Source organism: Octadecabacter sp. B2R22 (assembly GCF_018861045.1).
In the GTDB taxonomy this organism is placed as follows: Bacteria; Pseudomonadota; Alphaproteobacteria; order Rhodobacterales; family Rhodobacteraceae; genus Octadecabacter.
Genome location: NZ_JAHKQJ010000005.1, coordinates 56,405 through 113,339 on the forward strand (window position 1 = coordinate 56,405; position 56,935 = coordinate 113,339).

The 56,935-nt window shown below is 55.7% G+C and carries 57 protein-coding genes (2 of these 57 cut by a window edge); 23 read left to right on the plus strand and 34 right to left on the minus strand.

Annotated elements, in window-relative coordinates:
- The 8 genes from KO486_RS02795 to KO486_RS02830 all read right to left on the minus strand — a co-directional run.
- Positions 1 to 17, minus strand: partial view of a DUF6552 family protein gene (locus KO486_RS02795; protein ID WP_216035726.1) — the 5' end (the start) only. It extends 199 nt beyond the left edge of the window; 17 of the gene's 216 nt are visible here — the first part of the coding sequence; its start codon is at positions 15 to 17; its stop codon lies off the left edge, out of view.
- A 3-nt stretch (positions 18 to 20) separates the two neighbouring features.
- Positions 21 to 2,459, minus strand: coding sequence for an FAD-dependent oxidoreductase (locus KO486_RS02800; protein WP_216035727.1), 2,439 nt, complete (start codon positions 2,457 to 2,459; stop codon positions 21 to 23).
- Between the two features lie 12 nt (positions 2,460 to 2,471).
- The gene (locus KO486_RS02805; RefSeq protein WP_216035728.1) at positions 2,472 to 3,350 is read right to left on the minus strand and encodes a homocysteine S-methyltransferase family protein; all 879 of its coding nucleotides are present in this window, start codon (positions 3,348 to 3,350) and stop codon (positions 2,472 to 2,474) included.
- Positions 3,347 to 5,797, minus strand: a complete 2,451-nt coding sequence (locus KO486_RS02810) for an FAD-dependent oxidoreductase (protein ID WP_216035729.1) — start codon at positions 5,795 to 5,797, stop codon at positions 3,347 to 3,349. The genes KO486_RS02805 and KO486_RS02810 overlap by 4 nt, the downstream gene beginning before the upstream one ends.
- 2 nt (positions 5,798 to 5,799) lie before the next feature.
- Positions 5,800 to 6,174: a GFA family protein gene (locus tag KO486_RS02815; RefSeq protein ID WP_216035730.1), complete on the minus strand. Its 375-nt coding sequence runs from the start codon at positions 6,172 to 6,174 to the stop codon at positions 5,800 to 5,802.
- A gap of 1 nt (position 6,175) precedes the next feature.
- Positions 6,176 to 6,796 carry a LysE family translocator gene (locus KO486_RS02820; protein WP_216035731.1) on the minus strand — a complete coding sequence of 207 codons (621 nt, stop codon included), beginning with the start codon at positions 6,794 to 6,796 and terminating at the stop codon, positions 6,176 to 6,178.
- A 15-nt stretch (positions 6,797 to 6,811) separates the two neighbouring features.
- Positions 6,812 to 7,381 carry a helix-turn-helix domain-containing protein gene (locus tag KO486_RS02825; RefSeq protein WP_216035732.1) on the minus strand — a complete coding sequence of 190 codons (570 nt, stop codon included), beginning with the start codon at positions 7,379 to 7,381 and terminating at the stop codon, positions 6,812 to 6,814.
- Positions 7,382 to 7,451: 70 nt separating this feature from the next.
- Positions 7,452 to 7,904: a GAF domain-containing protein gene (locus KO486_RS02830; protein ID WP_216035733.1), complete on the minus strand. Its 453-nt coding sequence runs from the start codon at positions 7,902 to 7,904 to the stop codon at positions 7,452 to 7,454.
- A gap of 267 nt (positions 7,905 to 8,171) precedes the next feature.
- Here KO486_RS02830 and KO486_RS02835 point away from each other — a divergent pair, with 267 nt between their 5' ends.
- Together KO486_RS02835 and KO486_RS02840 are read left to right on the plus strand one after the other, a co-directional pair.
- Positions 8,172 to 9,749, plus strand: coding sequence for a gamma-glutamyltransferase family protein (locus tag KO486_RS02835; RefSeq protein WP_216035734.1), 1,578 nt, complete (start codon positions 8,172 to 8,174; stop codon positions 9,747 to 9,749).
- A complete protein-coding gene (locus tag KO486_RS02840; RefSeq protein WP_216035735.1) occupies positions 9,739 to 9,939 on the plus strand; it encodes a hypothetical protein in 201 nt (66 codons plus the stop codon). The genes KO486_RS02835 and KO486_RS02840 overlap by 11 nt, the downstream gene beginning before the upstream one ends.
- Here KO486_RS02840 and hspQ read toward each other — a convergent pair.
- Positions 9,936 to 10,262, minus strand: a complete 327-nt coding sequence (gene hspQ / locus KO486_RS02845; RefSeq protein ID WP_216035736.1) for a heat shock protein HspQ — start codon at positions 10,260 to 10,262, stop codon at positions 9,936 to 9,938. The two genes, KO486_RS02840 and hspQ, sit on opposite strands and share 4 nt — an antisense overlap.
- A gap of 83 nt (positions 10,263 to 10,345) precedes the next feature.
- On the opposite strand from hspQ, the gene KO486_RS02850 reads away from it, so the two are divergent.
- Positions 10,346 to 11,227 (plus strand): AEC family transporter, encoded by an 882-nt coding sequence (locus tag KO486_RS02850; RefSeq protein ID WP_216035737.1) that lies wholly within the window; start codon positions 10,346 to 10,348, stop codon positions 11,225 to 11,227.
- Positions 11,228 to 11,308: 81 nt separating this feature from the next.
- Positions 11,309 to 11,896, plus strand: a complete 588-nt coding sequence (locus KO486_RS02855; RefSeq protein WP_216035738.1) for a transglycosylase SLT domain-containing protein — start codon at positions 11,309 to 11,311, stop codon at positions 11,894 to 11,896.
- 80 nt (positions 11,897 to 11,976) lie between these two features.
- Here KO486_RS02855 and KO486_RS02860 read toward each other — a convergent pair whose 3' ends face one another.
- The 4 genes from KO486_RS02860 to KO486_RS02875 all read right to left on the minus strand — a co-directional run bounded on the left by KO486_RS02860 (position 11,977) and on the right by KO486_RS02875 (position 18,500).
- A complete protein-coding gene (locus KO486_RS02860; RefSeq protein WP_216035739.1) occupies positions 11,977 to 12,594 on the minus strand; it encodes an outer membrane lipoprotein carrier protein LolA in 618 nt (205 codons plus the stop codon).
- Between the two features lie 230 nt (positions 12,595 to 12,824).
- Complete coding sequence (locus KO486_RS02865) at positions 12,825 to 15,872, minus strand: DNA translocase FtsK (RefSeq protein ID WP_216035740.1); 3,048 nt, start codon at positions 15,870 to 15,872, stop codon at positions 12,825 to 12,827.
- 12 nt (positions 15,873 to 15,884) lie between these two features.
- Entirely contained in the window at positions 15,885 to 17,063 is a 1,179-nt protein-coding gene (locus KO486_RS02870; protein ID WP_216036207.1) for an aminotransferase class I/II-fold pyridoxal phosphate-dependent enzyme, read from the minus strand.
- Between the two features lie 108 nt (positions 17,064 to 17,171).
- A complete protein-coding gene (locus KO486_RS02875) occupies positions 17,172 to 18,500 on the minus strand; it encodes an amidase family protein (protein ID WP_216036208.1) in 1,329 nt (442 codons plus the stop codon).
- A 78-nt stretch (positions 18,501 to 18,578) separates the two neighbouring features.
- Between KO486_RS02875 and KO486_RS02880 the strand changes: the two genes are divergently transcribed.
- On the plus strand, positions 18,579 to 19,784 hold the full coding sequence (locus tag KO486_RS02880) for a UbiH/UbiF/VisC/COQ6 family ubiquinone biosynthesis hydroxylase (RefSeq protein WP_216035741.1): 1,206 nt from the start codon (positions 18,579 to 18,581) through the stop codon (positions 19,782 to 19,784).
- Here the strand turns inward: KO486_RS02880 and KO486_RS02885 are convergent.
- The 6 genes from KO486_RS02885 to KO486_RS02910 form a co-directional block, all read right to left on the minus strand.
- On the minus strand, positions 19,781 to 19,972 hold the full coding sequence (locus tag KO486_RS02885; protein ID WP_216035742.1) for a Trm112 family protein: 192 nt from the start codon (positions 19,970 to 19,972) through the stop codon (positions 19,781 to 19,783). The genes KO486_RS02880 and KO486_RS02885 overlap by 4 nt on opposite strands.
- On the minus strand, positions 19,969 to 20,601 hold the full coding sequence (locus tag KO486_RS02890) for an LON peptidase substrate-binding domain-containing protein (RefSeq protein ID WP_216035743.1): 633 nt from the start codon (positions 20,599 to 20,601) through the stop codon (positions 19,969 to 19,971). Before KO486_RS02890 ends, KO486_RS02885 begins: the two co-directional genes overlap by 4 nt.
- Positions 20,602 to 20,628: 27 nt before the next feature.
- A complete protein-coding gene (gene trxA, locus KO486_RS02895) occupies positions 20,629 to 21,537 on the minus strand; it encodes a thioredoxin (RefSeq protein ID WP_216035744.1) in 909 nt (302 codons plus the stop codon).
- Positions 21,538 to 21,624: 87 nt separating this feature from the next.
- Complete coding sequence (locus KO486_RS02900; RefSeq protein ID WP_216035745.1) at positions 21,625 to 22,413, minus strand: exodeoxyribonuclease III; 789 nt, start codon at positions 22,411 to 22,413, stop codon at positions 21,625 to 21,627.
- Between the two features lie 36 nt (positions 22,414 to 22,449).
- The gene (locus KO486_RS02905) at positions 22,450 to 23,565 is read right to left on the minus strand and encodes an aminotransferase (RefSeq protein ID WP_216035746.1); all 1,116 of its coding nucleotides are present in this window, start codon (positions 23,563 to 23,565) and stop codon (positions 22,450 to 22,452) included.
- 210 nt (positions 23,566 to 23,775) lie between these two features.
- Positions 23,776 to 24,462, minus strand: coding sequence for a response regulator transcription factor (locus KO486_RS02910; RefSeq protein WP_216035747.1), 687 nt, complete (start codon positions 24,460 to 24,462; stop codon positions 23,776 to 23,778).
- A 153-nt stretch (positions 24,463 to 24,615) separates the two neighbouring features.
- Between KO486_RS02910 and ribA the strand changes: the two genes are divergently transcribed.
- Entirely contained in the window at positions 24,616 to 25,695 is a 1,080-nt protein-coding gene (gene ribA / locus KO486_RS02915) for a GTP cyclohydrolase II (protein ID WP_216035748.1), read from the plus strand.
- Here the strand turns inward: ribA and KO486_RS02920 are convergent.
- Positions 25,692 to 26,537: a DMT family transporter gene (locus KO486_RS02920; RefSeq protein ID WP_216035749.1), complete on the minus strand. Its 846-nt coding sequence runs from the start codon at positions 26,535 to 26,537 to the stop codon at positions 25,692 to 25,694. The two genes, ribA and KO486_RS02920, sit on opposite strands and share 4 nt — an antisense overlap.
- A gap of 75 nt (positions 26,538 to 26,612) precedes the next feature.
- Between KO486_RS02920 and KO486_RS02925 the strand changes: the two genes are divergently transcribed.
- Positions 26,613 to 27,107 carry a L,D-transpeptidase family protein gene (locus KO486_RS02925; protein WP_216035750.1) on the plus strand — a complete coding sequence of 165 codons (495 nt, stop codon included), beginning with the start codon at positions 26,613 to 26,615 and terminating at the stop codon, positions 27,105 to 27,107.
- Here KO486_RS02925 and KO486_RS02930 read toward each other — a convergent pair.
- Complete coding sequence (locus KO486_RS02930; protein ID WP_216035751.1) at positions 27,104 to 27,763, minus strand: YggS family pyridoxal phosphate-dependent enzyme; 660 nt, start codon at positions 27,761 to 27,763, stop codon at positions 27,104 to 27,106. The genes KO486_RS02925 and KO486_RS02930 overlap by 4 nt on opposite strands.
- Before the next feature lie 234 nt (positions 27,764 to 27,997).
- Here KO486_RS02930 and KO486_RS02935 point away from each other — a divergent pair, with 234 nt between their 5' ends.
- From KO486_RS02935 to holA, 5 genes are all read left to right on the plus strand, one after another.
- Positions 27,998 to 29,107 carry a porin gene (locus KO486_RS02935; protein ID WP_216035752.1) on the plus strand — a complete coding sequence of 370 codons (1,110 nt, stop codon included), beginning with the start codon at positions 27,998 to 28,000 and terminating at the stop codon, positions 29,105 to 29,107.
- Positions 29,108 to 29,267: 160 nt separating this feature from the next.
- Positions 29,268 to 29,741: a DUF3576 domain-containing protein gene (locus tag KO486_RS02940; protein WP_216035753.1), complete on the plus strand. Its 474-nt coding sequence runs from the start codon at positions 29,268 to 29,270 to the stop codon at positions 29,739 to 29,741.
- A gap of 69 nt (positions 29,742 to 29,810) precedes the next feature.
- Positions 29,811 to 32,366, plus strand: a complete 2,556-nt coding sequence (leuS, locus tag KO486_RS02945; protein WP_216035754.1) for a leucine--tRNA ligase — start codon at positions 29,811 to 29,813, stop codon at positions 32,364 to 32,366.
- A complete protein-coding gene (gene lptE / locus KO486_RS02950; RefSeq protein WP_216035755.1) occupies positions 32,353 to 32,838 on the plus strand; it encodes an LPS assembly lipoprotein LptE in 486 nt (161 codons plus the stop codon). Before leuS ends, lptE begins: the two co-directional genes overlap by 14 nt.
- A complete protein-coding gene (gene holA, locus KO486_RS02955) occupies positions 32,835 to 33,863 on the plus strand; it encodes a DNA polymerase III subunit delta (RefSeq protein ID WP_216035756.1) in 1,029 nt (342 codons plus the stop codon). The genes lptE and holA overlap by 4 nt, the downstream gene beginning before the upstream one ends.
- A 119-nt stretch (positions 33,864 to 33,982) precedes the next feature.
- Here holA and KO486_RS02960 read toward each other — a convergent pair whose 3' ends face one another.
- The 4 genes from KO486_RS02960 to KO486_RS02975 form a co-directional block, all read right to left on the minus strand.
- Positions 33,983 to 34,198: a hypothetical protein gene (locus KO486_RS02960; RefSeq protein ID WP_216035757.1), complete on the minus strand. Its 216-nt coding sequence runs from the start codon at positions 34,196 to 34,198 to the stop codon at positions 33,983 to 33,985.
- Positions 34,199 to 34,394: 196 nt separating this feature from the next.
- Entirely contained in the window at positions 34,395 to 34,592 is a 198-nt protein-coding gene (locus KO486_RS02965; RefSeq protein WP_216035758.1) for a hypothetical protein, read from the minus strand.
- An 87-nt stretch (positions 34,593 to 34,679) separates the two neighbouring features.
- Positions 34,680 to 35,348, minus strand: a complete 669-nt coding sequence (locus tag KO486_RS02970; protein ID WP_216035759.1) for a YjbF family lipoprotein — start codon at positions 35,346 to 35,348, stop codon at positions 34,680 to 34,682.
- A complete protein-coding gene (locus tag KO486_RS02975; protein ID WP_216035760.1) occupies positions 35,345 to 37,480 on the minus strand; it encodes a YjbH domain-containing protein in 2,136 nt (711 codons plus the stop codon). The genes KO486_RS02970 and KO486_RS02975 overlap by 4 nt, the downstream gene beginning before the upstream one ends.
- 111 nt (positions 37,481 to 37,591) lie before the next feature.
- Here KO486_RS02975 and KO486_RS02980 point away from each other — a divergent pair, with 111 nt between their 5' ends.
- The 3 genes from KO486_RS02980 to KO486_RS02990 are packed head-to-tail and all read left to right on the plus strand — an operon-like array spanning position 37,592 to position 40,105.
- Positions 37,592 to 38,458: an SDR family oxidoreductase gene (locus KO486_RS02980; protein ID WP_303435476.1), complete on the plus strand. Its 867-nt coding sequence runs from the start codon at positions 37,592 to 37,594 to the stop codon at positions 38,456 to 38,458.
- On the plus strand, positions 38,446 to 39,060 hold the full coding sequence (locus KO486_RS02985) for a sugar transferase (RefSeq protein ID WP_216036209.1): 615 nt from the start codon (positions 38,446 to 38,448) through the stop codon (positions 39,058 to 39,060). The genes KO486_RS02980 and KO486_RS02985 overlap by 13 nt, the downstream gene beginning before the upstream one ends.
- A gap of 40 nt (positions 39,061 to 39,100) precedes the next feature.
- A complete protein-coding gene (locus KO486_RS02990) occupies positions 39,101 to 40,105 on the plus strand; it encodes an NAD-dependent epimerase/dehydratase family protein (protein ID WP_216035762.1) in 1,005 nt (334 codons plus the stop codon).
- On the opposite strand, the gene KO486_RS02995 is transcribed toward KO486_RS02990, so the two are convergent.
- The 4 genes from KO486_RS02995 to KO486_RS03010 are packed head-to-tail and all read right to left on the minus strand — an operon-like array spanning position 40,093 to position 43,955.
- Positions 40,093 to 41,256, minus strand: coding sequence for a TIGR03862 family flavoprotein (locus KO486_RS02995; protein ID WP_216035763.1), 1,164 nt, complete (start codon positions 41,254 to 41,256; stop codon positions 40,093 to 40,095). The genes KO486_RS02990 and KO486_RS02995 overlap by 13 nt on opposite strands.
- Positions 41,253 to 42,563 carry a mechanosensitive ion channel domain-containing protein gene (locus KO486_RS03000; protein WP_216035764.1) on the minus strand — a complete coding sequence of 437 codons (1,311 nt, stop codon included), beginning with the start codon at positions 42,561 to 42,563 and terminating at the stop codon, positions 41,253 to 41,255. The genes KO486_RS02995 and KO486_RS03000 overlap by 4 nt, the downstream gene beginning before the upstream one ends.
- Before the next feature lie 40 nt (positions 42,564 to 42,603).
- Positions 42,604 to 43,209, minus strand: a complete 606-nt coding sequence (locus KO486_RS03005) for an enoyl-CoA hydratase/isomerase family protein (RefSeq protein ID WP_216035765.1) — start codon at positions 43,207 to 43,209, stop codon at positions 42,604 to 42,606.
- A complete protein-coding gene (locus KO486_RS03010) occupies positions 43,206 to 43,955 on the minus strand; it encodes an SDR family oxidoreductase (protein WP_216035766.1) in 750 nt (249 codons plus the stop codon). Before KO486_RS03010 ends, KO486_RS03005 begins: the two co-directional genes overlap by 4 nt.
- Positions 43,956 to 44,086: 131 nt before the next feature.
- Here KO486_RS03010 and KO486_RS03015 point away from each other — a divergent pair, with 131 nt between their 5' ends.
- The 6 genes from KO486_RS03015 (at position 44,087) to lpxK (ending at position 50,306) form a co-directional block, all read left to right on the plus strand.
- Positions 44,087 to 45,598 carry a DUF2125 domain-containing protein gene (locus KO486_RS03015; protein WP_216035767.1) on the plus strand — a complete coding sequence of 504 codons (1,512 nt, stop codon included), beginning with the start codon at positions 44,087 to 44,089 and terminating at the stop codon, positions 45,596 to 45,598.
- A gap of 166 nt (positions 45,599 to 45,764) precedes the next feature.
- The gene (locus KO486_RS03020) at positions 45,765 to 47,111 is read left to right on the plus strand and encodes a TldD/PmbA family protein (protein WP_216035768.1); all 1,347 of its coding nucleotides are present in this window, start codon (positions 45,765 to 45,767) and stop codon (positions 47,109 to 47,111) included.
- Positions 47,104 to 47,868: a 3'(2'),5'-bisphosphate nucleotidase CysQ gene (locus KO486_RS03025; protein ID WP_216035769.1), complete on the plus strand. Its 765-nt coding sequence runs from the start codon at positions 47,104 to 47,106 to the stop codon at positions 47,866 to 47,868. Before KO486_RS03020 ends, KO486_RS03025 begins: the two co-directional genes overlap by 8 nt.
- A gap of 81 nt (positions 47,869 to 47,949) precedes the next feature.
- The gene (locus KO486_RS03030; RefSeq protein ID WP_216035770.1) at positions 47,950 to 48,192 is read left to right on the plus strand and encodes a DUF4170 domain-containing protein; all 243 of its coding nucleotides are present in this window, start codon (positions 47,950 to 47,952) and stop codon (positions 48,190 to 48,192) included.
- Between the two features lie 15 nt (positions 48,193 to 48,207).
- Complete coding sequence (locus KO486_RS03035) at positions 48,208 to 49,323, plus strand: glycosyltransferase N-terminal domain-containing protein (protein WP_216035771.1); 1,116 nt, start codon at positions 48,208 to 48,210, stop codon at positions 49,321 to 49,323.
- Positions 49,320 to 50,306, plus strand: coding sequence for a tetraacyldisaccharide 4'-kinase (gene lpxK, locus KO486_RS03040; RefSeq protein WP_216035772.1), 987 nt, complete (start codon positions 49,320 to 49,322; stop codon positions 50,304 to 50,306). The genes KO486_RS03035 and lpxK overlap by 4 nt, the downstream gene beginning before the upstream one ends.
- Here the strand turns inward: lpxK and KO486_RS03045 are convergent.
- Genes KO486_RS03045 through KO486_RS03055 form a run of 3 tightly spaced genes read right to left on the minus strand, consistent with a single transcriptional unit; the run spans position 50,293 to position 52,603 of the window.
- A complete protein-coding gene (locus tag KO486_RS03045; RefSeq protein WP_216035773.1) occupies positions 50,293 to 51,417 on the minus strand; it encodes a CaiB/BaiF CoA-transferase family protein in 1,125 nt (374 codons plus the stop codon). The genes lpxK and KO486_RS03045 overlap by 14 nt on opposite strands.
- A complete protein-coding gene (locus KO486_RS03050; protein WP_216035774.1) occupies positions 51,414 to 52,076 on the minus strand; it encodes a DsbA family protein in 663 nt (220 codons plus the stop codon). Before KO486_RS03050 ends, KO486_RS03045 begins: the two co-directional genes overlap by 4 nt.
- Complete coding sequence (locus KO486_RS03055; RefSeq protein WP_216035775.1) at positions 52,076 to 52,603, minus strand: DUF721 domain-containing protein; 528 nt, start codon at positions 52,601 to 52,603, stop codon at positions 52,076 to 52,078. Before KO486_RS03055 ends, KO486_RS03050 begins: the two co-directional genes overlap by 1 nt.
- Positions 52,604 to 52,671: 68 nt before the next feature.
- Here KO486_RS03055 and mutY point away from each other — a divergent pair, with 68 nt between their 5' ends.
- Complete coding sequence (mutY, locus tag KO486_RS03060; RefSeq protein WP_216035776.1) at positions 52,672 to 53,724, plus strand: A/G-specific adenine glycosylase; 1,053 nt, start codon at positions 52,672 to 52,674, stop codon at positions 53,722 to 53,724.
- Positions 53,725 to 53,774: 50 nt separating this feature from the next.
- Positions 53,775 to 54,923: an alkane 1-monooxygenase gene (locus tag KO486_RS03065; RefSeq protein WP_216035777.1), complete on the plus strand. Its 1,149-nt coding sequence runs from the start codon at positions 53,775 to 53,777 to the stop codon at positions 54,921 to 54,923.
- A gap of 265 nt (positions 54,924 to 55,188) precedes the next feature.
- Here KO486_RS03065 and KO486_RS03070 read toward each other — a convergent pair whose 3' ends face one another.
- On the minus strand, positions 55,189 to 56,298 hold the full coding sequence (locus KO486_RS03070; RefSeq protein WP_216035778.1) for a site-specific DNA-methyltransferase: 1,110 nt from the start codon (positions 56,296 to 56,298) through the stop codon (positions 55,189 to 55,191).
- 124 nt (positions 56,299 to 56,422) lie between these two features.
- Positions 56,423 to 56,935: the 3' portion of a ribonuclease HII gene (locus tag KO486_RS03075; protein ID WP_216035779.1), read on the minus strand. It continues 108 nt past the right edge of the window; 513 of the gene's 621 nt are visible here — the last part of the coding sequence; its start codon lies off the right edge, out of view; it ends in the stop codon at positions 56,423 to 56,425.

Here is a 56,935-nt window from a genome sequence, read left to right on the forward strand (position 1 = left end):
ATGTCTACTCTTGCCACGAGCTAGACCTTTACGCGTTCTGACTTGGGGTCATACATCGGGCGTAAAGATGCCTCCGCATGCACTTTGGTGCCCATAACGTCGATTTCATAGGTTGATGCCAGAACCTCCGCCGCTTTTTCGCCCTTACAAGGGACATAACCAAGGCCAATGGCCCCGCCCAAGCTGTGCCCATACGCGCCAGACGACAGGTAGCCAACAATCTCGCCATCCCTCAGGATCGGTTCGTTGTGGTACAGCAACGGCTCAGGATCAGTGAGTTTGAACTGCACCATCCGCATATTTAGACCCTGTTCCTGCTTATCCAACACGGCTTCGCGACCGATGAAGTCGGGTTTGTCTTTCTTAACAGCAAAACCAAGGCCCGCTTCCATCACGTGGTCTTCGCAGGTGATGTCGTGGCCAAAGTGGCGGAACCCTTTTTCGATGCGGCAAGTGTCCATCATGTGCATCCCGCAAAGCGTCAGGTCGTGGTCTTGCCCCGCCTCGTGCAGAGTTTCAAACACATGGGCGGCTTGATCGGCGCTGACGTAGATTTCCCAGCCGAGCTCACCTACGTAAGTCACACGGTGCACCCGCGCGAGCCCCATGCCGATTTCAATCTCTTGCGCGGTTCCGAAGGGGTTCACGTCGTTGCTGAAATCAGCAGGGCTGACGGCTTGCAGCAGCTTTCGGCTGTTCGGCCCCATCACGGCCAAGACGCCTTCGCCTGCAGTCACGTCGGTGATGACCACGTTGAAGGCTCCCTTGTGGCGTTCCATCCAAGTTTGATCGGCCAGTCGTGTGGCGGCTGGGGTCACGACCAAATAGGCGGTCTCTGACAGGCGGGTCACTGTAACATCAGCCTCGATCCCACCACGCGTGTTTAGAAATTGCGTGTAGACGATTTTGCCGATGGGGCAGGAATAATCGCCGCCACCAATGTAGTTCAGATAGGCTTCGGCGTCAGATCCTTCGACCCTAATCTTGCCGAAAGACGACATATCATACATGCCGACGTTTTCGCGCAGGGCTTTATGTTCCGCCGCGACATTGTCGAAAAAATTCTGCCGTTGCCATGAGTATTCATACTCGGGCGTCTGCCCGTCCCGCGCGAACCAGTTGGCGCGTTCCCAGCCAGCTAGCTCACCCATCACAGCACCGTTCTGCAAGAGGTGCTGGTGGAATGGGGTGCGGCGAATGCCACGTGCGGTCGCTTTCTGGCGGTACGGGAAGTGATCAGCATAAAGAAGGCCGAGCGTCTCTTTGGACCGCTCCATCAGATAGGTTTTGTTGCCTTGAAACGGTTGCATGCGGCTAATGTCGACATCGCCCAGATCAAACGGTTTCTCTCCCGCATCCATCCACTGCGCCAACGCCATGCCAGCGCCGCCAGCGGATTGAATACCGACAGAATTGAAACCCGCCGCGACCCAGACATTTTCCATCTCAGGCGCAAGGCCAAGGTGGTAAGCGTCATCCGGCGTGAAAGATTCAGGTCCGTTGAAGAAGGTATGAATCCCTGCTTCGGCGAGCATCGGCATCCGCTCAACCGCATTCTCTAGAATAGGCTCAAAGTGGTCGAAGTCTTCGGGCAGTTGATCGAACTCGAAATCCTCTGGAATAGGACCCCAAGGCTTGGAAACAGGCTCGAATGCACCCAAAAGCATCTTTCCGGCGTCTTCTTTGTAATACGCGCATTCATCCGGAACGCGCAGCACTGGCAGCTGTTTGAGGCCCTGAATTGCCTCCGTGACGATATAGAAATGTTCGCAAGCTTGCAGCGGGACGTTGGTTCCGAGCATCTGACCGACTTCGCGGCCCCACATGCCTGCACAGTTCACGACGTGGTCACATTCGATCAAACCCTGCCCGTCAGCGTCTTCCCAGTGCACGCCGGTAATGCGCCGCCCTTCACGCACAACGCCCGTGGCTTTCACGCGTTCTTTGACGATGGCACCGCCTTGGCGAGCACCCTTAGCCAAAGCCAGCGCGATATTGGCAGGATCGCCTTGTCCATCAAGCGGCAAGTAGACCCCACCGACAACGTCGTCGATGTTCAAGTGCTCGTATTTTGCCTTCACCTCGGCTGGTGAAATTTCTTCCACGTCCACTCCAAACGCGCGCGCCATGGCCGCTTGGCGGTAGATCTCTTCTTTGCGTTCTTCGGTCAGCGCGACCGTAATTGACCCACAGCGTTTGAACCCTGTCGCGACACCTGTTTCAGTCTCTAATCCGCCGTAAAGTTCCTGAGAATACTTGGCGAGCTTGGTCATGTTCTGTGTCGCCCGCAATTGGGCAATCAGCCCAGCCGCATGCCATGTGGTGCCTGACGTCAGCTGTTTACGTTCAAGGAGAACGATATCTTTCCAGCCTTGTTTTCTCAGGTGATAGGCCACAGAACAGCCGATGACACCGCCACCAATAATGACAACTCGGGCTTTGTTAGGAAGATCGGCCATCTGTTTCGTCCTTTAGATTATGTCATGTCCCGCCGCGTGCAAACGCTTGGCGATTTCGGAGATGTGGGCGGGGCTGACTTCGCAGCAGCCGCCAATGATCGTGGCACCCTGATCCACCCAGCCCATTGCAAAGTCGGCATAGGCTTCAGGCGTGAAATCACGGCGCAGTGTTAGGGAGTCGACGGTTGGCTTGGCTTCAAGGAACCCTTCGCTGATTTTCTCGAACCCGTTTGCATAAGCGCCAAACGGTTTGCCCGCCTTCGCCAAAATGTCCAATGCCGTGCCGATGACTTCGGGTGTTGAGCAATTGACCAACAATGCGTCTGCCTCACCCGCAATCGCGACAGCATCCGCCAAAGGCTCACCTGAACGCAGCAACGTGCCGTCCTGATCAGACACAGAGAACGCAACCCAAACCGGTTTGCCGACGGTTAATGCGCCTTCAAGAATGGCGCGGGTGTGCGCCACCGAAACGACGGTTTCGCACAGGATAAGATCGACACTGTCCCCCGTCTGCGCGGCAACTTCGGCAAACTTGGCGACGGCCACGTCATGGGGCGGCAACAAGTCCGCGCGGTAGCTTGCACCCAGCGGCCCGATCGACGACGCAAGACGCGGAGCGCCTGATGCTTTGGCCTCATCCAATGCGATTTGGTGTAGCTGCGCGAACTTGCCGTCCATCGCAGTGCCGTCGAGGCGGTCATGATGAATAGCGTAGGTATTCAACGTCGCCACAGTTGCACCAGCCGCGGCAAAGTCACGGTGAACGTCAGCAACCATCCCAGGATGGTCGATCATGACTTGGGTCGACCAAAGCGGGGTCGGTTTGTCGCCCGCACGATGGACGAGTTCTTGTCCCATTCCACCGTCCAAAAGGGTAATTTTCGTCATGCACGGATCCTTTCATTTTTCGGATCCCATAGCGGCTGATCTTCTTGAACAACAGCGCGTTGGTGCGTGCCATAAACATCGACCTGCAACTCCGTGCCGACCTCTGCCAAGTCCACACGGACCATGCCCAGCGCGATACATTTTCCGGTGCGATACCCAATAGCACAGGACGTGACTTCGCCAACGATTTCGTCGCCATGCCACACGGGGGCCATATAGGGCGCGTCCGCGTCGCCGGCATCCATGACCATCGTCACGAAGGCCTTTTTGCGACCCTGTTGTTGCTCGTTCAGCAGAGCGGCCTTACCGGGGAAATCTTGTGGTTTGTCGAGCTTCACGAACCGATCGAGCCCGCCTTCAAGCAAGGAGTAATCCGTTGAAAGGTCGCCCTTCCAAGCGCGGTATCCTTTTTCAATCCGCATGGAGTTCAGCGCATACATCCCGAACGGGGTCACGCCAGCACCCGCAAGCGCATCCCAAATCGCGGGCATCGCGTCCGGGGTTGCGTGGATTTCCCAACCCAGTTCACCGGCAAAGGAGACACGGATCAGAGCAGCGTCTTGCCCCGCAACCGTTCCATCCATGCTGACAGACAGCCACGGCTGGGAAAGATCATGACCCTCCACCAGCGGCGCAAGGATGTCGCGGGCTTTTGGCCCGGTCACGAGAAGACATTCCACCTCAGTTGTGTGGTCCGTAACACTGATGCCATCAGGTGCCTGACGCGAGAATATCTCAAAATCATGCCACTGGGCCGTCGCCGCTGTGATGAGCCCGACATCAGTATCGCTGTGCACCATGACAGACGTCTCGGTCAGGATACGCCCACGGCTGTCAGGGAAATAGGCGAGCGTGACGCGGCCTTCTTTGGGCAGGCGCGACGCGGTCAGACCATCGACGAAATCCTTCGCGCCTTCGCCCTCAACTTTGATGCGGCTAAAGCCGGTGATCGGCAGCATACCGCACCCATTGGTTACGGCCTCGACCTCACGTTTGATCGCAGCTTCCCATGGGCCATTGCGGTCCCAAGTCTGGGTCGCCTCTTCGGAGGTGTCATCCCCGTCAGCGGCATACCAATTGGCGCGTTCCCAACCATTGTAAGACCCGAACTGCGCGCCAGCATCAGCCAAACGGCTATGAAGTGTCGAATGCTTTTTGTCGCGTCCAGCGGGCCATTCGTGGTGCGGGAAGTGCATGGCGTATTCGTGGCCATAGGTCTCAAGCGCCTTAGATAGACAGTAATCGTGATCAGCATAGTCGGTATAACGACGCGGATCGACGGACCACATATCAAGCTCGGTTTCGCCATGCATAATCCATTCGGACAGAACCTTCCCTGCGCCGCCGCCTTGGGCGATGCCAAAGGTAAAGGAGTGCCCCTCAAAAGCGTTTTTCACACCGGGCATTGGGCCAACCATCGGCAAGCCATCGGGCGAGTACGGAATAGGGCCGTTGATATTGCGTTCAACGCCGCCTTCCCCCAACAACGGCACACGCGCCATCGCATCTTCGATATAGAATTCAAGACGTTCAAGGTCATCTGGATAGAGCTGAAAACTGAAATCTTCCGGCATCGGATCATCAGGGGTGACCCAATGTGCCTTACAGTTGCGCTCATAAGGGCCAAGGTTCAGGCCGTTCTTATCTTGGCGCAGGTAGTAGGAAATATCGACATCCCGAACGAGCGGAAGCTTATGCCCCTGCTCTTTGGTCCACGCTTCGAGTTCGGGCAACTGACCCGTCAGGAAATACTGGTGTGACATCACAACCATCGGAACCGTGCGGCCACCAAACGGCTTGAACATCTCACCAACACGTTGCGCATAGTAGCCCGCACAGTTGACGACGATCTCGCAGCGGATCTCACCCTTATCGGTCTTTACGATCCATTCATCACCGTCGCGATCTACACCTGTGACAGGGCAAAACCGTTCGATACGCCCGCCTGCTTCCCGCGCACCTTTCGCCAAGGCCTGTGTCAGCTGAGCGGGGTCAATATCCCCATCCAAAGGATCATGCATGCCGCCAGCAAGGTCATGGGTTTCGAGGAACGGATGCAGCGTCTTCATCTCGTCATTGGTCATGATTGGCATCTCAAGGCCCTGATAGGCCGCCTGCCCGCTGACCTTTTCAAATTCCTGCATCCGCTCTTTGGTGTGCGCCAAACGAAGAGAACCTGTGACGTGGTAGTTCATCGGATAATCCACCAGATCACCCAAACCGCGATACAAATCCAAACCATACCGCTGCATGTTCATAACTGCCCAGTTGGCGGCAAAGTTCGGACAGTTGCCTGCTGCATGCCACGTCGACCCAGCGGTCAGTTCGTTCTTTTCGAGCAATACGCAGTCCGTCCAGCCAGCACGCGCCAGGTGAAACAATGTGGATGTGCCGATAACGCCGCCACCGATGATGACCACACGGGCCGTTGTTGGAAAATCTGCCATTGTTAGTGCTCCTTTTGCGGCACACCGTCCGCGATGTCGTAATAGTCACCCTTGTCCGCGACAAAGATGTGTTTTTGCAGTTTCAGTCCCGTCGGCCCGTCAATTGCGCCGAGGGAAAAGCTCATTCCGTCTTCATCGTGCGCCTTCCAGAATAAGAAGCAGCCACAGGTCGGGCAAAAGCCGCGCTTGGCCGTTGGGCTTGCCTCATACCAACGCACGTCGCCGTTGATTTTGAAGTTCTCAAACGGTGCGTACCCCGACGCCCAATGGTGGCCAGACTGCTTTCGGCACTGAGAACAGTGACAGGCACTTACGCTTTGCCCCCCATCCGTGACGCTGAACGTGACGCCTTTACAGTTGCAAGTGCCTTCCAACAAATCAGGCTCTCCCTATGGGTTGAGACGTGCCGAGCAAGATACCATAGACGATGAAACAGACAGCCATAATGCGGCGAAACCAGACATTGAAAACTGCGCCCAACGCCGCACGACCCAACCCAGCGCCGAGCGCCGTGTAGGTGAGGTAACTGCAGGCCGTCAGCGTCAGCGCGGTTGGGACAATCACCCACATTTGAGGTCCGATCGGCACATCCGGCTGCACGAACTGACTGAAAGCAGCAAGGTACCCAGCCACGCTTTTGGGATTGATCACAGCAATCGCCAAAGCGCGCCAGTATATCCCGCCCGCGGTTTGCGTGGTCACAGGTGCGGGGCGTTTGGCCAGTATCCAACCTCGCAGGCCAAGATAGATCAAAAAGCCTGCGCCAATCGTCTTTACCACTTGGAACGCGACCTCTGATGTTGCCAACAACGCCGTCACCCCGAGCGCGGACAACGCTAGAAACAAACACGCTTGCGTCAAGATCGCCGCAACCGCTGGAAGACTGCGCCAAACACCGCGCGTCATGCCATTACTGATGCAGTTCACCGCGTTCGGTCCTGGGGTTGTGACAAACACCAGCCAAAACAACGCGAATATGGTCCATGCTTCAAATGTCATCTCTACGCGCTTCCCCTAATATATCGGTGGGGCGATAACCCAGATCGCGACACAGGGTTCATCGTAAGGGTTCATCCAACGAAACGGCTCTCCCCGCACGCGGAAACTGTCGCCAGCCGTCAGACTGAAGGATCGCTCCGCGATTGTGAGGTCCAATCGGCCTGACACGATATACCCGACCTCTTGCGTGGGGCGCGTGACGGGTTCGGTGATCTTGGACCCCGCTTCGAAGGTGGAATGCAACATTTCGAAATCATCGGTCAGGTCGGGCGAAAGCAGCTCTTCGACCAAACCAGCAGCACGAGACCCGATCGGACGTCGCGCATGCCCACGCACAATCAGACCTTGTTCATGGTCGGGCGCGACGGATCGAAAGAGGCTTGAGACAGATACATCAAGCGCACGCGCGATGTCGCGCAGATCGGTAATCGACGGCTCGGACAGATCGCGTTCAACTTGTGAAAGCCAGCCAACGGACCGATCAAGGGTTTCACCCAACTCAGTCAGGGTGATGCCACGCGCTTTTCGCAAGGCGCGAATATCAGCCCCGAGGGTGCGGCTTTCTGGCGGATTGTTGTGAATCACTTGCTTTAGGCTCCTTATTGGAAAACCCTTTCATGCCTTCATGAAATTTCAAAGCCTTTTTTCACGCACCCTACAACCGGTCGAATACGGCTTTTAGGATCGCCGCCATTTGATCGGCATCTTCTTGGGTAAAAGCGTCAGGTTGATCACTATCGATGTCGAGAACTGCGATCACGTCTCCTGTTTTATTGAACACAGGCAACACTAGCTCTGACCGAGTCGAACTCGCACAGGCGATATGCCCTTCGAAGGCTTCAACATCCGCGACCAATTGAACGTCTCCCGTCCGCGCCGCGGCACCACAAACCCCGCGTGAAAACGGAATCTGCAAACACCCGTGTCCGCCTTGATACGGCCCGATCTTGAGCATCTGCGGGGCCGTCACGCGATAGAAACCGGTCCAATCAAATCGCGGATCACTGTGGTGCACTTCACAGGCAATGGTCGCCATCAACGCCACGGCGTCGTCCTCACCATCCGTGAGGCTCTGGATCGTTTTGGAAAGCAAATTATAATCGGGCATTTCAGGCCTTATTCTTGTCGGTCGGAAGGTCTCCGCACTATTGAGGCGTCGCGGGGATTTGTTAAGCACGAAAAACCACAAAACGGTCGCATTGTTACCCAATGCCCACCCGAATCTAACGTCAAACCTTCCCTTGTAGCTGCATAGGCTCACCTCGACGTCGCGTGTAACAGCCCCCACCCAGTGCGCGGCGTCGAGGACTACCTGCAATGTGCCCTTCCCCCCCACGACGAAAATGTTACGGTCTTCGAAATGCTCGGAGGCACTATGCGTAATTTTCAAAACCCTGGTCGGTCGGCTGTGATTGCAGAGAACGGCATCTGCGCGACATCCCATCCCCTTGCGGCCAAGGTCGCGATTCAAATGCTCGAGGCGGGTGGCAACGCGATGGACGCGGCCATTGCAGGCGCTGTGCTTCTTGGCATCTGCGAGCCGCAATCTACTGGCATTGGTGGCGATGCCTTTTGTCTGTTCAACGAGGCCGGTTCAGACACTGTTCAGGCGTTAAACGCCTCTGGCCGCGCACCTGCGGGGTTAGAGGCGGCGAAATTGCGGGCTGAAGGCATGGATGTTCTGCCGCTCAATTCGGTACATGCGATTAGCCTCCCCGGTGCGATGGATGGGTTTATCCGTCTGGCAAAGGATCACGGCAAACTTGGGCTCAAAGCGGTTCTCGCCCCAGCGATTCATTACGCAGACGCAGGCGTTCCTGTCGCCCCACGCGTGGCGTTCGACTACGCACAATCAAATGCAACATTGCACGGCGCGGGTCGCACTCATTTCACGGCGCAGGGCAAACCGCTCACCGTCGGGCAAAAATTTCGCGCACCCGGGCAAGCGGACGTATTGCGCCGTGTCGCGATGGATGGGCGCGAAGGGTTTTATGAGGGCGAAGTCGCTGAAGATATGGTCGCAGCCCTGAACGCCGCGGGCGGCACGCATACGCTGGATGATTTTGCAGGTGTCACCTGTGACTACACCACGCCCGTCAGCGGCACTTACAAAGACATCGAACTGGTCGAGCATCCACCCAACGGCCAAGGCGCCACGGCGATTTTGATCCTCAACATCCTCAAGCATTTTGATATCGCAGGCTTAGACCCCATGGGAACAGCGCGGGCACACCTAGAGGCCGAGGCTTCCAAGCTGGCCTATGACACCCGCAACCGCGTTATCGCAGACCCTGATCACACGGCGCGCCTAGATCATATGCTAAGCGCTGATACAGCGGCGCAGTTGGCGGGATTAATAGACCCTAACAAGGCACTTTCACCCACTTTACCTGGGGCTGAAGCCGTTCACAAAGATACCGTCTATATCACTGTGGTCGACAAAGACCGCATGTGTGTGTCGATGATCTATTCGATCTTCCACTCCTTTGGGTCAGGCCTCGCGTCTGATAAATTCGGCATCTTGTTTCAAAACCGCGCGGCGGGTTTCACGCTGGAACAGGGTCATCCGAACGAAGCAGGCGGCGGCAAACGCCCCATGCACACGATCATTCCGGGTATGGTCAAACGCGGTGGAAAAATTGAGATGCCGTTTGGTGTGATGGGTGGGGCCTATCAGCCTTGCGGTCACGCGCGCATGCTGACGAATATGGAAGACTTCGGCATGGACGCCCAAACCGCCATAGACGCGCCGCGCTGCTTTGCCGACAAAGGCGCGGTAAATGTCGAAACCGGGTACAGCGATCACGTGGCGAAAGGATTGGCCGACATGGGCCACACGGTCACACGCGCGGATGAACCTATTGGCGGTGCTCAGGCGATCAAACTACGCGGTGACGGGATGCTCGAGGGAGCGTCAGACCCACGCAAAGATGGGATAGCCCTTGGATACTAACGCAGTAATGAAACGGCTCGCCCGCACAGGTGGCCTCGCGTTCACGATCGCGGGCGGCATTTTGTGTGGTCAAGCTGTGAATGACGCGCTGAACGGTGTGCCAGACGCAACACTAGACGCTGCGATCTATGCGGCGCTGTTCAGCTTTGGCGGGATCTTGTTTTTCTGGAGCCGAAGGCCCCAAGACTAGTTCAACTGGAAGTGCAGCGGATACTGACCGTCCTCGAACGGGCCAAACAGATCGTCCAGATCGGGGTGATCCACAGGCTGACCGGAATAATCCGCAACCAAGTTCTGCTCGGACACATAAGCCACGTAATGTGACTGATCGTTTTCCGCCAAAAGGTGGTAGAATGGCTGGTCCTTCTGAGGGCGCGCCTCTTCTGGGATCGCCTCATACCATTCTTCGGTATTGGCGAACATCGCGTCGACATCGAACACAACACCGCGAAACGGATGTTTGCGGTGACGGACGATTTGTCCCAAATGATATTTCGCGCGTGTCTTCAGCATAGATAATTGGCCCCTTACCCGTTACTAGACAAACACCCCGCCCCGTGTCCATGCGGTCACGGAAAAAACTAAGGAAACAAACTGTGCAACTCACCTTAACTGTGTTGGAAATTGTCGCTCCGGTCTTCCTTTTGGCGGCAGTCGGGTTTGGATGGGTCAAGCTTGGCTTCGAATACCGTGTTGAATTCGTTACACGATTCGCGATGACCCTTTCGGTTCCCTGCCTGATTTTCGTGGCTCTCATGCAGACAGAGATTGACGCAGCGGCACTTGGGGCGCTGTCCTTGGCCAGTTTGGTCGCCTATGCGCTTGTGACGGTCGCGATGTGGGCTTTGCTCAAGGCAGGGCGTTTGGATCAACGAACATTTCTGGCACCTTTGATTTTTGGCAACACGGGTAACCTCGGCCTCCCGCTGGCGTTGTTTGCCTTTGGGGACGTTGGGCTGGGTTATGCCGTGGTTGTTTTCGCCGTAATGGCAATCGGCAGTTTCACATTCGGTATTTGGCTGGTGTCTGGCGGAGGCTCACCGCTCAAGGTCATTAAAGAGCCCATGGTCTTTGCCACGATAGCAGGTGCATTTTTCTTGTGGCAGGGTTGGCAAACACCGGTTTTCCTGACTAACGCGTTGGACCTCATCGGCCAAATGGCCATCCCGATGATGCTGATCACGCTCGGCGTCGCTGTTGCACGCCTTAAGCCTCAAAACTTCGGATTGGCCATCTTGCTGTCCGCTATAAAGGCCGTTCTGTGCGTTGCGTGTGCGGTGGTGGCAGGGCTTTGGTTTGGGCTCGATAAAACTGCGCTGGCGGTGCTCGTGGTGCAAATCGCGACCCCTGTGGCGGTCACATCCTACCTCTTGGCCGAAAAATACGGAGCCGATGCCGACAATGTCGCAGGTCTTGTGGTTGTTTCGACGCTTATGTCGGTGATCACTTTACCGCTTATCCTCGCATTTGTGATCTAAAACTGCGCTCAAAGCTGTTTCCAGACTGCTCGTTATCCGTTAAACTGGGCCTAATAATATATAAAAATAAGCGAGAGGCAGATGAGCAATTTCTTTCGCGTGGGCCTATTACTGTTAATCTTGGGGAGCTGCGGCGCCCGAGACGGTGCTGCGCCGCGCAATCTGGACAACGCCTGTGCAATTCTAACGGAACGCCCGCATTATGTGCGCGCGTTTAAGCAGGCTGAACGAAACTGGGGCGTGGAAACCCACGTGCTGATGGCGATGATTTATCAAGAGAGCAAGTTTATCTCTGACAACCGTCCCCCCCACCAATACGCGCTCGGCGTTATTCCGACGGGCCGTCAATCTTCCGCATTGGGTTATTCTCAGGCGCTGGACGGCACATGGGAAGAATACGTCCGCGAACAAGGCAGCCGTGGGTCCAACCGGACTAACATCGCCGACGCGACCGATTTCATGGGTTGGTATATGTCACTGACCGTTCGCGAAAACGGGATCGCACTGGATGATACCTATAACCAATACCTTGCCTATCACGATGGCCGGACAGGTTGGCGCCGCGGGACCTACCGCAGCAAACCGTGGTTGGTACGGATCGCAGGCGAAGTGCGCGACCGTGCTGTCATGTATGACGCGCAGCTGCGGACCTGCAGTCAGTTCCGCTAAACCACTTAGACAATTAACAGAAAAGCGCGCCTTAATCGGGCGCGCTTTTTGTTTGTCTGATGTGCAGATGGGACGGGGCGTTAATTCCCCCAGAGCCGCATCTCTCGGTTGATGTTGAACAGGATATCAGGCACGCGGCCATCCTTTGCCAAATCCCCCAAAATCACCGTTGTTTGCTGGCCGGTGTCATCCGTTACAATCCATTGGCGCAGCTCGACAGGTTCGGATGTGAATACCATACGGATATTGCCGTATTCGGGATGCGCAGGGTCCTGCGCCGTAACCGTCGTCGTAGTGCCATCACTGGTGTGGCCTGTCACCATATCGGTGCGGGTCAGATCAATGTTGCGTTCCAGAATGATCGACAGTGGTGTTTGGTTCAACGGATAGCGATCTGGCCCAGAGTCAGATCGAGGATCAAAGATCGCCACCTGCCCGCCGCCGGAAACAACCAAGGACTCCTCGGGTGGATTATACTCGAACCGCACGCGACCGGGACGTTTGATGTAGATCGTCCCAGTGGAGATCGTGCCATCCGCGTTGATCTGCGTGAACTCCCCTTCAGCACTGGTAAACGAATTCAGATAGGTGGACACCTGCCCCAGCGATAACTGCTGCGCGAGTGATGGTGATGCTGCGACCCCAGCCAGCGCGAGGGGGACAGCCATAAGGCAAAGTCTGCGTGTTAACTTGTTCATGTCTCTTACCTAATCAGGCTGGGCGCATTTTGCACCCAATGGATGGGAGAAACATGGGGGAACCCGCACGGTTAGGCGATATCATGCCATTTGTTATCACTTAGCAGGCTGATTTTGTTTGATTAAACGCCACACACGGCGCCTCTGTCACGCTGGGATAGGAAGCCATTCCCTACGCTCCAGATACAAAAGTGGCGCCTACTGAATGATCAGAGGCGCCACTTTTTGAGTTACTGACGCTCTGGGATCAAAATCTCGCGCTTGCCAACATGGTTGGCTGCGCTGACGATACCTTCGTCTTCCATCTGTTCAACAAGCCGCGCGGCTTTGTTATAGCCGATCGCCAGTTTCCGCTGGATGTAAGACGTCGAGCACTTACGATCCTTCGCCACAATCGCAACGGCCGTATCATACAGTGCGTCTTCACCGTCTGTATTGCCACCAAGACCAAGAACCTGATCAATGTTGCTTGCGCTTTCCTCAGCAGGACCTTCGACAACACCACTAAAGTATTCCGGCGGGCCATAAGCCTTGAGGTAGTTCACGATCTCTTCGACTTCTTCATCGCTACAGAACGGTCCGTGCACACGAGTAATCTTGGATCCACCCGCCATATAAAGCATGTCACCCATACCAAGCAGCTGTTCAGCACCCATCTCACCAAGGATGGTGCGACTGTCGATTTTCGACGTCACTTGGAACGAAATCCTTGTCGGGAAGTTAGCCTTAATCGTACCGGTGATAACATCAACCGACGGACGCTGTGTCGCCATGATCAAGTGGATGCCCGACGCACGTGCCATCTGCGCAAGGCGTTGAATGCAGGCTTCGATTTCTTTACCAGCGACCATCATCAGGTCGGCCATCTCGTCTACGATAACGACGATATAAGGTAGAATTTCCGGTGTAAATTCATCAGTCTCAAACACCGGTTCGCCCGTGTCATCATCAAAACCGGTCTGAACGGTGCGGCTGAACTGTTCACCCTTCGCCAACGCATCTTTTACGCGGCCATTGTAGCCGTCGATATTCCGCACGCCCATTTTGGACATCTTGCGGTAGCGTTCTTCCATTTCGCCCACGACCCACTTCAGCGCCACAACAGCCTTTTTCGGGTCGGTAACAACAGGCGACAAGAGGTGCGGAATGCCGTCATAAACGGAAAGTTCCAACATCTTCGGGTCGATCATGATCATCCGGCATTCTTCCGGTGACAGTTTATAGAGCAACGACAGGATCATCGTGTTGATCGCCACGGACTTACCAGAACCCGTCGTACCCGCGATCAGCAGGTGGGGCATCTTGGCAAGGTTAGCGATGATCGGCTCACCGCCGATATCTTTGCCCAAAGCCAGCGGCAGTTTCATATTGCTATCGCCAAAGTCACGTGCCGACAGCATTTCGCGCAGCACCACCATTTCGCGATTCTCATTCGGAAGTTCGATCCCGATCACGGACCGACCTGGCACTGTGGATACACGGGCGGACAGCGCCGACATGGAACGTGCGATGTCATCGGACAGACCGATCACACGGGACGCTTTCAAACCGGGGGCAGGCTCAAGTTCATACATCGTCACGACAGGACCCGGACGCACCGAAACGATATCCCCTTTGACGCCGTAATCATCGAGAACATTTTCCAACATGCGCGCATTTTCTTCGAGCGCTTCGTCGCTCAAGACATGGCGCGTGATGGCCTCCGGTGAGGCCAAAAGACCAAGCGGCGGCATTTCATATGCAGGTCTCTTGTTTTCATCGAACTTCAACGCAGGCTGCGCTTCGGCTTTGGCTTGGCGGGACGGCTGAACCGGCTTGCGCGGAGGATGTTGAACAACGGCCTTGGCTTCCGGAACAGGCACCGCGGACGGCGTAAAAGCTGCCGCAGGTGTTTCAATCGGGGCTGTGTCCGCAGCGATATATTCCATGGACGGCTCAACGTAGTCTTCGACGAACTCAGCCATAGGCGCATCAGCGATGGGCGCCTGTTCTGCGACAGCAGCCTGTTGTTCCGTGTTCAAAACCAGCGGGCGCGGCCCAGTTGGCTTGGCAACAGGTGGTTCAATGCGCGCTGCATGTGCTTCCGCGAGAGGTTCCATACGGCTTGCGATCGCTGCTGTAATTGCCGGGTTCACACCCGGTTTCGTCGCGATCTGTACTTCCTGAGGCTGACCGGACCGGCTGCGAACAGCAGATGCGATACGCGCACTGATACGGTCGTTGTCACCCACTGGCAGATCGTGATCAACGCTGGGTTCTTCAATCAGTTCTGGCTCCGGCATCGGTTCATTGCGCTTCAACAAGGACGCAAACAAACCGGATTTTTGTTCTGGTTCGGCAGCACGGACAGGTGCGGCCAATGGCGCGGCGGAAACATGATCGCGCGTCGCGGCTGGCGCGTGATCGACATCCGATTCAATCGGGTCAAAGTCCTCATAGCGGGTCGGCATTGCAGGGTTTGCACGCACAACGGCGGCCACTCGGGCGGTCTCTTCGGCGTGGCTTGGCGCGGGCACAGCGCGTGCAGCAGCCAGCTCAGCCTCATATTCGGCCTTTTCCTGACGCGACACTTCGCGGCGTTCCTGAACACGGCTCCCAAAGGCTTGCGCGCCTTTGTAAGACGCAGACGCCGTCTGTCCGAGCAACTTAAGCACCCCAGAATAGGCAACGATCAAACCAACCAAAAGGAAACGACCCAGTTTGCGCAGTTCGACCATCGTAAAGCCCAGCGCGAACGCCATAAGTGCGATAACACCCAAGCCCATAACGAACGACATCAGCTTAACCGCAAAGGTCGTGCCAAATGGAAGGATTGTCAGCAAGATCGACAGAACCATGTCGCCAAAGTGCCCACCAAGACCAAAGCTCTCGTCCCAACCAGCGCCGGTATTCAACGTCGCCGCATAAATCGCTGTCACCGCAATCGCGATCGGCGCAAAAATCATCCGCCCAATCGCGCGTTCTTGGCCGTAATGCATTGTGAACCGCAGTCCCCACGCCATCAGCACAATTGGCAACATCCAAGACGCGTAGCCCACAATCATAAACAAGGCCGCAGCAAAGGACGCGCCGGGACGGCCCAACCAGTTTTGCACAGGAGCATCCGTGGCAGACATAAAGTTCGGATCGTCCGCCGCATAAGACCACAGCATCATCGCGACCATCAGGCCAGCAACAAAAAGCCCGATACCGACCAGCTCGCGCCCGCGTTTCTCAATTGCCGCTTGCGTGGTGCTGTCGAGGAGCGGGTCGCGTTGCCGAGATTGATAAGATGCCATGTGCCTGTTTCCTCACGTATACAAACAGTCGCGGATCAGGGTCAGACCGCGCTGTGTTTCTTTTCTTGGGGCGACCAAAGCCACCCTTATATATTCCGCGCCTGGATCCCCTGCCGGATCCGGACGACTTAGGTAAGCGCCGGGCAGAACCCGTACGCCAGTCGTTTGCCACAACTTTAATGCAGCGGCTTCGCCATCTTCCACGGCAAGCCAAAGGAAGAACCCCGCTTCTGGTGACGTGTAGCTGTTCACCTTTGCAAAGATTTCATCCGCGTCGTTGAATTTCGCCTGATACAAGGCTCGATTTTCGATAACGTGGTCTTCGTCAGACCACACGGCCTCTGAAACCCGTTGAATGGGCATCGGCAATGGTGCACCTGCGTAGCCGCGCAGTTGACGGATCTCTGCCATGTTCTTGGGCCCGCTCACCACAAAGCCAGATCGCAAACCTGGCAGGTTGGATCGTTTGCTAAGCGAATGGAACGCAACGATGCGTTCAGGATCACAACCTGTGTCTGCCGCAGCTTCAAGCACACCCATCGGGGGCGTATCGCGGTATATTTCAGAATAGCATTCATCTGCGAAAATCATGAAATCATGCTTTTCGGCGAGAGCAATCAATTCAGCCCAGTATTCCCGCGTCGCAACGGCGCCTTGCGGGTTCGCAGGGCTACAAATGTAGGCAACCGTGGTGCGGTCCAAAACTTCTGAGTCCAGCGATGCGTAGTCAGGCAAGTGACCTGACGCCGCGGTGGCCGGAACAAAAACGGGTTCGGCACTCACGGACAAAGCAGCAATCGCATAAACCTGATAAAACGGGTTCGGCATCAGCACAGCCGGCTTCTTACCGTTTTTGGTTTCCGGCGAAAGCGCCATCATCGCGTTGTACAAACCTTCACGCGTGCCGTTCAAAGCCATCACGCGATCGGGTGTTACATCCACCGAATAGCGCCGCGTGATCCACCCACAAATTGCCGCCAAAAGCTCTGGGGCGCCTTCATTCTTTGGGTATTTCGCAAATTCACCAACAGTTTTAGCCATGATATCGGCCACAAAAGACGGGAACGGATGCTGAGGTTCACCAATGGTCATGTTTATCGGGTCGCCGCCCGCTTCATGGACGTCGAGTAAGGCGCGCAAGCGCGGCCACGCATAGGCCGGTAGGTTCGAAAACCGCTCGGGGTACGTCATTACTGCCTCAATTCGCGACCTCATTAACGGGTCGCTTTTGACCAAAATAGCCTGAGCAATGGACCAGTGTCCAGAAAAAGGACGCGATTGCGGGAACTTGTGTGGCTTTTAAGCCAGCGCCGCTTCGGCGGCTTTGCCAATCCGCAACAAGGCTTCCTCTGATCCGGGGTGGCTGTTCAGCATTACGCCAACCGAAGGCACGCCTGTCGGCAACGTAATAGATGCGAGCCCCATCAGATTTGCGACCCGTGTGTTGCGAAGCGCCAGCAGATTTTCACTAAGGTAGTAATCCTCATCGGTCAGCAAACGATCAGCATTGGGCGGCATAATCGGCGATCCAGGGATAATGACTGCATCAAAAGACGCTGTCGCCTTGGTAAAGGCCTGTCGAATACCTTCTAATTCCTGCCAAAGCGCAATGTAGTCGTGCGCCGCCACATCTTTGCCCGGCATGACGCGGTTCAGGATTTGCCAATACATTTTCTCTGGGTTCGCTTCGACCAAATCACGCCAATTCGCATAGGCCTCAGCCGTGAAAAGCGGAGCAGACATTTCGAATGCACGGTTTAATTCTGGCACATCAATGGGCACGATCTCCGCCCCCGCGGCTTTGAGTTTTTCCAGGGCCAGAGCGTAACCCTGAGCAGGCACATCCCGCATTTCTGCGATCACAACGGTCTGCAGCGCCGCAAACCGCTTGCCCTTCAACGACACGCCACCCAAATCAGCTGGCTTGGTGCCTTCAAACGCAGCCAACATCAGGCCTGCGTCTTCAACGGATCGGCACAACGGACCAACTGTATCGAACCCGTGACACAAAGCGACAGAACCTTCGACGGACACCCGCCCATGGGTCGTTTTGAGCCCGACAAGATCGTTCCACATGGACGGAATCCGAACGGACCCACCTGTATCTGACCCAACAGCAGCCGCCGCCAAGCCGAACGCAACACTTGCGCCCGCACCAGAAGACGACCCACCGGGAACTGCGTCGGCATCATTCACACAAGGTGGTGTTGCCGTAATCGGGTTTAGCCCCAAACCACTAAAGGCGATTTCCGTCATGTGGGTTTTACCAAGACAAACAAGGCCCATGCCCGTCGCAACACGAAGAACCTCGGCATCGCTTTCAGGAACACGCCCTTCCATCAACGCGGTCCCCGCTTCCGTCGCAACGCCAGCGGTATCAAACAAATCTTTCCAGCTTATTGGAACACCATCCAAGGGCGACAAACGCTGTTTGGCCTTAGCACGATCAGATGCCGCTTTTGCCTCAGAACGGGCACGGTCGTGGGTGACGCGCGCAAAGATGCGGTCACGAAGCGGATGGGCGTCAATCGCCGTAAGGTATGTCTCGCATAGATCAACAGGATCGATCTCACCTGCCTCAATTCCGCGCCCCAAATCTGCGGCCGTCGCCCATAGCCAATCTTGCATCGCTGCCTCCGTGTTTGGAAGAACGGTAGCGACCATCCCACGCATGGACAATCCCGCACGAGCACGCATAGTGCGCTCATGAACAAAAACACAGATATCATCATCGTCGGAGGCGGCCTGAACGGCCCGATCCTCGCGCTGGCGTTGGCCCAAATCGGCCTGCGCAGTACCGTGATCGACACGTTGCCCGCACAAGAACGCGCCTTGTCCGACTTTGACGGACGGTCCTACGCGCTGGCGTTGGCATCCATGCGTCTTTTACGGGCTGTTGGGCTTTGGGATGGGCTGAAAGAGCATGCTCAACCAATGCTTGAAATCAAGGTCACCGATGGAACAGCAGGCAACGGCCCCGCCCCTTGGATGATGCATTTCGACCACGGCGAAATCGAAGAAGGCCCCATGGGCTACATGTGCGAAGACCGCTATCTGCGACAAACATTGCTGGCCGCCATGGACGCCGAAACCAGCATCACGCAAATCTCTGGCGATACTGTTGTCGCGCAGTCTGGTGGCACGGTCACGTTGGCGTCTGGCGATGAAGTCACTGGCAAACTGATCATCGGGGCGGACGGACGCAAAAGTGGCACCGCGGAACGCGCTGGCATCAAGCGCGACGGATGGGATTACGGGCAAACGGCAATCGTTTGCGCCGTTGGCCATGAAAAGCCGCACAGCGGCATCGCGCATCAGTTCTTTATGCCACATGGCCCACTGGCCATTCTTCCGCTGACACGAAACCGCTGCTCAATTGTGTGGTCTGAAACCCATGCTCGCGCTGCTGAGATCATGACCATGGATGACGCCGACTTCCTTGATGCTTTGCGCCCTGCGTTCGGCAGTTTCCTTGGTGACATCTCGGTGATCGGCAAGCGGTTCAGCTATCCGTTGAACCTAACACTTGCCAAACGGTTCATCGCAGATCGCATCGCTCTTATTGGGGATGCGGCGCACGGTGTTCACCCGATCGCGGGCCAAGGGCTGAACGCTGGCTTGCGCGATGTTGCTGTTTTGGTTGATGTGTTGCAAGACGCAAAGATGCGCGGCGAAGACATTGGAAGCCCTGCCGTCCTAACCCGTTACGAACAATGGCGGCGCTTCGACACAACGACCCTTGCAGCCGCCACGGACACCTTCAACAAGTTGTTCTCAAACGATAACCCGTTGCTCAGGGCGGCACGTGATATAGGTATGGGGATCGTAAATTCATCCCCGAACTTGCGCCGACGCTTTATCCGAGAGGCCGCCGGCCTATCAGGAGACTTGCCGAGCCTAATGAAAGGCTAGTCCTTTTCGATCACGCGCGCTTCGTCGATCAACAGCACGGGAATCCCAGCGCGTATCGGATAGGCCAGACGTGCCGATTTGCTGATCAGCTCGTCGGTTTTGGCGTCATAAGACAATCGACCTTGGCTTTGCGGACAAACCAGTGCCTCCAACATCTTTGGATTAAAGGATTTTTCGGTTTCACTCATTGCATAAACGTCCCGTCGTTTTCGCCACTGCGCAGCGCATATTCCATTAACATAACCAGCGTTTCCCGCCGTGCGATCAATGTCGGAGACTCCAACAAAGCTTGTTTCTCTTCCGGTTCAAACGGGCAAAGCATCGATAGCGAATTGATCAACAGTTCTGGCGGCGCTTCCTTGAGGCTTTCCCAATCTGTGCTGAGCCCGCGACTCTCAAAGAACCGTTCCAAGGTCGCCATCAAACCATCGCGGTCCAATCCAGCATCGTCCTCCTCGGCGCCCAAATCAGTCTCAAATCCGGCCCAATCAACATTTGCACGGCGATAAGGAGCAAAGCCTTCGACCTCCTCGCGGATCCGAAACCGCGACAATCCCGAAAGCGTGATCATGTAGCGACCATCTTCAGTTTCCGTCAGCGATGTCACGCGACCGACACAGCCAATCGCATGCAGACGGTCTTCGCCATTGGGCTGCACCATACCGATCAAACGACCATCCGTTTTGATCGCATCATCCAGCATAGCCAGATAGCGAGGCTCAAAAAGCTGTAATGGCAACTGGGCACGCGGCAACAGCAACGCACCCGGCAAGGGAAAGATCGGGATCACATCTGGAAGGTCTGGGTGCTTTTTCATTCCCTCAAACCTAAGCCAAACTCACGCCTAGGCAAATATCAAAGACGATAGTTTTCTGCGCCCGTCCAAAACAACTGGGTCATTCGGCTTTAACGCATCAAAAACCGTGAACAATTGCGTCTTTGCGGCGCCGTCATTCCAGTCGCGATCACGGCGGAACAGATCTAGCAACTGATTTACAGCCCCTTCACTATCCCCTGACGCATGCAGTGCCACCGCCAAATCAAATCGCGCTTGATGATTGTTCTCATCAGCTTCAACAGCAGCCGTCAACTCGGCCACTGGGCCCGCATCTGCCGCCTGTTTCGCCAGTTCAACCGCCGCGCGGGCGGTTTCAAGTTCGGGGGCATCGGAGATTTCCGCAGGTGCGCCGTTCAAAACGGCCTCAGCTTCGTCGACTTGATCCAGCGCCAAATGGCTGCGGACCAACCCACCAAAAGCGGCTGCATTCGCACTGTCTTCTTCGAGGATCGCCGAGAATGTTTCCGCCGCATCGCCTGCTTCGCCATCGGCCAGCATGGTCTCTGCGGCCTCGATTGCGTCAGCAAGTCCGTTGTCAGGTTCACCCGCAAGATCAGCGATCTTGGTCACAAAGGCATCCACCTCGCTTGGCGGAAGCGCGCCCTGAAAACCGTCAATTGGTTGGCCATTGAAGAACGCGTAAACCGTGGGCAGTGATTGGATCTGCAATTGGCCCGCGATACCGGGGTTCTGGTCAACATCGACTTTGACCATCTTTACACGGCCGCCGGCCTTTTTGACGGCCTCTTCCAAGATCGGACCAAGCGTTTTGCACGGCCCGCACCATGCCGCCCAAAAGTCGACGATGACGGGGACGTCTTTAGACACCTCAACGACGTCCTGCATGAAAGTCGCGTCGCCGCTGTCTTTAATCAAATCATCTGCCGCTGCGGGCTGTCCACCAAGTTCAAGCATCGTCTTCTCCGGTTCGTGTCCTGTTGGCGTCTATATGGGCAAACCCATGCCAAAGGCCAAGGGGGCGCGGCTATACGCCTACGTGAATCATAAATCGAACGTCGCGAAAACGGGTGCGTGGTCGCTTGGTTGTTCCCATCCGCGCACTGCCCGAACGACTCGGCTCGAATGGGCCGCACTGGCAATATCAGGTGTCGCCCATACGTGGTCCAAGCGGCGGCCCTTGTCTGCTTCGTCCCAATCACGCGCGCGATAGCTCCACCAGCTGTAAAGTTTGCCGTCCGGAATATCGGCGCGGGTCACATCAACCCAATTGCTCGCGCCTTGCACGTCCGCCAAAGCTTCGACCTCGATCGGTGTATGGCTCACGACCTTGAGCAGTTTCTTGTGGTCCCAAACATCGTCTTCACGAGGGGCAATATTCAGATCCCCGACAAGGATCGATTTTTCCGGCGCGTTGGCATGAAAGTAGTCCCGCATTTCAGTGAGGTAATCGAGCTTTTGGCCGAACTTCTCATTGATCTCGCGGTTGGGTTTGTCACCACCAGCGGGCACATAAAAGTTATGGACCGTTACCCCGTTTTCCAGCCGTCCCGCGATATGGCGTGCATGACCAAGCGACGCGAAATCTTCGGCGCCCGCTTCCTCAATCGGCATCTTGGAAAAGATCGCAACGCCATTGTAACCCTTCTGACCCCGCGCAACCATGTGGTGGTAACCAAGCGCTTGGAACTGCTCGAGAGGGATTTTCTCAACCGGGCTCTTACATTCTTGCAGGCATAGCACGTCCGGCGCTTCGTCCGACATCAGACGGGCAACAAGACCTTCGCGCAACCGCACAGAGTTGATGTTCCAAGTGGCAAGGGTAAATGACATGGGCGCTCTCCTGATTTTGCGCGACCCTAGCCCAGTTCAGCCCTGCTTTGCCAGCCAGTCCGAGACCTTTGAAAGCCCTTCTTTCAACACATCAGGATGACAGGCAAACCCAACCCGCACATAACCCTCAACACCCAGCGCGGACCCAGGCGTAAACATGACACCCGTGTCCCTCAACAAAGCGACACAAAGGTCATAAGATGACATTGGCACGTCCAAAGAAACAAACGCTGTCGTGCCCGCCTTTGGCGCAACAAACGATGCCTTGGGTTCAGTCGCGATCCATTTCTTGAGCACATCTAGATTGCCGCGCGTGATCTCTCTGGAGCGTTGCAAAACCACGTCCTTGGCCTCAAGCGCCATAGCCGCAAAATAGTCATCGACTATGCCGACACTGATCGTTGTGTAGTCGCGGTGAATTTCGCAAGCGTCCAACAGCGGTTCGGGGCCGATAATCCAACCCAGCCGCAGCCCCGCCAGCGAAAACGCCTTTGACGTGGACCCAGTCGAAATGCCTTTGTCGTAGACATCCACGATTGACGGCACGGCAACCGCTTGCTCCGTTCCCCGATAAACTTCGTCACACAACACCCACGCGCCCACACTTGCCGCGATTTCAGCAACCCGTTGAAGACCCTCTCGATCAATCAGCGCACCTGTCGGGTTATTCGGATTGGTCAAGGCAATCACTTTTGTCGCGGGCCTAACAGCCGCCGCAACGGCATCCCAATCCGGAAGCCAATCTTGATCCTCTGACAGGGCAACCTCAGTGACCTCAGCCCCCAATGACCGAGGAATCGCCGTGTGTTGCTGATAGGTCGGCGTGATCGCCACCACATGATCCCCCGTCCCAACTAAGGTTTGATAAACCATATGATTGGCCCCAATGGTGCCATGAGTGATCAACACGTTCTCGGCCGTTTGGTCCGCAAACATGCCCGCCACCAACCCGCGCAGACGGCTTGAGCCGCGAATCTCACCGTAGGTCATCTTCATTGCGGCCAAATCACTTGGCATCTGTTGGGTTGTCCCCGCCATCTGCATCAGCTCTGCCAGCGTTAAAGAGGCAACGCAGGTCTCTGCCAAATTCAGATCGCACTTGGTTTCCCAAGCGTTCATCCACTGCTCAACACCAAACGGTTCGATGTTCATCCAACACTCCTTTTGCGCCACTGGATCAGCCCCACGTAAATTCGTCCAGCCTCTTTGCCTTTGTTTCAAAAATACCTCGGGGGGGCGGGGGGCTGGCCCCCGCCGGATCGGATTGGCGCAGCCAATTCGACCCCATAAAAAAGCCCCGACCAATAAGGCCGGGGCAAGTCCAACAGGGAGGTGGTGATGTAACCCCATCACCAAGGGAACTTATGCGACCAGTCGGTAGCCGCCGCTTTCTGTAACAAGCAGACGCGCATTGCTTGGATCGGGTTCAATCTTCTGGCGCAAGCGATAGATGTGGGTTTCCAACGTATGCGTCGTGACGCCCGCATTGTAGCCCCAGACCTCATGCAACAGCACATCGCGGGCAACGACCCCTTCGGTCGCGCGGTACAGGAATTTAAGGATGTTTGTTTCCTTTTCCGTTAAACGAATCTTCTTTTCGTCCTCAGTCACCAGCAGCTTTTGTGCCGGTTGGAACGTATATGGCCCAAGCGTGAAAACAGCATCTTCGGATTGCTCATGGGTGCGCAACTGGGCGCGAATACGGGCCAAAAGCACGGGAAACTTGAACGGTTTGGTGACGTAGTCATTGGCACCAGCGTCCAGCCCAAGGATCGTGTCGCTATCGCCATCGTGGCCTGTTAGCATCACGATCGGGCATTTCACGCCTTGTTTGCGCATCAGGCGACACAGCTCGCGCCCGTCGGTATCCGGAAGGCCAACATCCAGTATCACAAGATCATAAAGACCTTCTTTTGATTTCGTCATCGCCTCAGCGCCGTTTCCGGCTTCGAAAACATCGAAATCTTCGGTCATCAACAATTGTTCGCCCAGCGCTTCGCGCAGGTCTTCGTCATCATCGACGAGTAGGATTCTCTTAAGCTGTGCCATTACTGGTATCTCCTTGGTTACATGACAGATGTGTTGAGATACGTCTTCACGCAAGTTTTATGGCAACTTCTCACGCCGTCGTGTCAGATGCGGGGGAAATGTTTCAATTTCTGACAGATAAGGGTATCGGATGGGGAAAGATAAAGGCCAAATATGACATTTGCACCCAACCTCACGGAACGATTTGCACGCGCGCGCTCTGATCTGCGCATGGGCGTTCCTGTTGTCATGTCTGATGGGACTGACAGTGCATTGGTCTGTGCCGCTGAAACCTTAACCGCCTCAAGGTTGGCAGAATTCATAAAGATGGGTGCGGTTGTCACCATTACTGACCATCGGGCCTCAACGCTTAAGGTTCCGGCCTATGACGGTGATCTGGCGCGGGTGATAGTGCCAAGCTCCGCTGATTTGACTTGGGTTCAATCAATGGCCGACCCCGCCGACGACCTGCAGAACCCTATGAAGGGCCCTTTCAAAACCGAACGTGACGGCACATCAGAAATTCATCGCGCAGGCATCGCCTTGGCCAAGGCCGCTCACCTTCTTCCTGCTTGCGTTGTCGCACCCGTAACAAACGGTTTGGCCTTCGCGCTGCAACATGACCTAACGCACCTCACGACCGCTTCAGTGCTTTCATCCGCTTTATCGCCTCTCGATCCCGTCATCGCGGCACGTTTGCCGATGGACGCCTCAGAGGCAGGCCGCGTGCACATCTTCCGGCCTAACGATGGTGGTGAAGAGCACTATGCGATTGAGATCGGCGCGCCCGATCGATCAAAGCCCGTTCTTAGTCGTCTGCATTCGGCGTGCTTTACGGGCGATGTTCTTGGCAGTTTGAAATGCGACTGCGGCCCGCAACTGCGGGGCGCCTTGGCGCAGATGGGGGCCGAAGGTGCTGGTATCCTCTTGTATCTTAACCAAGAAGGACGCGGGATCGGGCTTGCAAACAAGATGCGCGCCTACTCATTGCAGGATCAGGGGTTTGATACAGTTGAGGCCAATCACCGCCTTGGTTTTGAAGACGACGAACGGGATTTTCGCATCGGCGCAGAGATTTTGCGCAAGATGGGGTTCTCTCAGGTACGCCTGCTCACGAATAACCCTGCCAAAGTCGCCAAATTGGAAAGCTGCGGCTTAATAGTGACCGAACGCGTGCCTCTTATGGTTGGCAAAAACCAACACAACGCCAACTACCTGGCCACCAAGGCCAAGAAATCGGGCCACTTACTTTAACGCGCGAACCGCAACAGTACCGCGCCAATGATTGTTGTGAACGTGGCAAAGACCTTCATCAGATCCAAACGTTCTTTCATAAAGAACACGCCGATGAACAAGGCAAAGATGATTGATGATTCCCGCAGTGCCGTGACCAAAGCGATGGGCGCCTGCATGAATCCCCACACCACCAGCGCATAAGCGCAGTACGACGCCAGCCCGCCAACGATCAAAACAAACCGCCCTTCTGGCCAGAGCCGCGACAGCGTTCCCGGCTTACTGACCCGTAAGAACGCGGCAAAGACGACGGCATTGCCAATCGCAGACCAGCCGTAAAATCCAACCGCCGTTCCAGCAACGCGTGCACCCAACCCGTCAATCAACGAATACCCAGCAATAAAACAGCCAGTGACTGCGGCCAACAACGCCGCCTTAGGGTTTCTAGCCCCCGCCGTGCTGCGCACCAATCCCAACGACAACAGCCCTGTGCCAATCAGCACAATCGCCATAACCTCCCGCCAGCCAAGGACGACATTCAACAATGACACCGACACCATCGCCACAATCAAAGGCGCAATTCCACGGGCGACGGGGTAAACCTGTGTAAGGTCGCCAATCTTGTAGGAATTCAACAGGAACACCTGATACCCAAAATGAAACACAAGCGAGCCAAGCAAATAGGGCCAGCAAGCCAGATCGGGCATCGGCACGAACAGCAACCCGCTCACCGCCCACGGTAAATGGCCGATAATAACGCCTGCCATGCTCAAATGTTTGTCGGCCGCCCCTTTGGCCAAGGCGTTCCATGTCGCGTGCAGCAAAGCCGCCAATAGCGTAGTCCCAATAACGATCGTCGGCATCTTTGTCCCCTTTCCGCACCCTATGGCCAGCCTGCCCGCTTGAACAAGACGATCTGTTCTGTTCTTTCTTTTGACATGAAGCCCAATGATCTTGTCGTCACGCCAACGCACCTACGATTTATGAATCGTCGCTTTCCGTGTTCCATCGGGAAAGGTGGAATCAGCGATCACAAGGCAGAGGGTGATGGCGCAACACCGCGCGGAACTCATCGTCTAGTTGGAATGTTGTATCGGCCTGATCGCATCATCAAACCCGTGACTTGGGCTGAACCTATTCACCCACGTGATCTTTGGTCAGATGATTCCAGCGACGCCGCCTATAATCAACACGTCCGCGCACCCTACCCGCATAGCCATGAGGCCCTCAGACGGGCGGACCCGCTCTATGACCTGGTGATCGTGACCGATTGGAACTGGCCAAACGCGGTTCCCGGACGCGGATCGGCGATCTTCATTCACCGCTGGCGCAAGAAAGGGCACCCGACGGAAGGATGCATTGGCCTGCGCCCGACGGATCTGCGTTGGATCGCCGAGCGCATAAGTCCAAACAGCCGCCTTATCGTGCTTTAGCCCGCTGGCGGCACGCGGTCCCCAAAGATCGCGGAGCCGACACGCACATGTGTCGCCCCCAAGGCCACGGCGCTTTCAAAGTCGCCCGACATACCCATCGAAAGGCCCTTTAGTCCATTTCGCGCCGCGATCTTTCCGAGCAAAGCAAAATGCAGCGACGGCTCTTCACCTACAGGCGGAATGCACATCAACCCTTTTACAGGCAGGTCCAGCGCGATCGATTCTGCGATAAAACTATCTGCATCTGCAGGCAGAACACCCGCCTTTTGAGGTTCCTCCCCAGTGTTCACCTGAATGAACAGATCAGGGCAAGACCCCATTTCCTGTGCGAGTCGCGCAAAGGTCGTTGCCAGTTTGGGACGATCAAGCGTGTGGATCGCCTGCGCAAGCTCCATTGCCTGACGGGCTTTGTTGGTTTGTAGCGGCCCGATGATGTGTAGCTCGATGTCATCAAAGGCTTCTCTGAATTGCGGCCACTTTCCTGCAGCTTCCTGTACACGATTTTCACCAAAGACTCGGTGCCCTTCCTCAAGAATCGACTCGACCCGTTCGTTCGGCTGCACCTTGGAAACCGCGATCAAAGTGGTTTCCCCTTGGTTTCGGCCTGCTTTGGCTTCGGCTTCGCGAATCCGGTTCTTTATATCCTGCAAAGACATCGTAAGTTCCTGACAGTGTTGCGTGTTTTTTGTTTCACTCTGACATAGAGCGTTATCCATACGCTGTCATCTATATAGGGCGCTCCGGCAGGGTGTGGCACGTCTGCATCATTTTCAAAGCAGGTCCCGAATCCGAAACCAATTTTCTTGAGTGTGCAGGGGTTTGGGCGCAAAGACAGTCCCAATGCTAGAACAACTGGCATTCTCGAGAATGCAAACACGAGGAATTATCACATGAAACGCATCCTTCTTTCTTCTGCTGCTGTTTTCGCCTTCGCTGGCGCAGCTTCTGCAGACGGCCACTCTAACATCTCCCTCTCCGGCGACGTTACACTCGGCTACAACGACGACGTCGAAGCAGGCTTCTACTGGGACGCTGGTGTTGATGTTGCACTTTCCGCAACACTCGACAACGGCCTGACAGCTGCTGCGTCTTTCGACATGAACATCGTTGAAGACAACTCCGTTCGCCCAACATCCGGCGACGTGACATTTGATGACTGGGAAGTTTCCCTGACATCCGCAACTGCTGGCATGTACTTCGGTGTTACATCCTTCGCAGCTGAAACTCTCTGGCAGTCTGCTGGTGACATGGGCGCGGACAACTTCTCCGAAGCTGACGACGAAGTAGTTCTTCGTTCCGACATCACATTCGGCAACGTTCAGACATCCTTGTCTTACGCAGTTGCTGACGACGCTGGCGTAGAAGCTGACGACGACTTCACACAGCTTTCCGTAGCTGCTGTTGGCGAATTCGGCAACTTCACAGTTGGTTTCGCTTACCAGGAAGAGTCCGGCACATTCGGCGGCGCTCTGGGTTCCGCGGCTAACGGCGACTACACAGACGGTTCCGTATTCGGTATCTTCGCTCAGACTTCCGTAGCTGGTTTCGACGTTGAGCTTGCTTACGCTGAAAACGATGCCGCTGGTACAGACTCCTTGGGTCTCGAAGTTGGCTACACAGTTGGCGACGTAACACTTGGCGCATACTACGTATCCGAAAGCGTTGCTGACGACGCTTACGGCGTAAGCGTTGGTTACGCATCCGGTCCAGTATCTGTAGCTGCATACTTCACAGACGATCGCGGTTCCGAAGAGTACGCTCTTCAGGGTTCCTACGATGTTGGCAACGGTCTTGTGATCACTGCTGGTATGATCGACGGTGACAGCGCAACAGACGACGACTTCTCCAACTACATCGTTGCAGAATACGACCTCGGTGGCGGTGCTTCCGTAATGGCGTCCTTCGCTGATGCGAACGTTGCTGGTTCCGACGACATCGACACATTCGGTGGCTACGAGCTTCTGGACGGTACAACAGTTGAAGTATCCTTCGCGTTCTAATTGAACCCTTAGGTTACGACTAAGATTGGGCGGCCCCTCTGGGGTCGCCCTTTTCATTTGTAAGACTTCTTTCCACAGCCCCGAAAACGACCTCGGGTCTTGTGGCATCTGCCCCCCTTCGATACACCTTTGCTAAGTAAATTTCGCAAAGGGCGATCCGGTGACGAGACTTAGAAAAACTATCCGCCTGACTTTTGGTATTGGCCTCATTGCTGCATTGGCAGCTTGTGGCGGCTCCGGCAGCAATCCATTTGGCTCAATCGGCAGCCTTGGTGGCAGCTTCGGCGGATCAAATGAGTCCGCAACACAACAAGCAGCACGGACCCGTGGCGTCGAAAACGTCGCCGTGAACCGTTATCTTTGGGCGGCATCGCTTGATGTGCTCAGCTTCTTGCCTGTTGAATCCGTTGACCCGTTTACAGGCGTAATCGTAATGGGCTACGGCACGCCCCCCGGTGGCAGCCGCGCCTACCGCGCGACGGTCTACATTACCGACCCAGCATTGGACGCACGTTCGTTGAATGTTGCTTTGTTGACCCGTTCAGGCCCAGCCGCAGCTGAAACAACCCGCGCCATCGAAGACGCCATTCTTTCCCGCGCCCGCCAGTTGCGCATCTCGGATGGTGCGCTGTAAAACAGCCCCAACCCACAGTTTCTAAGCGCCGGGTCCAGCACCCGGCGTTTGCATTTTCAAGGACATACCATGTCAAACTACACGCCCTCAGAAATCGAAGCCAAGTGGCAGGCCGCTTGGGATAAAGCCGAGACATTCAAAGCTGTCCGCAGTGATGACAAGCCCAAGTACTACGTGCTTGAGATGTTCCCCTACCCGTCTGGCCGCATCCACATCGGCCACGTGCGCAACTACACCATGGGCGACGTGATTGCGCGCTATAAGCTGAGCACTGGACACAACGTATTGCACCCGATGGGCTTTGACGCCTTCGGGATGCCCGCCGAGAACGCGGCAATGGCGTCCGGCGGCCACCCCAAGGATTGGACCTACAACAACATCGACGACATGGTCGAACAGATGAAACCGCTTGGCCTTGGCATTGACTGGTCCCGCATGTTCGCCACCTGTGACCCTGAATACTACGGCCAGCAGCAGGCATTGTTCATCGACATGCTCGACGCAGGTATGATCGACCGCAAGAATGCCACCGTAAACTGGGACCCTGTCGACATGACGGTTCTGGCCAACGAACAGGTCATTGACGGTAAAGGCTGGCGCTCCGGTGCAGAGGTCGAACGCAAAGACCTCACACAATGGTTCTTTAAGATTTCCGATTATGCGGACGAACTGCTCGGCGCGCTTGATAGCCTCGACAACTGGCCCGCCAAGGTGAAACTGATGCAGGAAAACTGGATCGGCAAATCACGCGGTTTGCAGTTTTCGTTCTCGATGGTTGAAGGCATCGGCGCACATGATCGCGTAGAAGTTTACACAACACGCCCTGACACGCTGATGGGCGCGTCCTTTGTTGGCATTTCCCCCGATCATCCGCTGGCCAAGGAACTCGAGGCGGACAACGCCAACATCGCCGCGTTTAATGCAGAATGTCGCAAAGGCGGCACCACTGCCGAAGCCTTGGAAAAAGCCGAGAAGATGGGCTTTGATACGGGCCTGCGCGTGCGTCACCCATTCGATACGTCTTGGGAACTGCCCGTCTATATCGCCAATTTCATCATGATGGACTACGGCACGGGCGCTATCTTTGGCTGCCCTGCCCACGACCAACGTGATTTCGATTTCGCCAAGAAATACGACCTGCCGATCAAACCGACATTCTTGCCGTCTGAGGACAGCTCGCCTGAGCTGGAAGAGGCGTTCGTTCCAAACAAAACCGACATGGTTCACTGGCTGACGCCATACGCGTGGGAACCAGCCACCAACGGCGAAGACGCAATCAATGCGGCCGTTGATTTCTGCGAAGCCAACGGCGTTGGCCAAGGCGTCACAAAGTATCGCCTGCGCGATTGGGGCCTGAGCCGCCAGCGGTATTGGGGCGCACCTATTCCGGTCGTTCACTGTGACAGCTGTGGCGTCGTGCCCGAGAAGAAAGAAAACCTGCCAGTTGAACTGCCCTATGACGTGTCTTTCGACATTCCGGGCAACCCGCTTGACCGCCACCCAACTTGGCGCGACGTGCCTTGCCCGTCTTGCGGCAAACCTGCTCAACGCGAAACCGACACGATGGATACCTTCGTGGATTCGTCATGGTATTTTGCACGCTTCACGTCGCCCCACGCCGACACTCCTACCAACGCCGAGGACGCGGCTTATTGGATGAATGTCGACCAGTATATCGGCGGCATTGAGCACGCGATCCTGCACCTGCTCTATTCACGATTCTTCGCCCGCGCGATGCACAAAACAGGCCATTTGCCTGAAACTGCGGTTGAGCCGTTCAACGCGCTGTTTACTCAAGGCATGGTGACCCACGCGATCTACAAAACGACAGGCGACGATGGCCGACCCGTTTACCATTACCCTGAAACTGTCGAACTGCGCGATGGTGGCGGATTCCTCAAGGACGGCACTCAGGTCGACATCATTCCATCCGCGAAGATGTCGAAGTCCAAGAACAACGTCGTCGACCCTGTCGCGATCATTAGCCAATACGGTGCCGATACGGCCCGTTGGTTCGTGCTTTCCGACTCGCCCCCTGAACGGGACGTAGAATGGACAGCGTCAGGCGCTGAAGCGTCCTTCAAACACCTCAGCCGTGTGCACCGTATCGCGGGCGATATCGCGTCAAACGAAGACGCCGCGAACGACGCCGATGAAGCCCTGTTGCGCGACATGCACAAAGCCATTGTCGAGGTAACCAACGGCGTTGAAAGCTTCGGTTTCAACGCTGCGATTGCCAAACTTTATGGTTTCACCGCAAGTCTGGCGAAATCTAAGGCGGGCGGCGATGCCAAACGCCAAGCCATGCGAACGCTCGCACAGCTGATGTCGCCGATGACACCGCACTTGGCCGAAGACATCTGGGCACTCCTTGGTGGGACCGGTCTGATCGCCAATGCGCCATGGCCCGTCGCAGACGAAGCAATGTTGGTCGAAGACACCATCACCCTGCCGATCCAGATCAACGGCAAACGTCGGAGCGAAATTGCCGTTCCAGCTGACATGCCGAAAGATGAGGTTGAAAAGCTCGCTCTTGCGGATGAAGCTGTGGTCAAAGCTTTGGACGGCAATGCGCCCAAAAAGCTGATCGTTGTACCTGGCCGGATTATCAATGTTGTCATCTAACCGACGCGCCTTTCTTGCCCTACTTGCCGTTGCCCCATTGGCGGGCTGCGGCTTTACGCCGGTCTACGGGGTGAACGGGTCTGCACGGTCCTTGCGCGGGCGCATCGCTTACCGTGCACCCAACACGCCAGAAGGGTTCCGCCTGCGAACACGTCTTGAGGACCGATTGGGCCGCGTTGAACAAGGTGACTATCTGCTTACGGTAGAGCTCGACATTGAAGAGGTCGCTGTGGCGATTTCCTCAGCGCAGGACATCAACCGGTTCAACCTGCCCGGTAAAGCAACATGGACGCTCACTGAACCCGGTGTTGACCAACCGCTGGCGTCCGGTGTTGCGGAAACCTTCACCGCCTATTCTGCCTTTGGCACCACGGTCGCCACCCAAGAAGCACAAGACGATGCACGTGACCGCCTTGCCATTGCATTGGCTGATTTGATTGTCACCGATATCATTATCGCGTCCGGCGCATGAAGCTATCTGCTCGCGACGCCGCCGGTTACTTTCGAAAGCCTAACCCCGAGGGGGCTGGCCTTTTGATCTACGGCGGCGACGCCATGCGCGTGGCGCTAAAACGCCAAGACGTTATCAAGGCATTGGTTGGCGAGAACGGCGAAGAAGAAATGCGCCTGACGCGTATGTCGGGCGCTGATCTACGCAAAGACCCAGCGCTCCTTGGCGACGCTATAAAGTCCCAAGGATTCTTTCCCGGCCACCGCGTTGCATTTGTCGAAGATGCAACTGACACCGTGGCCAAAGCGATTACGCCTGCGCTGGCGGATTGGGAACCGGGCGACGCCCAGATTATCGTCACAGCAGGTCAGCTAAATGCGCGTTCGGCACTTCGCAAACTGTTTGAGGGGCATAAGAGTGCTTACGCCGTTGGCATTTATGACGACCCCCCATCCCGCGACGAAATCGAAGCCAACCTGCGCGACGCGGGGCTGCGCAATGTCGGCGGCGATGCAATGGATCTTGTCATCGCCTACAGCCGTGAAATGGCCCCTGGGGATCTGCGCCAGACGATTGAAAAACTCGGGCTCTACATGTTGGATTCCAAAGATGAGATCACTGTGGCCGATGTCGAAGCCTGCGCACCGCAATCCAACGAAGCTGGCCTTGATGACGTCTTGAATGTCGTCGCTGATTTGAAAACGAAAGAAATCGGGCCGATCCTGAGCCGCCTCTATGCGCAGGGCACCCAACCTGTCGCGCTATGCATTGCCGCGATGCGTCACTTCCGACAGCTTCATGTCGCCGCTTCTGATCCCGGCGGGCCATCGGCAGGTATTGGGCGTTTAAAGCCACCTGTGTTTGGGCCACGTCGTGATCGGATGGTCCGACAAGCTAGCAATTGGGGTCGCATCAACCTCGAAGAAGCTTTGTCCACTATTACTGAAGCAGATTTGACGCTGCGGTCTGCCCATACCGCACCTGATCGCGCATTGGTGGAACGCATGTTCATTCGGCTGGCTATGTTGGGGCGCCGCCGTTCCTAGGCGATTCTCTTAGGGTTTTCCGCCTGCATAAGTCACAGCGGCAAAAATAGACGTTAGAAATGCAGAAGGCAGGCGCGAGGCCTGCCTTCCAAATTCGTGTAGCAGTTAAGCTAAAAAGCTTAGGAACCGCCGGAAGCTGCAACAGCAATAACTGCCAAGCCAAGCAGAACAGGCAATACAGCGCCGCCCATGGAAGAGGACAGCGGTGCTGCCATGTTGTCGTCTGCGATGATGATCTGCGTGTCAGTTGTGCCTGCGTCAGAATAGTCGCCAGCCATCATTGGTGTGTTGCTGGCAGCTACAAGCAAGGCTGCAGTCATAAGTGTCTTTTTCATTTCTCTTTACTCCGGTGTCTACGTTGTTAGTGCGCGCATACGCTAAGGAACCATAACAAATACAAATACAAGTTGGTATGGGAAAATAATAAAGGTTCCATCACTGGCAAAAATGTCGAAATCTTCCATTCCCATTTAGAGAAAGGAGGCACCAAGCCTACCTTCATGGAATTTTTAGTTCGAAAATCCGATCAGTTTAGGAACCGCCTGCAGAAGCAATGGCAATAAGGACAACCGCGCCAATAGCTGGAAGCAGTGCCGACATATCAGTTGTCAGGTTCTTCTCAACCATAACCAGTTCGCCTGCATCTGTTGTTACAGCAGATGAGTCAGCAATTGCAGCAGTGGATGCGGTTGCGAATGCAACAGCGGCGACCAATGTTTTAATCTTCATGTTGGACTCCAATTCATATCAAAGGGTATCAACTCAACCTTAACGATAGGTTGACCCCCTTACGATTACAACGATTGAGTGCGGCATCTAAAGCCTCTGGTAGCCCAAGTAACCCACACCGGCAGAAATCCACTGACGGGATTGCCAGACTATGCCATCCACGCCGCGCCAGTAGGTGTTCTTGAAAGAATGGTTTTCGCCGGTACACGTTTCTTCGAGAATCGTTGTCGCGTAAGTTTTTTCAACAATCGTCAATTCGTCGGTTCGGGTTTCTTCCATCTCGCATTGATACACGGATCGTTCAATCTGGCTAAGACCGTTGAGAAAATCGATCGTTCTCAAGTAACTACCACCAGATCTAAGGGCGGACCTTGCGCCAGAAACATCAGATCCCATCACATCGTCGCCCAGTCCGCGCGTCCCCACAAGAAAACCACCTTCAAGGACAAAGCTAAGGCCATCGGGCGAATTCCACGTCACCTTTTCACCATTTCGGCCAACTGCAAAAATGAGGCCCGTCGCCTCGCGGTCAATGATACTCACCCGCAACAGATTCGTATCTTGGGCATCAATATAGGCCCGAGTAAGAGCCGGAGGCGCTTCGACAACAGCTGCCGCCGTCGAATCACCGGGCATCCCCGACTGGACGATGCCGCGAACCACACCCGCTGTCGCGTTCTTCGTGTTCAGGGGCCCGCAAGAGGAAATCGCCAAAAGTGCCGCGGCCGAAAGTGCTGAGATCCAAGATGTCTTCATCGCCAGAAACGTCCCCAGTTTTCTTCCATTTGCCCACGGTGGCCACCCTCGACCACATCATAGAGACGCCCGTCAATCCGAAGCCGTGCCCCACCGTCGCGTTCAAGTGACGACAACGACGTCGCTGCAGTGTCCCGTGTCGGTGTGCCATACAGCCAGTCAGATGGGATTTCGATCCTGATACCTTTGTCGAACGACCCTTCACCAAAGTCATCAAAAGGAACGTCAGTTAACGTGAAATAGGCCCCAACTTTCCAACCATTCTCAAACTCGCGATCAAGGGAGAACGTCGCGCCCCAGTCGCCGGCCAGATAACGGCCAACATCAACTTGGCCCTGAAAACCGTTGTCGAAGTCGTAGTAAGCGGACAGGTGCCCCGTAACGACGTCATAATCATCACCAACAAAACTGTTGCAGCCAGTGCCTGAACAGGCAGGGCGGAACCCAAGTCCGAGATCGTAGTCCCGCAGCAAAGTGTAGTTCATCTCGGCGCCCAGCGCCAACCGGCTGTCCACAGGCTTCCACAAAAGCTCGCCGGACACACCGCCGAAAGAACGCTCAAAGTACCCGATTGAGGCGCGGCTATAAAGATTCTGACCGGGGCGACCATACCAAGACATAAACAAGTTCTCGATGCCGCTGCCGGATTCAGCCCCATACCGAAGGCTCGTTCGGCGCACATCTGGCAAAACAGATTCAGAAATCGACCCGACCTCATCACGGTTGCCCGCAACGCGATAGCGATAAGCACCCGCAAGAACTACATTCGGGCGCAGTTCATATTGGAACGTCGCTTCAAGCCCGACATCCCCACGAACAGGTTCGTCCCCGTCAAACAGTGACAGTTCAAGATAAGGGGCAATCCCCCACAAAAACGCCGGTGTTGGGTCTTCCCAACCAACGGATGGCGCCGAACCGGCCGCGTCAGCAAAGGTTGCGCGACCGTAGGACAGTGCCGCTGCGTTCGGTTCGTTTTCTAAGGCTTCTAGATCACCACGCCGGATCGTCACGGCAGACGTAGGGATCCCGTTCTGAGTCGGCTCAAGAATGAAAGTATCAACGTTCGTTGGGGCGACTTGCGTCAGAATGCGCGATACCCGCCCAACGCCTTGCGCTTCTGCGCGATACCGATCGTTTTCATACCGCACCCGCAAGGTGGTTCCAACAACCTCGGCGCCATACAGACGAATCCCATCCGCCGCCAAGATTGCACCCAAAGCTTCCACACTTGCCGTTTCGACCTGCGGATTGTCCCAGGTCGCAGCGGCAGCGATGCCTTCTGCACGAACTCCCACAGGCATCGGCGCAGGTTCCAATCCACTCGGGAAACTCGCCGTCTTCGGATCAATCAAAATCGTAGCGGCGAACCCGATGTCGGTCCCGTACATGTAGTAACCACCAAGCTGATAAGAGTCGTTTGGCTGCCACTTCACCCCAAAGTTAAGCGGGGACTCGCGTTCAAACCCAATCAGCGCGGTTTCACGTTCGTAAATGTCGGATGAATACTCCGCGAGGATAGTCCAATCGTCATTTAGGCGCCATTCAACGCCCCCAAAGAGCGCCGCGTCACCGCGAAAGAACTGCCCCGACAAGACCGTCCCGCCCGTATTGATGCTGTCATCAGGTCGCGTTTCAAACCGCTCATCGATGATACCCAGCGGATTGGTAAACCCGTCAAGCGACCCAAGCCGCCCCCAGCCCAAACCACCCGTGACGCGCACGTTGGGTCCCAACGTTTTCGTAGCGACAAGGTATTCGCTGCTATACCGGCCGGTGCCGATAAAGTCGCGCACACCGACCGAAATCGCGGGCATGTACTGACCTTCGTCAGTGACCTGGTACTGCAAGTCAAAGCTTCGATCGTAGGTGTCAATCAACGAGTAGCGAAAGCTACCGGAGACACGCGGCAAAACCTGAAAGGTAAATGTCACACGTTGCGTATCACCAAAGACGGCAACGGTTGTCGCAATCTCACCGTCCGCAGGGGCAACAGCCGATGGCATATCAATAATACCCGGCGTGCCATAAAGCGTGTAATTTGCACGCCAATCATCATCAGCGGCTGCGGGAGTTGCAGCAATCACGGCACAAAAAGCACCGGAAATGCCTTTAATTCTGTCTAATTCAAACATGATCCACGTCTGACATTGTATCCAGCCTCGTCGCAACCTTATTCTCACCGAAATCGGAAGTTGATGCCAAGGGTGGGCGATATGCCATACCCTGCTGAAAAAGGGGCGGTTGTGACCACTATTCTACTCGGGGCAAATGGCCGTTTGGGCACCATCTTATCCCACTTCGCGCGGGGCGCAGGGTTGGACTGGAAAACCCAAGCACGCCAAGGGGATGCCGATATTATCTGGTCCGGTGACTTTGGCGACACCGCTGCCGATCAAGTCTTCCAAAACGACGCGACCATCCTCAACTTTATCGGCGAAACGGGCACGGATAAGACTCAGCTGGAATCCGCCAATGTAGATTTCGTCGAGCAACTGCTTGAGAAAGCCTCACAAAGCAACGTAAAGCACGTGATCCTTGCGTCATCTGCTGCGGTATACGGTGCCGGGGATGGCACGCCTTTCAAGGAAATGGACCAAACCGCCCCTCTTAACGCATATGGCAAAAGCAAAGCCGCGATGGAGCACATCGCCAAGGACTTTGCCGCAACCAGTAGCGCCCCCAAGATTACAATCGCGCGGATCGGAAACGTCGCAGGCGCGGATGCTTTGCTCGCCGCCGCACACCGCTATCTAGCCGATAGCGCCGCGATGCCGCTGCATCGGTTTAGCGACGGCACGGCATCTGTACGATCCTACATTGGGCCTTACGACTTTTTCGTCGCGATCAAGGCATTGATCCCGACACCGGATACAAAGCTACGAACGGTCAATGTCGTTCAACAACAACCTGTCTCCCTCGATAAGCTTCTTGCAGCGTATAAGGTCCATCTCTTGCCCGATCTAAACTGGATCGATGAACCCGCACCGAACGGTGTTCCACACAGTGTTGTGCTTTCAACAGACACGCTACAAACTATTGTTACGTTAGAAAACTACGACGACCCTGCAGATGCTTTGGGGCGCCAAACCGCGGAGCTATCAAATCAGTGAAACGCGTCTTTGATATCGGTCTCGCACTGCTTTTGCTGCTCTTGCTCTGGCCTGTGATCCTCGCCATTACGATAGCCATTCAATGGCGTGACGGCGGTCCTGTTTTCTATGTCGCTGAACGTATGAAGACGCCGCAAACGCCATTCAACCTGATCAAATTTCGCACCATGTCCAATGTGCCTGCGGATCAGAATACAGGCGTCACCGGTGGCGATAAAACCGACCGTATTACCCATATTGGAAAGAAACTTCGCCGCTATCGTCTGGACGAACTCCCACAGCTGATCAACGTCCTGCGCGGCGACATGAGCTTTGTCGGTCCGCGCCCACCGTTGCGACAATATACCGACGCCTTTCCTGACCTATATGGCCGTGTCTTGCGATCCCGTCCCGGCGTAACAGGGCTGGCCACCTTGCATTTCCACCGCCACGAAGAGCGCCTCATCGCCGATGCCAGCACGCCAGAACAAACCGAGCAGATCTACGTGACCCGTTGCGTGCCGCGCAAAGCCGTCTTGGACCTCATCTATCAACGCCATGCCTCAGTCTGTTTTGACGTTACTTTGCTCTGGGAAACGATCCTCAAAGTGTTAAAACGTTAGCAACTCCACCAAACTAACACCCGCAATAAAAGAGTCCCCCATGCCCAAGGCCCTCGTCACCGGATCCGCAGGATTCATCGGTTATCACCTTTGCAGACTTCTCTTGGACGAAGGGTTTGAGGTCATCGGCTTTGATGCGATGACGGATTATTACGACGTTCGCCTGAAAGAACGCAGGCAGGCAAACCTGCTGCAATCCAGCAGTTTTCGCGCGGTGAATGATCGGCTTGAGGCGGACGGTGTGTTGATGGATCTGATCGCACAAGAAAAGCCTGATTTCGTTATTCACCTCGCGGGGCAAGCCGGCGTGCGCTATTCTATCGACGAGCCGCGCTCTTATGTTGATGCCAACATCATCGGCACGTTCAACCTGCTAGAAGCCGTCCGTGCGACACCCGTCAAACACCTGCTACTCGCGTCAACGTCGTCGGCCTATGGCGCCAACACCGAAATGCCCTACACCGAGACCGACAAAGCCGACACGCAGATGTCATTCTACGCTGCGACCAAAAAATCAAACGAAGTGATGGCCCATTCTTACGCCCACCTCTACGACATTCCGACCACCATGTTCCGGTTCTTCACCGTTTATGGCCCGTGGGGCCGCCCTGATATGGCGCTGTTCAAGTTCACCAAAGCCGTGCTCAATGGCGACCCGATTGACGTCTATAATCACGGCGACATGAGCCGCGACTTCACCTATGTCACCGACCTCGTTCGTGGCATCCGTCTACTGCTTGATGCCGCACCTGAACGGCTAGACGAAGTGCCTGAGGGCGACAGTCTGTCCCCAGTAGCGCCGCACCGGATTGTTAACATCGGCAACGGCGAACCCGTGCAGTTAATGGCCTTTATCGAAGCCATCGAAAAGGCACTGGGCCAACCCGCCGAAAAGAACTTTATGGACATGCAGCCAGGTGACGTTCCTGCGACTTGGGCAGATGGATCACTCCTAAAGACGCTCACCGGTTATACACCCGCGACGGACGTCGAAACAGGCGTTAAATCTTTCGTTGATTGGTATCGCGATTACTACGACGTTTGAAGCCTATGCGCTGCGGCCAATCCAGCCCAGCGCCCCGTCGCCAGACAACCGTTGATCAAATAACCGCCCGTCGGCGCGGCCCAGTCCAGCATTTCACCGACACAGTATACCCCTTCGCGGGACTTAAGCATCAAGTCATCCGTGAGAGCGTCAAACCGCACGCCACCTGCCGTTGAAATCGCTTCATCGATCGGTCTCGGGCTCAGTTGCGGGATGGTCAGCCCTTTGATCTTTTCATGCAACGATAAGTCACTATTTCGGCCAAACTCGTTCAAAAGGGCGCGTTTTACTGAATCCAGCTTCAATGCCTTTCGCAGCTTATTTGAAACGGATTGCTTGCCTTTGATGGCAGCCAATTTGGTGGCGATCTCCTCGACGGACATGTCAGGCAAAAGATCAATAACCAATGGCGCACCATCGCGCATCGCAGCGGACACCGAATAAATACCGCCGCCCTCAAGACCCTTGGAGGACACTACGAATTCGCCCCGCGACACTCTTTCGCCTGCTGTCAGTTTGCAGCCCTTCACCGCCGCACCCAAATGAGCGGTCATATGGTCGGACCATGAAACTTCGAAACCCATATTCACGGGCTTAAACGGCGCGACCTGGTCAGGAAGTTGCCCCGCCCATTGGCCGTTCGAACCAAGGCGCGACCAACTTGCGCCGCCCAGCGCCAAGACGGTCACTTTCGCGGCTATCGTGATCGGTCCATCCGGCGTGTCAAACGTCGCATCATCGCCATCCCAACCCGTCCAACGCCAATGGGTTTCGAACCTCACTCCATGCTGTGACAGGTGCGCAAGCCATGCCCTCAGCAGTGGTGAAGCTTTCATCACTGTTGGGAAAACCCTCGCGGTTGACCCTGTAAAAACGGTTTGTCCCAGCGCCTCAGCCCACGCGCTCACGTCGTTCGGCCCGAACGCGGAGATCATCGGCGACAGAACCTCTTGGGCGGCCCCATATGCTTGCTTGAAGACCGGTAGCGGCTCCGCCTTGGTCAGGTTCAAACCAGACTTGCCCGCCATCAAGAACTTGCGCCCCATCGTCGGCATTGCATCCGCGACCACAACGGAATGACCCGCCGCTGACAAAACATCCGCCGCCATCAACCCCGCAGGACCACCCCCGATAACAAGAGCGTCACTCATGCAGGCGCGGCAGGAAAACCGCCCTTAATCTCTACGACACGCTGCGGGAATGGAATTTCAATACCTGCGTCTTTCAACGCATTCCAGATCGCAAATCGCACGTGGCTGCGGTATTTATTTTTGCCGTCATCAATCCCGTTCACCCAGAATTCGACAACGAACTCAATGCCGCTGTCTCCGAACCCATCTAGCTCAACATCAGGGTCTTCGGGTTTACTCAAAACAAAATCCAATGCTGCGACAGCGGGTCCAACGATATCGGGAATACGGTTGATGTCCGTGTCGTAACTTACAGAGAATGATACGTCATAACGATTGGCTGATCCGCTATCGGAATAATTCACCACCCGCGTAACGATGAAATCCTCGTTGGGCACGACGATCCATTTACCGTCATATGTCTCGAGGATCGCAGCACGCGCCGTCATTTTGACGATTGTGCCCGCCTCTCCCCCGTCGAGTTCAACGTAGTCGCCGACGGTCGCTTGCCCTTCGAGGAGAAGGATCACGCCAGAGACAAAGTTGGACGCAATTTTCTGAAGGCCAAAACCGATACCAACACCCAAGGCACCTGTCAGCACTGCCAGAGAACTAAGCGGGACACCCGCGATATTCATTGCCACAAGAAAGGCGACACCAAAAATCGCGATTTCGGCAGCTTTAACTGCCAACTGGCGGGTTGCAGCAGGCATTTCTTGCTTCTGGATCATCGCTGAACTTTGGTCGTTTGACCAACGCCCAAGCCAGAACATCACAATCGCAACCACCAGGAACCGCAACATACCCAGAAGAGAGAACGACATGCCACCAAGCGGTACAATCGTCTGTTCAAGCCACATCATAATCGGGTCAAGAAAGCCCAACGCATAGATCGCAGCGAACGGAATCAGAACCATCTTTCCAAGGAGCTTCAGCAGAGGATCCGTCAGCATATCGCGAACAAACGCGCGCACGGCGAGGAACAGGAACACACGCTTACCGAATGCGATCATTTCGCCTGCGCCAAAGATCGATCGTGTGACCTGTTCACCGATTGCGGTCAGCGCAAACGCAAGGAGCGGCAAAACAAGCGGAAGGAACAACAAGACGAACCGGCGCACCTTGGCGAGGATTGTCTGGTTTTCATCGGGTGGCGTAAGTGCTCTGGTCAAGATCGGGTTTAGTTTGCGGGTAATAACCACGGCCAAAACATAGGCAGCGACCAGCAATGCGAATTGCACCCAATTGGCAGGATCTATTATCCAGCCAACGACAAACTCATAGGCAGGCGTCACGTAGCCCAACGCTGTGTTCATTAAATCTTCCATAGGCATCTCCTACACCACGTCTTTCGCCAAAGACAGAGCCTCAGCCGATCATCGCCTTGATCGCCATCACTTGTGCGGGGTCTGCGGCAAGAGCGGGTTCAATTAGGGCGGCGGTATCGGTCTCAACAGCGACCGTGCTGATTTGATCAACCAAGCCAAACGAATGCGCCTCTTGCGCAGTGATTTTGGCGCCTGTCAACAGAATGCGCTTGGCAACCGACGGCCCGACCAATGCCGCAAGCCGTGCAGGATCGGACGGCTGCGGAAGAACGCCCATTTTAATCACGGGGTAGAAGAACTTAGCCGTTGAAACAGCAACTCGCAAATCGCACGCCAGCACCATGCCTAGGGCGCCACCCGCGCAAGACCCATTCAAAGCCGCAACGCTCAACCCGGCAAACCCGGCAACAGCGGACGAAAGCCGTTCCCATTCAGGCGAGAGCGCAAGCGTTCCATTTCGCACATCATCCAAATCAGCGCCGGCACTGAACACTTTGCCCGCACCGGTCAGAACCAAAACTTTGGCGTCGGCCTTTTCGACCGCATCGGCCAGCTGCCCCAACATTGCCTCGGTCAAGGCATTGGCCTTGTCAGGGCGATTGATCGTGAGTGTCAGGCAGCCGTTCTCCGAGCTCTGCTCAATCATACAAGACCCACCCGTTGGCGAATAACCTCATCCCGCAGTGAAACGTCCGTCCCAAGGTAGGCATCCGCCTCAGAAGAACACATCCAGACCAAGGTCCGTGCGGGCCATTCAGGTGGGATATGATCGGACCACTCAAGTTGGCTGACAGGATTCACACCGGATGCCTTGATATCGCGCTGCATATCAGTCGCCACTGTTCCGGGCGACAGCCCCAAGACGCGCAGCCCCTTCTCGCGGGCCTCATTGTCCGCACAGCGGGTCAACATAAAAGCGCCCGCCTTGGAGGAACAATAGGCGGACCAGCCCTCAACAGGCCCATGGGCCGCACCCGATGACACCGTGATAATCGTACCTGCGCCGCGATTGATCATGTCAGGCATCGCCGCGCGCATGCCGTTGAAGACGCCTTTCAGGTTCACATCGATGGTTTTGCCCCAGACATCAGGGTCAGAGTCGGCCAAATGATCAATCGGATCGAGCAATCCAGCATTGTTAATCAAAACATCAAGCGGGCCAAATGCAGCTGTCGTCTGCTCAATCGCCGACACCACTTGCCCGTAATCCGCGACATCACATCCAATCGCGATGGCATTATCACCGATTTCTGCGGCTATGGCGTCAATCTCGCTCGTAGATCGCGCGACCAATGCGACCTTTGCACCAGCATCAGCGAAAGCCCGCGCAGTCGCGGCCCCGATCCCTCGACTGGCCCCCGTTACCAAAACAACCTTATTCATCACGCCCATGTCTTATCCCCAACAAAAATTTATCTCATTCCGTCGTTATTTCACGCACGAAGGAGTGATTTCCCGACCTTGACCGCATCCAGCAGACTTGAAAAGCTGCGCGCAACTTATTTTAGCAGGAGATTCAGATAATGCTGTCTATTCGTAAATCAACAATCATCGCGGCCATTCTATGTGGCACAACCGCAAACGCCGATGTGACGGCCCAACAGGTCTGGGACAATTGGACCGGCCAAATGGAAGTCTATGGACAAGGATTCACCACAAAAGGTGAAGAAATGTCAGGCGACACGCTTACGATCTCGGGTGTTGCGATTGCGATGTCCGATGACGAAACCTCGATCAATGCACAGCTCGGCGACATTGAACTGACTGAAAACGGCGACGGCACTGTTACAATCACGACGGTCGACAGTTACCCGATGACTCTCGGGATCACACCGCAGTATGGCGACCCGTCCACCATCAACATGACGGTTACGCAATCCGGCTTGCAAATGATCGTTTCCGGTGACCCTGAAACGATGAACTATGAATTCACGGCCGACCGCTATGCCATCACGGTCGATAGTCTTGAAGGGGAAGCTAAGGAAGAAGTCCAACTCGAAGACGCAGTCATCGCTATGCTGGATATGTCCGGACAGTATTCCGTCGTGAAAGACAACTTGACCCGTATCGCCTACGAGGTCGCGATTGGCGCCGTAGATATCGACGTCTTGTTCCGTGAAACTGGCGGCGAAGGCATCGTGAGCTTTAACGGTGACATGGCTGATCTGGACATGGCCGCCAATATCTCCATGCCAGTCGACATGGACATGAGCGCCGATGTACCACCTTTCAACGAAGGTTTGGCCATGGACGGCGGCTATACGTTCGGCGAAATCGTATACGCCTTTGATTTCAGCGCAGACGGTGAGGCCGCATCAGGGAGCTCAACAATTGCCGGCGGTGAATTGGGCTTTTCTTTCGACGTAGATGGCATGGATTATTCCGGATCGGCACAAGACATCAGCATTACAGCTTTGATCCCAAATGAACTTCCATTCCCGATCGAAGCATCAATGGCAGAGTACGGTTTTGACTTCCAAATCCCGCTGAGCCAAGGCGAAGACGGCCCGCGCGATGCGCGTCTCGCATTCAACTTCACAGAACTCGCAATTAGCGAACTCTTGTGGAGCATGGTCGACCCACAAAGCATCTTGCCGCGTGACCCTCTGACAGTTGCGCTCGGGATTGACGCCCAAGTGACACCGTTCTTTGATTTCCTTGACCCTGAGCAAATGGAAGCCGCTGCAATGGCCGACGTTCCTGGTGAATTGAATGGGCTTCAGATTACGGACCTGACAGTCAAAGCTGCGGGTGCCGAAATCACTGGTGAAGGTGCATTTACCTTCGACAACTCCGACTTGCAGTCCTTTGACGGCATGCCACGCCCAGAAGGCGAAGCAACCTTCCAAATCAATGGCGTGAACGGCCTTGTCGACAAGCTTGTTCAAATGGGTCTGATCCCAGAAGAAGAAGCCATGATGCCGCGCATGATGATGGGTATGTTCACGACACCCGTTGGCGATGACATGCTGACATCCACGATTGAAGTGAACGGCGAAGGCCATGTTCTCGCGAACGGTCAGCGCCTGCGCTAACTCCCACTTCTTTTAACACACTAAGCGGCGCTCGATTTTTTTCGGGCGCCGTTTTGCATTGTTTGACACTCCGTCTATAGAACACTGGCAATACAAGAATGGGACCTCTCGCACTTGCGGGTCGCCCCAACAGGCACTACGTCCTGAGACAAGAAAAGGACGCTTTATGACCCAATCTCTTGCAGACCTCACACATCGCCTGATTGAGGCCGCGAAAGCCGCTGGCGCCGATACTGCGGACGCTTTGGCCGTCGCAGGCACTTCGGTTTCAATTGATGTGCGCTCAGGTGTTCTTGAGGAAGCGCAGCGAGCCGAAGGTACGGATGTTGGACTGCGGGTGTTTGTCGGGCAACGTTCCGCAAATGTATCTGCATCTGACACGTCTGAACGCACAATTGCAGAAATGGCCCAACGCGCCGTGGCAATGGCGGCAGAGGCCCCAGAAGATCCGCACGCAGGCATTGCGGACCCATCGCAACTGGCAACGGACCTTGACGTTAGCCGCCTTGATCTGGTGGACCATGGTCCGGAACCCACCCCTGAATGGTTGCAAGAACAGGCCCGCATCGCCGAAGAGGCAGCGCAATCTGTTGACGGCGTGGCGCAAGTACAAACCGCCTCTGCTGGGTATGGTCGCCGCCAAGTCCACCTCGCCACAAGCAACGGCTTTTCTGCGGGCTCACAAAGCACAGGCCATTCCATCAGCGCTGTGGCAATTGCTGGCAGCGGTTCTGGAATGGAACGCGACTATGACCATGACAGCCGAATCCATCTCTCTGACATGCGCGCGGCGGATGACATTGGCCGCATCGCTGGGGAACGGGCCGTTGCACGTCATGGCGCACGTAAACCACAAACCGGAACCTATCCGGTCTTGTTTGACGAACGTATCGCAGGGTCTCTGATCGGGCATTTACTGTCAGCCAGCAATGGCGCAGCAATTGCACGGGGGTCATCTTGGCTTCTCGGTAAGAACGGCGAACGCGTGCTACCCGAGGGCATGGACCTGATCGAAACACCCCACCGCCCTCGTGTGGCGGGATCGCGGTTGTTTGATGGCGAAGGCCTGCCAACCGCTCAACGTAAGATCATCGACGACGGTGTTTTGACAGGCTGGACGCTGGACCTTGCAACGGGTCGAAAACTGGGTTTGCCCAGCACAGGCAGCGCGTCACGCGGCACTTCCGGTCCGCCCTCCCCGACAGTGTCTCATTTGGAACTTACTCCGGGCAAAGCATCCCCCGATGAAATCATCCGCGACATGGGAACAGGGCTTCTTATTACGTCTATGATCGGGTCCACGATCAACCCGAATACTGGTGACTATTCCCGTGGCGCATCGGGGTTTTGGATCGAGAACGGCGAAATCGCCTACCCAATCAATGAATGTACGGTCGCGGGTAATCTGCATGATATGTTAGCACGGATTATTCCGTCCAACGATGGCCGCGCCCATATGGGTCGCATTATTCCAAGCCTGATGATTGATGAGATGACCCTCGCCGGTGCATGATCTTGACCTCCTGATAGACGCGGCCCGCAGTGCTGGTGACATCGCCAAAGGCTATTTCAACGCCTCGCCCGAGGTGTGGGAAAAGTCCGGCGGGCAAGGGCCCGTTACCGAAGCTGATCTTCATGTGAATCGCCAGCTCTCCGCCGACCTGCAAGCGGCGCGTCCAGACTATGGTTGGCTATCAGAAGAGACCGAGGATGGTGAAAAGCGGCTTTCGACCGAGCGGCAGTTTATTGTCGATCCGATCGACGGAACACGCGCCTTTATCGAAGGCAATAAAGACTGGGCACATTCAATCGCCGTGTCAGAAAATGGTATCGTCACCGCCGCTGTGATCTACCTGCCGATTCACGACGCGATGTACACGGCCACCTTGGGTCAAGGTGCCGCCTGCAACGGCGCGCCGATAACGGCAACGGCGGACAAAGCCATCGACACTGCCACTGTCCTGTCATCAAAGCCAAACATGGACGCGAAATATTGGGCGACACAGGCCCCTCCGTTCAAACGCACCTTTCGATCATCGCTCGCCTACCGTTTGGCGTTGGTTGCACAGGGACAATTCGACGGAATGCTGACCCTGCGCCCTACATGGGAATGGGACGTCGCAGCGGGCGCTCTGATCGTTACTGAGGCTGGCGGCATCGTCAGCGATCAAAAAGGCCAAACTGCCGCGTTCAACAATCCTCATCCACAGATCAACGGCATGGTCGCGGCAGGTGGCATCCATCAAACTTTAATCGACGCGCTCGCCTGATCGCCTTTACCCGATAAGCAGCAGGGCCTAATGTCCCCGCAACACCCAATTATGTCTTAAATAGCAACTCAAAGGTGCTTTATGTCCCAACGTCTTCACCTCGTCTTTGGCGGCGAACTTATTGATCCAACCAAGAACGCGTTCAAAGATGTCGACGACATCCACATCGTCGGCATGTTTCCAAACTACGAAACTGCTTTCAACGCTTGGAAAGCGGAAGCCCAGAAGACCGTCGACAACGCCCACATGCGTTATTTCATCGCTCACATCCACCGTTTGCGTGATGAACAAGCCGAAACATCCACGACCGAAGAACTCGGTTAAGCGGGGCGCTGCGCCGTGATCTGGATTCATTGTGGTGACGCGCAGGAGGTTCCCTCGACAACCTCCATCGCGGAACGCCTTGCACATGAATGCGGCGATCACGGCGTTCTTGTCACGGCACCCCCTGACGTCTTGCGCGCAATCAATCTGCACGAAGACATTGCCACTGTGGTCGCAGTCCCAACAGACTCGCCCAGCAGGATTCGAGAATTCTGGGATCGTTGGACCCCAGACTGTTTGATCTGGAACGGAGGGACATTGCGGCCATCCCTCCTACGGGTCGTTGAACATGAATCTCTCCCCGCGACGCTGATAAACGCCCGCAATGGCGGGTTATTGACAGGCAGCTCCCGTTGGCGGCCAAGGGCGATCCGCAGCGCGGTGGCTGCATTTGACCTGATACACACGGCCGATGGTGCAACTGCGACCCGCTTGACCCGAGGTGGCGTCGCACGTGACCACGTCAAAGCAACCGGACCCATCCTCGAAGAACCAACCGCCCCAGCACACAATCAATACGAACTGGCCGTCATGGTTGAGGCCATCGACACCCGCCCATCTTGGTTCGCCGCAAACGTAATCGCGACCGAAGTGAAAGACATCGCCGCTGCGCATTTGGCCGCGAGCCGCAAAAGCCACCTTTTGCTTTTGATAATCACGCCACGCGATATCGAAAGCGGCGTTGAGGTGGCGAACACCCTTCGTGAAGCCGGACTTAAGGTTGGCGTTCGTTCGGAAGGGGACGACCCCGAGGCCGAACACCAAGCCTATGTCGCCGACTTGGAAGGTGAACTCGGTCTTTGGTATCGCCTCGCGCCTTTGACCTTTGTTGGCGGCACGCTAGGCGGCAGTGATGCCGATTCCCCGTTTGATCCAATCGTACTTGGATCAGCCGTCGTGCACGGCACGCACAAGGCCCCGCATGAAGCCCGTTTTGCCCGTTTAGCCAAGGCCGAGGCCTGTCGCGAAATCCGCTCTGCAGGTGAACTTGGAATAGCGGTTGGCGTTCTTTCATCACCTGAACAAAGCGCACGCATGGCTTTGGCCGGTTGGGAAGAGATCACACGCAACGCGGAAACCATAAATGATCTCGTTCGCGGTGTTCTTGATACAATTGAGGTCCAGACATGAAGCCGCCTCTGTTCTGGTATCAAGATCGCAGCCTGCTCGCGGTGCTTCTATCACCGCTCGGAGCCCTGTACGGCGCAGCCACATCGCGGCGCGTGAACAAGGCACCAAGCCTATGCGCAGACATTCCGGTCATTTGCATTGGCAACATCAACGCAGGCGGAACAGGTAAGACACCAACAACAATCGCGCTCGCTTCTCGTTTGGTCGAGATGGGACAAACGCCTCACATCGTTAGTCGAGGGTATGGCGGATCGCTTGGCGGCCCCGTTCAGGTCGATCCAAAGGCCCACAGCGCTGACCAGACTGGCGACGAGCCGTTGATGCTCAGTGAATTTGCACCAACTTGGGTCTCCAAGGATCGTGCCGAAGGGGTGAAGGCGGCACAGACTGCGGGCGCCACGGTTATTCTCCTCGACGATGGGTTCCAGAATCCGACAGTCCACAAGGATTTGCAGATTGTTGTTGTGGATGCCGTCAAACGGTTCGGTAATGGGCGCGTAATGCCTGCGGGGCCCCTGCGCGAACCCGCGCACATCGGATTAAAGCGCGCCGACCTGTTGCTTGCGATTGGCCCAGACCACGCCCGAGCGGGATTCACGCCAGATCTGCCAGAGGGGTGTGCACGTCTTGATGGCCACCTTGAACCACTGCCCACGGGCATGCCTTGGGGCAACCTACGGGTGCTGGCATTTGCGGGTATCGGGCACCCAGAGAAATTTTTTGCCACGCTAAAGGGTCTTGGCGCGGACGTCGTACGTGGCGAAGCCTTGGACGATCACCAGCCCTATACGGATGCAATTCTGAAACGCCTCGAAACCGAAGCCGCGACCCGCGGCCTAATCATGGTCACCACCGAAAAGGATGCTGTTCGTTTGCCAGACAGTTTTCGACCCAAAGTACAGGTTTTACCTGTGCGATTGACCCTCACCGACTGGGCGCCACTTGATGCGAAACTCGCCGCCCTCGGGATCACTCCCCGATAATATCCTGATCCTGCCCGAGCTTTGGCGCCGCGCGATCTAGGGCCAAATCTGCATCCGAGAACCGCATCGGAGGTCGGACAGACGGTGCGCCATCCAGATCCAATTTCAACCCGCGTGAAATCACCTGCGGGTCAGCGAAAACATCTTCGAACGTGTTGATCGGCCCCGCTGGAACGCCATGCGCCTCGCACGCTGCAAGGGCACCTTGCATGGTGTGTTCTCGCATTTCTTTAGCCAACATAGGCACCAAAACATCGCGATGCTCCAACCGCGCAGGATTGGTTGCGAACCGTTCATCAGTCCCCAAGGCGTCCAAGCCCAAGACCGTACAGAACTGCCTGAATTGCCCGTCATTTCCTACGGCAATAATCACGTGCCCGTCCGAACAGTCGAACACCTGATAAGGAACGATATTGGGATGGGCATTGCCCAACCGCTTTGGCGAAACATCGGTCGCCAAATAATTCATCGCTTGATTGGCCGTCGTGGCAACGGCTACATCCAACAAAGCCAGATCAATATGTTGTCCACGTCCCGTTGCGTGCCGCTGATGGACTGCCGCGAGGATTGCATTACTGGCGTAAAGACCCGTGAAAACATCCGTCACCGCCACGCCAACCTTTTGTGGTTGCCCGTCCGGTTCACCTGTCACCGACATAAGGCCGGACATTCCTTGAATAATGTAGTCATACCCCGCCCGCGCCGCGTAAGGCCCGTCTTGGCCGAAGCCAGTGATAGAACAGTAAATCAACTTCGGATGGGTCTCTCGAAGGTTGGCGTAGTCGAGCCCATATTTCGCAAGGCCACCAACCTTGAAATTTTCGATGACGACATCCGCATCCGCCAAGAGTCGCAGCAAATCCGCCTTGCCCTCGTCGGTGCGAAAATCGATCACCACGGATTTCTTGCCACGGTTGCAGCCGTGAAAGTACGCTGCCGAAGCCTCGCCCTGATGATCAATAAATGGAGGACCCCAACGGCGGGTATCGTCGCCTTCGGGTGCTTCGACCTTAATGACCTCTGCACCCATATCCGCCAAGACCTGACCCGCCCACGGGCCCGCCAGAATGCGGGCCAGTTCGACGACTTTCAGACCCGCAAGCGGTGTCATTCGGCGGCTTCAGCCAGTTTTTCGTCCAGCACAGCCGCAAACTCGGCATAGTTCATGTTGGAATAGGGCTCACCGTTGATGAAGAAACTCGGAACACCGGTAATCTCATCTGCTTCGGCGTTGGATTGATACCATGCCATCAGCTCTTGCGCCTCATCCGCGTCGGCAAGGCAGGTGTCCAGATCAGCGTCGCTCAGACCGGCAACTTTGCCGATGTTTCGCAAGGACGCGATGATCTCTTCGCCGCTTTCACCGCGCGCCCAGTTTTGCTGGTCTTCGAAGATCAACTTAGACAAACCAAAGAACCGCATTTCACCGCCACAGCGAGCAACCATGGATGCCCAAAGACCCGGACGGTCAAAATACACTTCGCGATACGTAAACCCGATCAGGCCCGTATCGATGTAGTTCTCTTTGATTTGCTGGTACTGATCCGCGTGAAAGTTCGCACAGTGCGGGCAGGTAAAGGACGCATACTCAAGAACCTGAACCGCAGACTCAGGATCGCCTTGGAACATCTCGGTGACATCAAAATCGACAGCTTCGGTCATCTCGGAGATTTGAATCGGCGTCGTGCCAGCATCGCGATTGGCGAACCAAAAACCACCAGCAGTGGCAGCGGCTACGACAGCCACAGAAACAAGAAACGGTTTATTCATTAGGATTTCTTTCCAGTATCAGTAGGACATTTCGTCATTACATTTGCCCCGAGCGCCGTAAGCGCAAGTCGCAAGTCTTCGTTTTCTACAGGAGCGGCAAGGTCTCGCGCAGCGGCCTTCACCTCGGGCACGGGCCCGCGCGGTGACTTAGGGCCGTGATCAAACGCCATTTGCCCCTCGGCAAATCCAGTCGCGGCAGTCTGTGTAATACGGATGCGCGCAATCGCATTGTACCCGTAACAGGCGTTTACCTTTTCGCGCAGCTGCTCTTTTTGCATTTCCAACATCGGTGCTTGCGCCCCTGATGTCAGCAACGTCAAAGTCGCCCCAAGTCCGCCACGGGCATAGCTCACATCGACGGGATGGGCGATTTTCGCAGTCCCCTCACCGACAATCTCAGCCCAGTGCGTCAAAACACGGCTTTGCTCGAACCCACGCGACTGCGTTGCCCCTCGGATGTTTTTCTGCATCAAAGTGACAGCGCGAGAGAATCCGCGTGTTGTGTTATGGCGACGTGGCTGTTTCATACTTATGCGCTACTCTAAACCTCTGACCTCGCAACGCCAGAGAAACCACCACCGGAAGGTCATAAACATTGCGTGACATTACGACTGCTCTCCTGGACTGGTATGACGTTCATGCCCGCGAAATGCCGTGGCGCGTCATGCCAGCGGATCGCAAAGCAGGCATCTTGCCGGACCCGTATGCCGTCTGGCTCTCTGAGGTGATGTTACAACAAACAACCGTCGCCGCCGTGCGCGACTACCACCGTAAATTTACGCAACTCTGGCCGACAGTGAATGACCTTGCCGATGCTGACGACGCCGACGTTATGGCCGCGTGGGCCGGACTTGGCTACTACGCCCGTGCGCGAAACCTGCTGAAATGCGCCCGCGCTATTGTGGCCGACCATGACGGTGTTTTTCCGCAAAACTACGACGCCCTCATCGCGCTTCCTGGGATCGGGCCGTATACCGCCGCCGCGATCTCCGCGATTGCCTTTGATGAACCCTCAACCGTTCTGGATGGCAACGTCGAACGGGTCATGGCGCGGCTTTATAATGACGCCACCCCTTTGCCCGCCGCCAAACCTGTTTTCATGGACTACGCCCAACGCCATACATCGAACGCGCGTGCAGGCGATTATGCGCAGGCCGTGATGGACCTTGGTGCAACGATCTGCACACCCAAATCCCCAGCTTGCGGCATCTGCCCCTTGCTTGAAAACTGCAACGCACGGACTGCGGGGACCCAAGCGACGCTCCCACAAAAGACGCCAAAGAAACCCAAGCCAACCCGCAATGGCATCGCTTATATCGCCCGCCGCGCTGATGGCGCATGGCTGCTGGAAACACGTCCCGACAAGGGACTCCTAGGTGGGATGCTCGGCTGGCCCACAACCGAATGGAATGACGATCCCGCTGGATTAGAGCCGGTTTCCGGCGATTGGATCGAACTGCCAGACCATGCGCGGCACACCTTTACCCATTTCCACCTGATCCTGCGGGTTCACATCATGGTGTTGGCACATGACGCAAACCCGACCCGCGGTCATTTCATACCCGCCGACAGGTTTGCCCCCAGCTCTCTGCCCACTGTGATGCAAAAGGCGTACACGCTGGCGGCCGCGACGCTACGAACCCTTTGAGGTGCTCTCACGAACGCTTATACTGAGTTAGACTTGTTGGAGTTCCAGACATGACGTCTTTCCCGATCGTATCTCACGAAAACATGGCCCGATTTGCGCGTGCGGCTCCGTTTTGGTTGTCGATGATGTTGATCCCATTGGCTTGGATCGGGGCGGTGTTTGGCGGCTGGACCGTGATCCTGATGCCGCTGGCGACGTGGTACATGTTCTCGATCCTCGATGCTTTCGTTGGCCGTTACGAGGCAAACGCAGACCTAGAAACCACGACGGATGAATTGTTCTGGTATCGGCTGGTGACCATCATCTGGATGCCGCTACAGTTCATCACACTTTTCGGGGTGCTCTGGTATGTGACCTCAACGGGCCACCTCGGGACGTTGGAAAGGCTTGCGCTGTTCTTTGGGATCGGTGTGATGTCGGGCACCGTTGGCATCGTCTACGCCCACGAACTGGCACACCAAAAGCCGAAATTCGAACGCTGGCTCGCGGACATCCTGCTCTCAATGGCGCTCTACTCACATTTCCGAAGCGAACACCTGCTGGTGCATCATCGCTACGTCGGCACGCCGCGCGACCCCGTCACAGCGCGTTACAATGAAAATTTCCACCGATATTTCCCGCGTGTGTTCGTGTCTCAGCCGATCTCTGCGTTTAAGGCGGAAAAGGCCATGCTCGCCCGTAAGAACTTGCCTTGGTATCACCGCAGCAACCCGTTCTGGCGCTACCTCATCCTGCAAGCCCTGATGATCACCCTCGCCTGTCTGATTGGCGGTTGGGCTGGCCTTGGGCTCTTCGTTTTCCAGGCCTATATCGCGATCGTCCAACTTGAAGTCGTCAACTACGTTGAACACTACGGCCTTACCCGAAAGCATCTTGGCGACGGCAAATACGAACACGTAAAGCCACGTCATTCATGGAACGCAGACCACAGAGCCTCAAACTGGCTGCTGATTAACCTGCAACGCCACAGCGACCATCACTACAAACCTGACCGCCGTTTCCCGCTCCTGCAAACCTACGATCAAGAGGACGCTCCGCAACTGCCCTACGGCTACCCGATCATGACAATGGCGGCGATGATCCCACCTGTCTGGCGCCGTGTCATGAACCCGCGCGTGCGGGCATGGCGCAAGAAATACTATCCAGAAATCGAAGATTGGGCGCCCTATAAGAACGCAACCAACCCGATGCCGCGTTAGACTGGATTAGTCTCTATCGTAGCGGATTTGGCCGATGCCCCACGCCCATTCGGATCGGGACATACCCGTCAGAAGAACTTCGCCGTCTGGCAACGCTCATATCCCAGCGCACTTTATGACCCGCTAAAAGGGAACCCAATAATAGAAAAAACCCCCGTCAGGTCTTGGGACCGACGGGGGGAAAGTGGTGCCACGGCTATAGGCGCCGCAGGCACAGGCGGTAGTCGTTGCGGCCCCTTGGGGCACGCTATCTCTGTGTAAGTGTTTAGTTCGCTCGCATTTCGGAGCGGATCTGCTGGCGCAACAGATCAATAGGAACTTTCTTACCGTCGCGACGGTAGTGCCAGTAGGTCCAGCCATTGCAGCTCGGCGCGTTTTCGCAGGCTGCACCGACTTGGTGAATGGATCCTTTGGAATCGGCCCCAATCAAGGACCCATCAGCGCGAACTTTGGCTTTGTGACGCCCGTTGATGGACCACAGCTCTTCGCCAGGGCGCAGCATGCCGCGTTCAACCACTTGGCCAAACGGAACACGCGGTTCGGCGCGTTTAGATTGCGTGACCTCAAGAGCGGATGCATCCAACTTGCGAACGTTCTTGAGGCGCTTTTCAGCGACGGCACGATATTCGGCTTCACGTTCGATACCGATGTAGTCACGGCCCAGCATCTTTGCGACAGCACCTGTTGTGCCAGTACCAAAGAAGGGGTCCAGCACGACGTCACCAGGATTGGTTGAGCCAATCAGGACGCGGTGCAACAGGCTTTCGGGTTTTTGTGTCGGGTGGGCTTTGTCGCCGGCTTCGTTTTTCAAACGTTCATGTCCTGTGCAAATCGGCAGCACCCAGTCGCTGCGCATTTGTGTGCCTTCATTCAGCGTTTTTAGCGCCTCATAGTTAAAAGTAGGTTTCGACTTCTCGGTCTTGGAGACCCAGATCATCGTTTCATGGGCATTTGTTAGACGCATGCCGCGAAAGTTCGGCATCGGATTAGATTTACGCCAGATCACATCATTGAGGATCCAGAACCCTTGGTTCTGCAGCTCGGTCCCCATGCGGAACACATTATGATAAGATCCAATGACCCACATCGCACCGTTCGGTTTGAGGATACGGCGCGCGGCCGTCATCCAAGCGTGCGTAAACTCATCGTAGCGCTTAAAACTTTCGAACTGATCCCAATCGTTATCAACCGCGTCGACCTTGGAATTGTCGGGGCGATGCAATTCGCCCTTCAGCTGAAGGTTATAGGGCGGGTCTGCAAAAATCAGATCAACGCTGCACTCTGGCAGGCTGTTCATGATGTCGATGCAATCACCGTCAAGGATGCTGTTGAGGGGCAGTGCTGGCGCAGCTGCCTCCTTGGTTTTCTTAGTCATAATCGCCTCTGTCCCGACTTTGATAGTCACGGCGGTTGTCCGCTCGTTTGTTGACCTCAATGTGAGTCAAAGGTGATTCGCAGTCAAAAACTTTATTGAATCAAAGGGTTAGAAAATATGCTTGTCACAACATATTGTGCACGGGCTTGAACGACCGTCTATGGTGTGGGGTTACCCCCAAATTTTGAAGTGCAGATATGTGACTTTTTGATCCATATCCCGCGTTCGTCTCCCAACCGTAGCCAGGGTACTGTTGCGCCAAATCCACCATGATCCGATCTCGACATATTTTAGCCACAATTGAGGCCGCCGCAATCGACGCAGAACGAGCGTCACCCTTGATGAGGGTCGTCGCTGGAACGGTCAGGCCGCGGGGGATTATGTTGCCATCAATCAGGGCATGATCGACATCGCCCAACCCCGCGACGGCGCGTTCCATCGCAAGGTGGCTCGCTCGAAGGATGTTGATCTCGTCGATCTCTTCTACTGTGGCATGTGCGATAGAGACTTGTGCGGTTGCAAAGATGATGGGCTCCAAGGCCTCTCGTCGTTTCTTCGTCAGCGCCTTACTGTCATTCAGCCCTTCAGGGATGTTTGCAGGATCAAGGATCACTGCTGCGGCGGTGACAGGCCCCGC

What these genes read in the sequence shown, in the direction of transcription:
- KO486_RS02800 (WP_216035727.1), bottom strand. Translation starts at nt 2,459, where the DNA reads ATGGCCGATCTTCCTAACAAAGCCCGAGTTGTCATTATTGGTGGCGGT.
- KO486_RS02805 (WP_216035728.1), bottom strand. Translation starts at nt 3,350, where the DNA reads ATGACGAAAATTACCCTTTTGGACGGTGGAATGGGACAAGAACTCGTC.
- KO486_RS02810 (WP_216035729.1), bottom strand. Translation starts at nt 5,797, where the DNA reads ATGGCAGATTTTCCAACAACGGCCCGTGTGGTCATCATCGGTGGCGGC.
- KO486_RS02820 (WP_216035731.1), bottom strand. Translation starts at nt 6,796, where the DNA reads ATGACATTTGAAGCATGGACCATATTCGCGTTGTTTTGGCTGGTGTTT.
- KO486_RS02830 (WP_216035733.1), bottom strand. Translation starts at nt 7,904, where the DNA reads ATGCCCGATTATAATTTGCTTTCCAAAACGATCCAGAGCCTCACGGAT.
- KO486_RS02835 (WP_216035734.1), top strand. Translation starts at nt 8,172, where the DNA reads ATGCGTAATTTTCAAAACCCTGGTCGGTCGGCTGTGATTGCAGAGAAC.
- hspQ (WP_216035736.1), bottom strand. Translation starts at nt 10,262, where the DNA reads ATGCTGAAGACACGCGCGAAATATCATTTGGGACAAATCGTCCGTCAC.
- KO486_RS02855 (WP_216035738.1), top strand. Translation starts at nt 11,309, where the DNA reads ATGAGCAATTTCTTTCGCGTGGGCCTATTACTGTTAATCTTGGGGAGC.
- KO486_RS02860 (WP_216035739.1), bottom strand. Translation starts at nt 12,594, where the DNA reads ATGAACAAGTTAACACGCAGACTTTGCCTTATGGCTGTCCCCCTCGCG.
- KO486_RS02865 (WP_216035740.1), bottom strand. Translation starts at nt 15,872, where the DNA reads ATGGCATCTTATCAATCTCGGCAACGCGACCCGCTCCTCGACAGCACC.
- KO486_RS02870 (WP_216036207.1), bottom strand. Translation starts at nt 17,063, where the DNA reads ATGACGTACCCCGAGCGGTTTTCGAACCTACCGGCCTATGCGTGGCCG.
- KO486_RS02875 (WP_216036208.1), bottom strand. Translation starts at nt 18,500, where the DNA reads ATGCAAGATTGGCTATGGGCGACGGCCGCAGATTTGGGGCGCGGAATT.
- KO486_RS02880 (WP_216035741.1), top strand. Translation starts at nt 18,579, where the DNA reads ATGAACAAAAACACAGATATCATCATCGTCGGAGGCGGCCTGAACGGC.
- KO486_RS02885 (WP_216035742.1), bottom strand. Translation starts at nt 19,972, where the DNA reads ATGAGTGAAACCGAAAAATCCTTTAATCCAAAGATGTTGGAGGCACTG.
- KO486_RS02890 (WP_216035743.1), bottom strand. Translation starts at nt 20,601, where the DNA reads ATGAAAAAGCACCCAGACCTTCCAGATGTGATCCCGATCTTTCCCTTG.
- trxA (WP_216035744.1), bottom strand. Translation starts at nt 21,537, where the DNA reads ATGCTTGAACTTGGTGGACAGCCCGCAGCGGCAGATGATTTGATTAAA.
- KO486_RS02900 (WP_216035745.1), bottom strand. Translation starts at nt 22,413, where the DNA reads ATGTCATTTACCCTTGCCACTTGGAACATCAACTCTGTGCGGTTGCGC.
- KO486_RS02905 (WP_216035746.1), bottom strand. Translation starts at nt 23,565, where the DNA reads ATGAACATCGAACCGTTTGGTGTTGAGCAGTGGATGAACGCTTGGGAA.
- KO486_RS02910 (WP_216035747.1), bottom strand. Translation starts at nt 24,462, where the DNA reads ATGGCACAGCTTAAGAGAATCCTACTCGTCGATGATGACGAAGACCTG.
- ribA (WP_216035748.1), top strand. Translation starts at nt 24,616, where the DNA reads ATGACATTTGCACCCAACCTCACGGAACGATTTGCACGCGCGCGCTCT.
- KO486_RS02920 (WP_216035749.1), bottom strand. Translation starts at nt 26,537, where the DNA reads ATGCCGACGATCGTTATTGGGACTACGCTATTGGCGGCTTTGCTGCAC.
- KO486_RS02925 (WP_216035750.1), top strand. Translation starts at nt 26,613, where the DNA reads ATGAAGCCCAATGATCTTGTCGTCACGCCAACGCACCTACGATTTATG.
- KO486_RS02930 (WP_216035751.1), bottom strand. Translation starts at nt 27,763, where the DNA reads ATGTCTTTGCAGGATATAAAGAACCGGATTCGCGAAGCCGAAGCCAAA.
- KO486_RS02935 (WP_216035752.1), top strand. Translation starts at nt 27,998, where the DNA reads ATGAAACGCATCCTTCTTTCTTCTGCTGCTGTTTTCGCCTTCGCTGGC.
- leuS (WP_216035754.1), top strand. Translation starts at nt 29,811, where the DNA reads ATGTCAAACTACACGCCCTCAGAAATCGAAGCCAAGTGGCAGGCCGCT.
- lptE (WP_216035755.1), top strand. Translation starts at nt 32,353, where the DNA reads ATGTTGTCATCTAACCGACGCGCCTTTCTTGCCCTACTTGCCGTTGCC.
- holA (WP_216035756.1), top strand. Translation starts at nt 32,835, where the DNA reads ATGAAGCTATCTGCTCGCGACGCCGCCGGTTACTTTCGAAAGCCTAAC.
- KO486_RS02960 (WP_216035757.1), bottom strand. Translation starts at nt 34,198, where the DNA reads ATGAAAAAGACACTTATGACTGCAGCCTTGCTTGTAGCTGCCAGCAAC.
- KO486_RS02965 (WP_216035758.1), bottom strand. Translation starts at nt 34,592, where the DNA reads ATGAAGATTAAAACATTGGTCGCCGCTGTTGCATTCGCAACCGCATCC.
- KO486_RS02970 (WP_216035759.1), bottom strand. Translation starts at nt 35,348, where the DNA reads ATGAAGACATCTTGGATCTCAGCACTTTCGGCCGCGGCACTTTTGGCG.
- KO486_RS02975 (WP_216035760.1), bottom strand. Translation starts at nt 37,480, where the DNA reads ATGTTTGAATTAGACAGAATTAAAGGCATTTCCGGTGCTTTTTGTGCC.
- KO486_RS02990 (WP_216035762.1), top strand. Translation starts at nt 39,101, where the DNA reads ATGCCCAAGGCCCTCGTCACCGGATCCGCAGGATTCATCGGTTATCAC.
- KO486_RS02995 (WP_216035763.1), bottom strand. Translation starts at nt 41,256, where the DNA reads ATGAGTGACGCTCTTGTTATCGGGGGTGGTCCTGCGGGGTTGATGGCG.
- KO486_RS03000 (WP_216035764.1), bottom strand. Translation starts at nt 42,563, where the DNA reads ATGGAAGATTTAATGAACACAGCGTTGGGCTACGTGACGCCTGCCTAT.
- KO486_RS03005 (WP_216035765.1), bottom strand. Translation starts at nt 43,209, where the DNA reads ATGATTGAGCAGAGCTCGGAGAACGGCTGCCTGACACTCACGATCAAT.
- KO486_RS03010 (WP_216035766.1), bottom strand. Translation starts at nt 43,955, where the DNA reads ATGGGCGTGATGAATAAGGTTGTTTTGGTAACGGGGGCCAGTCGAGGG.
- KO486_RS03015 (WP_216035767.1), top strand. Translation starts at nt 44,087, where the DNA reads ATGCTGTCTATTCGTAAATCAACAATCATCGCGGCCATTCTATGTGGC.
- KO486_RS03020 (WP_216035768.1), top strand. Translation starts at nt 45,765, where the DNA reads ATGACCCAATCTCTTGCAGACCTCACACATCGCCTGATTGAGGCCGCG.
- KO486_RS03030 (WP_216035770.1), top strand. Translation starts at nt 47,950, where the DNA reads ATGTCCCAACGTCTTCACCTCGTCTTTGGCGGCGAACTTATTGATCCA.
- lpxK (WP_216035772.1), top strand. Translation starts at nt 49,320, where the DNA reads ATGAAGCCGCCTCTGTTCTGGTATCAAGATCGCAGCCTGCTCGCGGTG.
- KO486_RS03045 (WP_216035773.1), bottom strand. Translation starts at nt 51,417, where the DNA reads ATGACACCGCTTGCGGGTCTGAAAGTCGTCGAACTGGCCCGCATTCTG.
- KO486_RS03050 (WP_216035774.1), bottom strand. Translation starts at nt 52,076, where the DNA reads ATGAATAAACCGTTTCTTGTTTCTGTGGCTGTCGTAGCCGCTGCCACT.
- KO486_RS03055 (WP_216035775.1), bottom strand. Translation starts at nt 52,603, where the DNA reads ATGAAACAGCCACGTCGCCATAACACAACACGCGGATTCTCTCGCGCT.
- KO486_RS03065 (WP_216035777.1), top strand. Translation starts at nt 53,775, where the DNA reads ATGACGTCTTTCCCGATCGTATCTCACGAAAACATGGCCCGATTTGCG.
- KO486_RS03070 (WP_216035778.1), bottom strand. Translation starts at nt 56,298, where the DNA reads ATGACTAAGAAAACCAAGGAGGCAGCTGCGCCAGCACTGCCCCTCAAC.